The organism is Paenibacillus rhizoryzae (assembly GCF_059686995.1).
Window position 1 is genome coordinate 57672 of sequence record NZ_JCAALT010000008.1, and the last position, 57671, is coordinate 115342.

Sequence of the window (57671 nt, forward strand, 5' to 3'; positions counted from 1 at the left end):
GGCCGCACCCGCGGCCCCAAGCAGGGCGAGCGCTTCGCTGCTGAGCAGCGCTCGTCCCTGCAATAGCGCAGCGGCGCGACAAGCCAGCGCCGCCAGCACCTGCGCCCCCTCGCACAGCTCGGCAGCGCGAACCACATAAGCATGTGCATCCTCGCGTCCTCCAGCCGGCAGGCCCATTCGGGCATCATACGCCCATGCTTCATGAACAAGGCGCGTCAGCACCTCGCGCATCTCCTCCTGCCCCGCTCCGCCGGGCCAACGTTCCACGACCCTTGCCGCCAAACCAAGCGGCAATTCCTCGCTCCACAACACCACGATGTGCAATCCCCAGTTGCCCCCACTCGCAGCCTCTCCTCCCTTACCCGCCCCTCGCAGCCTCTCCGCTCCGCCCCCACCATCCGACACCCTCTCCGCCTCTTCCCGATATCCAGGCACGAGCCAGTACGCCATATCCACCTCCGGCGCAATTGACCACATCGCCCTTGTTCTCCCCTTGTCCCCAACCGCATATAAGAACACTTTCATGAAGGCCAGCACTCCTTTCCTACTCTGAACTCGTTTTATCGCGTCCTTACAACCCCACAAAACAACAAAAAAGCACATCCCAATCCGCCTCTTAGGCAGATCATACGGGTGTGCTTCACTCGTCTATATGCAGTTGAATAGATTATACATTGTGCCTCGCTATTTTCGCAATTTACTTTTTGCGAAGCATAGCAGCTGCCAGTAATCCTCCGTCCATTATCATTCACCTTTAGAACGGAAGCTTCGACAGATCCGCAGGATCCCTTAAATCAATTAGCACCGCATGGTCTTTCACAGAAACAACGCCTTCAACCTGGAGCATCCAGAGCAAATTTGTCGGCTCTAATTTGCTATGCTTCTTAGCGCGGCCATCCGGACGCCGCCGTCCTGATATCCGCAGCTTCGTGCGAAAGCGATGCCATTTCGGCAGACTATCGCCTTCATCCTTCGAACTCGAGTGTTTCTCACTTTGCCCAGATAGACGCTTCTCATCCTTCGCACTTAAGTGTTTCTCACCCTGCCCGGCTAGGCGTTTCTCATCCTTCGGACCCGCATGTTTCTCACTTTGCCCTACTACACGCTTCTCATCCTTCACACCCGAACGTTTCTCACTCAGCCCACCAGACACTTCATGGGCTTTGACCGATGCAGGTCGGCTCAGCGTCTCCGGCAAGCGGCCGTACTCATCTGGCGAGGCAGAGGAGTGAAAATGGACATTCATGCCGTGCTTGGCAAAACACCGAGCAATACTCATCGTTTCATCCTCTGAGCCGCGGTCCACGACAGTCACTTTCACTTCTGTGCCAGTAAAATGAGAAAAACGCCGAAGCGAGCGCATATACCATTCCATCTGCAGTTGTTCATTACCGGCGATGAGGACGTAATGCTTGATATGACGTTCCCGTCTCCAGGTAAGTGCGGATACGGCATGTACGGCAGCCGCAGCCAAGGCGTAACAACCGAAGATCCATAACAAGACTGGAATCAAGGCAGCCACCTCCTTTTTTGTGACATCATATGCCGTAAACCGCCCATGGGTGACGGACATTCACGGACAAGTCGCAAAAAAGGGGCATGCGTCCCTGCGCCGGCCCCATAACTTCATTACCCTACTGCCCTATGCACTCACGCATTCACTCTCTTATGCCGTACGCCCGCACTCACACACTCACTCTCATATGCTCGTACTTCCGTACCCTTGCAAGCCCTACTCCTCCATCCCCCAACCCACAGGCAGCTTCCTACCCGCTGCCATAAACCGCTGCAGCCCGCGATCAAGCTCTACCTTCTTATCGCTCGGCAGCACCACCGTCAGTTGGCAGGAAGGCGTCGAGGCCATGAAGGACTTCCTTGCTTCCGGCTGCTTAAGCGTTACGTACATGGCGTCGCCAACCAAGTGAGTTTCCAGCAGCTCAACTGAGGCAGGAGCCTTTTCCCCGCTTCCAACTTCATAGCGGCAGGAGCCGAAAGCTTGCACCTGATCAGTTCCACTGGTATCGGAATCCATCGTCACCGAGCCGTTCCAGTAATGCTCATCCTGGACGACGATCCGCTTCACGGCAGCCCCGACCTTCTCTGATACCTGCTCTGCTTTCACGCGAACTTCCTTCGCGCCGATCGAGCCCCGTATCTCATCCATCAATCCCGTAGCGTTTACCGTTGTGAAGAGAAGACAGCTGCCGCCAAGAACGGCAACCACGATAATGCTGAATAGATCATAGCGAAGCACCGGCTGTTCCGTTTTACTGCGCCACAAGTAAATAATAATCTCAAGGCCAACCAGCACAAAGAGCATCGGCCACCAAATCATCCCCTGATCCAGCCAGCTTATTCCACCGAACTGAACAGCAACAAGCAATATACCCATTGCGATAAGTGCCGTTCCCATCGACCAAGTACCGACTCGCCATTGTCTCATTCCGGCTTCACCGCCCTCTGCTTGCTTCCTGACAGAAGCTTAACTCCCGCTCCGATAAGCAGCAGCGCCGTAATTCCAGTTTTGAAATAATAGCGGATATCCGACGTTAGCTGCCAATCTCCCCATACACGCTGCACATAGTCAAGAAGCAGACGATCCGCCGTATAGTAGAGGCCGAGCGCTACTAGCGCGATTCCGAGCCATTTCTGCCTATGAATAAGCCAATCGACGATCGGCACATCCTCCAGCTGACCATCTCCGTTATTCAAGCGCGACTGCTGCTGCAGGGCATCGAAGAAGGAGAAACACCACAGCAGCGGCACCATGAAGAGGAATAAGGACAGCTGAAGCACATCCAGCAGGTAGATGGAGAGCAGGAAGCCTGCCATAAGCTGCAGACCTCTCTTTTGCAAACCGAGATACATATGACCCGCTCCCGGCAAAATCGATAATACCGTCGATAACCACCGGCTGCGTTTGCCGCCTTGACGGTGATCCTCCCAATCATCCAGAATGGACCGATCCTGCAGCGTCTCCCCGGACTGCTTCAGACCCACATGACGAATGGCATCAAACATGCCGAACAGCCAAATAATCGGAAGCGCCAGCAGGAACGTTAGGAAACCCGGCTGATCCGCGAGCACCGCCACGAAAATGATCATCGCGAGCAAGCCGAAAAATCCGATCATCAGATTAAGTCCGCGCTGCATCAGCCCTAGCTGCAGATGACCCAGGCCCGGAATAAACGACAAGAGGATCGTATAAAACCGCTCGCTCGACTGGCCATTCGACTCCGGAGCGCCTGTCGCGGTGTATGTCATTCCGCTTGTCGTCTCCATCGGCATCGGGTGCGGACCATATACAGATTGTCCCGGTCCCGGTACCGGCGCCGGAATATGAATCTCCCTTGCACCGCTGTGCCGAATCAAATAAATGATCAAGTCCAGCACGCTGATCGCCCAGATCAAGAATGCAAAAAACAAAAACATAACCATAAAGCCTTCATCGTTGGCGCCTGCCCCTGCAATGAACGCGAACAGGAAACACAGCCCGATTGACAACAAATACAAGAGTCCGCGCCCGAAACGTCCTGCCTTCATATGCCCAATTCCCGGCAGAAAGCCCAAAAACAGCGTCGCCACTGGACTTTTAACCATACAATCATCTCGCCTTCTTCTTCGTATTATTTATTCGGCTTCTCGACCATTGCCTCGATTACCGCAGCGGTCCGCTCCATGATGGAGACGGATACCGATTCTTTCTTACTGATCTGATGCTCTTCCCACTGCTGCGGCTGCTCGGCTATGCGCTGAAACACGCCGGTAGACATGAGAACCAGCATGATGCATACCGCGATCAAATAGTGAATCATCGTTTGTTTGCGGCTGCTTCGTTTGACCGGACTCCGGCGCACGATGTCCACCTTCGGAGGAGGAATCCGGTCCTGCTCCATCTCGGCAATAGCCACCCTAATACGTTCCGTAATGGTTTCCGCTGCATCGCGATCCAGTGATTCAACCTCATCTACGCCGATCAGCAGCTCCATATATAATTCCAGGCAGCTGCTGCAGACGGCCAGATGCTCCTCGGCTTCCAGTCGTTCCTCTGCAAGCAGCTTATCCTCTGCATACCTCCGCCAGTAAGCCTCACCCTGATGCATCATTCCAAATCCTCCTCCTTCCAATGCTTGCGCATCCATTGTCTAGCCCTATACAGCTTAGACTCCACGCTTTTCACTTGCAGCTGCTCGTGCTCGGCGATTTCCTTGTACGGTCTGTCTTCCAAGAAGTAAGACCTCACCACGCGCCGGTATCCTTCCGGAAGCGTGCTGACCATCGCGCGAACACGCCTTTTACGCTCTCGCTTCAGTGCTTCGAATTCCGCAGGCGGTGCATGCCCCGCCGCAGCCTCTACAGACGGGCTTGCTCCATGCTGAGCAGATGAAGCATTCCCCTTCGGTCTACTCGGAGCCGCAAGCCCCGCTTCCCCTTGCGATATGGCCACTTGGCCGGCGCGCTGCAGCAGCGCCTCTTTGCGGGTGTTGCGTCTTCGGCAATCTATCGCGAGATTAACCGCTATTCGTGCGGCCCAGGCTTTAAAGCCGTCACCTCGATAGTCCGAGAGGGAGAGATAAATCCGCACGAACGTCTCCTGCAGCGTATCCTCCGCATCGCGCTGATCACGCACCACGCTCCAGATCAGCCGATACAGCTCATCCCGATACCTTGCGACCAGCTCCGTGTAAGCCTCGCGATTTCCGTTTTGAATTTGTGTTATCAGCGCCTCGTCTCGAATCTCTCTCCCCCCTCTCTCCTATTTAGACGACTTCAACCTCGCCTACCCCTGCACCTGCTAAATAAAAAAAGCTCCTGCATCATGCAGAAGCTTCTCTCGTTTTTATGTATACGTTACAGCGTGACCCAGCCGTATTTTATTGCACTGATAACTGCCTGAGTCCGATCGTCCACTTCCATCTTTTGCAATATGCTGCTGACATGGTTTTTGACCGTTTTCTCACTGATAAACAAAAACTCGCCGATCATCTTGTTGCTCTTGCCTTCCGCCATCAGACGAAGCACCTCAGCCTCACGGCGTGTCAACGGGTTGTTCTCGCTTGGAATGAACTTCACGCCGGCTTCACGTGTTGCAGCCGCCCCGGAGGTTGCACCGATTTCATCGAGGTAGGTCATGCGGCGAAGCTGGTTAATCAGTTTGCCTGTTACCTTCGGGTGTATGTATGCATATCCGTTTACGACGGAACGAATCGCGTTCGCAAGTGCTTCCGCCTCCATATCCTTCAGCAGATAACCGCATGCACCTTTGCGCAGCGTTTCAAATACGTAACTCTCATCATCATGAATCGATAGAATAATAACTTTAACCTCCGGGAAAATATCGCGCAGACGCTCTGTTGCAACGACCCCGTTCTCGATTGGCATATTAATATCCATTAGGACGACTTCCGGCTTATTCTGGTTGCAGAATTCCAGTACTTGGATGCCATCGTTACACTCGCCGATTACTTCCAAATCATCTTCCATATTGAGAATCCGTTTCAGACCTTCACGGAATAACTGATGATCGTCGGCAATCAATACTTTAATTTTGCGTTTAACGCTTACATTCCTTGCTTCCATCGTTATTTTACTCCTTTCTCTGTTCCCCGTTAATAGGTATATGAATGGTTACTTTCGTGCCGTGGTCGATCGTGGATTCGATCTCCATCCTTCCATCTAGCAGCTCCACGCGTTCACGCATCCCGATCAGCCCAAAGTGGACGCTGTTTTTTGCACGAGATTCGATTTGATCCACATGGAAGCCGACACCGTTATCTTTGACGACAATTTTAACCATTTGAGCTTGGTAAGTTATCTCGAGAATGACAAAGGTAGGATTGGCATGTTTGAATGCATTGCTGAACGCTTCTTGAACCATCCGGTAAATCCCGGCTTCCATCGCGGATGGCAGCCGGATTTCTTTACCGATCGTTTCGAACATCGTCCGAATTTTGCTTTTCTCTTCATAATCCTGAATATATTTACGCAGTGTAGGTACAAGTCCTAAATCATCCAAGGCCATAGGTCTTAGGTTGAAAATGATTTTGCGAATTTCCTCGATACCGGAACGCACCTGACTCTTCAAATCTATTAATTCTTCCTGAACGATTTGAAATTCCTGCTTCACAAGCATTCTTTCCGCAATTTCCGTCCTTAGCACTATATTCGCCAAAGATTGCGCAGGTCCGTCATGAATTTCTCTGGCGATCCGTTTACGCTCTTCTTCTTGGGCCAATATAATTTTGAGACCGATCTGCTGCCTGTTCTTCGCCGACTCCAAAATGCGGGTCACTTGGTTCAAATCACCCGAGAGATATTCCAGCACAACATTGATCTGCGATGCTATCGACTCTGCGCGTTCAATTGATTTCTCAACGTTGCGCACACGTTTCTGCAAATCATCCCTGCGGGCTTTCAAATACGTTTCTTTCTCACGGAACACCATGAGCTCTAGCTGCAACTGTGTCGCTTTCTCATAAGCCGCCTTTATATCCTCTTCTTTATAGCGGACAAAGTCGCGGCTTACCTCCGTCAAACGGATACGCGCTCTGCGATAATCCAGCTCTAGCTTATCTACCTTGTCGATAATAGCCGCAGCTTCAGCAAGTACTTGGTTCAATTCCTGACCGAGAGAGAACATTTCCTTGCGCGCTGACTCGCAAATTTCAAAAATTTGATATTTGCTGTCCTCCATCACTGAGACCGCGTTCTTGATCACGCGATCGATGTCGTTTATGCGATAATCCAAGATGTCTCGGCCCACTTTCTTCAAGTTATACTAAAACTATCATATCACATAACCGTTAGTAGGCGACCATCTCATTCAACGGTAATCGTACCCAATTTACCGTCCCAATTTACGTGTAGGCCCAATTGCTCAGACACGAGTCTAATCGGGACTAATGTACGACCGCTTCTCGTAATTGGAGCTACTTCAGACTGTTTTCGGACGCCGGTTAATAGGAAATCACTTCTTCCTACCCACATTTCCAGCAGCTTATCGCCGCGAAGTACGGACACGCGTTTAAGCGCAGCTTCCCATCCGATTTGTGCGCCCATAGCCTCTGTTACAAAGCGGAGCGGCAAATAAGTCGTACCGTTCAGTAGAAGCGGTGCTACGTCCATCTTATAGGGCTGACTGTCGACCTTTGCCGATTTAGAACCAACCTTCAGTTCGATCTTCACATGTTTGGGTTCTGCAATTACCGCCGGATACTGGAATGCCAGGTTATCCATAGCCAATGTTCCTGCAAGCGCACGCTCATCCTGACCATCCTCCAGGGAGGCCACATAGAGTCGTTTCAATGTGACTGGATACGCCATTTGGTCAGCAGGCAAATTGACTTTGATCTGCTTCCAGCCGATCCAGTCTACCTGTTTGGCAAGGGTCACCAAGTGTGTTGCGCCTTTGCTATCAATAAACTCAGCTCGCATCCAGTTCAAGCTTCCATCGCCCATGACATCTACCGTCATCGCCGAAGGGTTGCCTTCTACTTTGCGTCCGGTACCGTTTAGCACGGCGTATGCCGCCTTAGTACCGCTGCCCCCGGTAAAATCATACTGCAATTGCAGGACGTTCGTTGTATTGTCGCCCGGTAGTCCCGAGACAACTGTAGAGATTCCCACTACACCATTCGTACCTTGGAACGAAATTGGGTAGGTCTTCCCTTCAAAATCATCAAATTTTTTGTCGCTTCCTGCAACAAGCGCCGTCATCGCGGAGAAACCGTCATAACGGGCGATCAAATAGCCTACGGATGCGGACGGATTTACCGTTCCGATGGTCAGTGTATTCCCGCTCCATGCGCCCGTAAAGCCGCGCAGCTCCCACTTCACCGAGGACGCCGGTACTGTCAGCTGGCGGCCATCGTTCAAGGTTACATGCACCGGTGCGGTCAGCGATTTCCCACTCTCTAGTACTAGTGAACTTGCATCCACAGTCATAGACGAGATCGATTCGCCGCCGATGACTTCAATATCCTGCTTATCGCTGATATCGCCGGATTTGACGCTAATGGATGTCTTACCTACTTTTGTCGCTGTAAACGTACTACCGTTAAAGGTGCCCAGTGCATCTGCACTCTTCCACACCGGAGTTAACGACCCGGGATCTACCGGATTGTAGTAGGTGTCATAGGCTTTCATCGAATAGGCCGCTTGCTGCCCGAGGAACAGTACGCTGCTGCCGCTTGCTTTAATCCCTTTCAACTGGCCTTGCGGAGCCGTTGAGAACACGCCAAGGCCATTAGCTACCTGGCGCTGCGTATCGCCATATTCCGTTGGGAATGCCAATTGTGTGCTAGTATCGCCGAGCGGTCGCGCGATCATGGTCGTGGAACCGCCGCCATCGAGGTTAACGCCGCGCCATACGGATAACTGCACCATGAGCTGCTGCAGCTCCGGCAAGGTTACGCCTTGGCTGCTGCCGCTGTCTTCGACCGTAATAAGCATGACCTTCGTCCCGTCTTTGGAATAGCCGACTGCGGTACGTGCACGGTCCGTGTTTGGACTGATGCTGCTTGGGTTTCTTGTATAGGTCGCCGCTGCGCCATTATCCACGAGAATGGTGTGGCCGCCAATCAGCATTTGCAGCGAATTCGGGTCAATCTTCTGTCCCGTAGATTGGGCAATTAGATTGTAGGACGCGGTTACCGGCTGTCCGACTTGAAGATGCTCCCGCGCATATTGCGCTGCCTTACCATGCGTCCGAAGAATATAGCCGTCCACTGGGATTGTGTTGCCCGGAATCATGCCATTGTCGACGAATTGCGTGACGATGCCATTCTGTACAAGCACCTCCGTCGGGGTTGTCGAGCTGTCCGTGACATCGGGACGCGACTGCGTCCAAGCGCTAGTGTAGATATACATCGCATTAGCATGACTGAATGCATTGTCCGGTTCCGTACGGTAAGCTGCCTTATTAATACCGGACAGCGTGAACGTCGAGCCATCGCCTGCCGTTACGCTTCCTTCGAATCCATAGGAATCAATAATTGGTTTCCGATCTACCGTCACGGCAAAAGCATACATGCCCGTCAGCTTCGAGGGACTGACAGACAGCACCCCTCCGTTAACTTGCGCGCCGATTGGGCTCCCTTTGCCATTAGCCGTGTTAAAATAATCGCCGTTAATGCCGGCAACCGCGCCTGTCTTGCTCACCATGTTGCCAACGGAGCTCACGCTGGATACCGAACCGGGTTTACCGTTCATTACATCGAGCTTAACGTAGGGGTTAGTCAGATCGATCTCGATAACATGCACTCGGGATATTACTGCCCCTGCCCCCGGCTTGCTTGTCCAATTATAGTCGACGCGCTTGGCGCCGGAAGTAATCATCTCTTCTGACATACGAACGAGTTGCTGCTGTTGTTGTTGAGTCACTTGTGTAGTTGTCGTTTGGGGTACGGCCTCTGTCTCGCTTGCTGCTGCGGCAGTGGATGACCATGCTATTGTGGAAATCGGCTGAACGAGCAGCGCTGCGCCCAGCGTCAGTGTAAGCAGTTGTTTGCCGGCCTGTGCGGTCTTCTTCTTCTCTACTAGTTTGCGCATTACTCTTGCAACTCTCCCATCACAAAAATGTCCTATGATGGTTAGACTATGAAACTAGTAGAAAAGTTACGTGTGATAGAAGACTCCTATCAACATCATTCGACCGACAAAAAAAAGCTATCCGTGCCGATTCGACAGGATAGCTCTTTTTCTCTTAAATATCGATAAACTCCAAGTAGCTTAGCAACCGCTTCAGCATGACTGCAGCCTCTGCTCTTGTCGCTTTGTTTTTGGCACCAAAGGTAGTGGTCGTCAATCCGCTAATGATGCCGGAATCGACTGCCTTAGCGATGTCGGTCTGCGCCCAAGTACCGATTTTGCCGCGGTCCGTGTACTTCTTCAGCAAGTTCGCGGTCGTTTGCTTCGGTACGATTGAAACGCCGGCCGCGCTTGCCGCACGCACCATCATGGATGCCATCTCTTCGCGGGTAATCGGATTGTTTGGCTTGAATGAGCCGTCTGCCATCCCATTCACGATTCCGGCCGCACTGGCGGACCCGATGTATGCGGCCAGCGCAGTCGAGGTATTCACATCCTTGAATTTACCGGCTGCTGCACGGTCGCCGGCAAGGCCAAGCCCTTTTGCGATGAACATCGCAAACTCACCGCGTGTAATAGCTTTCTTCGGCGCGAAGGTTGTGAGCGTGTTGCCCTCGACAATATATTTCTTCGCTAGCAGCAGAATATCTGCACGTGCCCAATGATTGCTCAGATCCGTATACCCCGCGGCACCCTGCACAACTGCATAGACGCTGTTACCTTTTCGTTTAAACGTAATAACCGATTGTCCACTCTCGCGGGTAACATGCGTAGGTACATAAGCAAGCTTGCCTGTTTGTGGATCCAGCCATACGGCAGATACGGCTTTGCCATCTAGGACTGCACCCGTAGTGACGGACCTGGTTACATAGTTACCCAACGTATCCACATTCTTCGTTTGGCCATTGCTTGAAACGGACATTTCGAAGCTGATCGGATTGATGAGGATTTGTGCATTAGATCCATTCAGCTGCGAGGTAAGAGGCGAACCTAATGTTCCTGCGTTCGTATCTATGGACACATTCAACTGACCTACTGCGCTTGCTGCATTCATCATTTGTCCGAGCTGCGCGTAATTCAGCGCGCTGAGCGGGAATTCATAGGTCACATTCTTGTATACGATCGCGAAGGATGCATTGGATGTCGCTTTCTTCGTGTCTTCCAATGTGCCGAGCGGCAGCGCTACTATAGCGGCTTTCTCAGAGTCCGGTACGGTGAAGACCACTCGCGGCAACGTACCGCCGGCTTTCCTTACCGCATTATAGGCTTGTGCCACCTTCTCCGAAGACAGCATAAACTTGTTCACTGCATTTCCTGCAGGCGATACCGCCGACGACGTCGTTGCGCTGGCAACTTTGATTTCCAGGCCGCCGCCTGCCGCGGACTTGAAGTCACCGCTAGTCGCATCATCCCATGTTGTCTGATTCGCCACATTCGAGTCCGTAAACGAAGCTGCGATCGCACCGGATGTGGAACGGATTGAAGTTCCCGCATTGCTGTAGCTCGCTTTGACCGCGTCGCCTACACTAATCGGTGTGTACAGGGAAAGTACGACAGCAGATCCTTTGATGGCTGCGGATGAGACCGGACGCGACACATTATTCACCTTTACACTAAACTGCGATGTTGAAGGCAAGTAGGACGTATTCAAGGCGCTAGCGAACGTGATTGTGACTTCACCGCCTTTTCCCACAATACCATTGAGAGCAAGCGTTGTCGTTCCACCCACATTCGCCTGCATGCCGCTAAACACCTGTGCCGGGATTCCTCCGAGATCCGTAATTGCCGGTGTCCCACCTACGTAAGAGACCATGATGACATCGCTGGCAATCGTTGAGACCGGAAGACTCAATATGACTTGCGTTCCGTTTACTGTCACATAAGAGACCGTTTTTAGCGTTCCGTTCACCGTCACGTAGAACGATGATGTGTTCGGAACCAGTGCCCCGTTAAGTGCCTCGTCATAGTTCAATGTAACGGTATAGCCTGACGAGGTTACAGATTGCAGCAGTGGAGCTTTCGAGTCTTGTCCGTTCTGGATATAAAAGCCGCTAAAGGAAACAAGCGCGTTGTTCGATAAATCGCGCAGCGGATATGAGCCTGCGGAATAGGACAATGTAACCGACTGTCCTGTCGAAACCGAATTGCCACTGAAATTCAGAAAAATCGCATTTCCGCTTCCGCTTATCTGCGACACGGTCCGGTACGCGCCATCAATGAGAACGGTGAATTGCGAATATGCATACTGATTGATAGCCGCAATTTCTTCACTCATCGTCAAAATGATCAAGTTCCCCGAAACAGTACCGCTCACTTGCCTAGGCGCTGCGGAATCCGGCACGTTCGAAACAGCCAGATTCGAGAAATTGGCGGCAGCGGCTCCCGTCAAATCCTTAATCGGTTTGGAGCCGGCTGAGTAAGATACTCGAATTACTTGTCCATAGGATGCCGCACTCTGCAGCGTGAGCGTCACGACTTGACCGCTTATTTGTACAGCAGTCACTGCCCGCCCCGCACCATTAACGGTCACATAGAAATTAGCGGGTACCGGTATCGAATCTGCGCTGGTGCTTAGATTCTCGTTGAAGGTGATAGCGATCTTGGTGTTGCCTACCAGATCAGCTCTAGTAACGGCCGGAGCGCCTGCTGCTCCTGATGATGTTTTGAAGGTCCACTGATATTGATTGAGAATACCGTCAAAAGGATTACCCGCCAAGTCGGTTACGACACCGGCTGCCATTTCGACATAATAATCCGTATTCGGCAACATCGCGCTAGCAGTTGTAATTAGAAGGTTCCGATTGTTATTCGGATCAATCGCATACGTTGTTGCAATCGAGTTCCCTAAGCTGTTTGTAATAGGTTTGATTAGAATAGTAGGCGAATCAGCACCAAGTAGAATCGGTTCGCTGAACAAGGCCTCCAGCTTCATGCCAAGCACAGGAACATCAAGCGCCGTATTAGCGGGCGTTTGTGTCACGATTGTAGGTGTCACATTATCTTGGGTAACCGTGAAACGCCACGCATTCGGACCCGATAAGCCTGCAAAATAGTTCCCTTTCGCATCTGAGAACGCTTGTCCGCCGATTTCCACATAATAGCTTTGGTTGTTCACATAGGTTTTACTGGTATCCGTGACGATGATTTTAGTAGATCCTCCGCCACTAACCTTATAGGAAGTAACCGGAATAGTCGCGAACACGGCACCGGATGGCGAAGTGCGAATCGTGATGTTCCCCGTTCCCGGATAAACCGGTTCACTGAAATTCAGCTCTAGATTAATAGACGTTGTCGATTGCGCATTGAGAGGTTTCCGGTCGGCCAGCATTGTAGGAGGCGTTGTATCATTGCCCGGATCCGTGTAGAAATTCCAGGAGGTCGCGTCCTGTAGCCCTTGATATTGCTTGGATGCATCTAATGCATCCACGAAAGCTCCCGCATCTATAAGGATATAGAAGCCTGTATTGGCCGCCAAGTCCGCAGGCGGATTAATGATGACCGTTGATCCGGCTCCGCTCGCAACGACCGTTACCGCTGAAGAAGTAACATTAATGGTTTGCACCGTGCTGTTATCTGAAATTTTGTTGATACTGATCGTGCCGGTATTCACCTTAACCGTACCTGGGAAGGAAAGCATAAAGTTTGAGGCTACGCTCACGGCAAAAGCATTATCTGCCGGCGATAGAACCGCAGTCCCGATCGGCGGGGCATTGGTTGTAAATCTCCATCTGGTAGCCGCTATTCCGCTGAAGTTGTTTCCAGCAGCATCCTGAAACGCCCCACTCGGTACGATGACCTCATAGGTGCTATTCCCCTGCAAGCTGCTTGGCAAACTCACCACAATGGACTTACTCGCACTTCCGCTCCCTGTTACATTAATCGAGTTTACGCTAATGGTTTGCGCATCAGCAGGCTGATTCACATTGGTGACGGTAATATTGCCGCTAGCTGCAAACACAGGTTCAGTAAATACCATCGTCAATGAGGTACCTACCCCGGCAGTGGAACCATTAGACGGCGTTAGTGGATCTATGCTTGGAGCAGTCGATAAGGTCGGAGCTGTCGTGTCGATTGAAGATACGGTTGTGAATACCCAACCTACAGCGCTGTTCAGCCCTGCGAAGTTCGTATTCGCATCGTTCGCGAATGCACCTGCATCTATCGTCACATAGTAGCTCGTATTTAACGCGAAATTCGTGCTCGGCGATATCGTAACGATATTCCGGCTCGTTCCGCTGCCAATCGAAACTTTACTGTCTGTTGCAACCGTATACGATTCGAACAACTGATTATCGAGCTGCCTGCGAATCTGAATCGTAGCCGAGCCTGACCCTTTCTTCACGTTCTCATCGAAAGCCAAAATCAGATTCGTGTTTATCGGTACATTCGCGCTTTGGACCGACGGTGAGAAACTGGAGATGACCGGACCGCTAGCTGCTGCCGATACCTTCGAAGGCTTGACTGCAATTCCGCCCACGACGAATTGCACCACCAACAGTGCTGCTATTAAGATTGATATCCATCTACGATTTCGGACCACTATTACCCACTCCCTAATTAAGACACATGTATTATATTTTTCGGTTTGAAGGGGGCTGAAATGAAGATAAAGTTAAAAGTTGCACAAAAAAACCGCTCCTTGTGGGGAGCGGTTTGCTTATAGAGTCAACTACTAGCGCAGAGCGTCTGCTTTCAGCAAATCTGCTTTGTCAACGCGTTCCCACGGAACATCGATGTCTGTACGGCCAAAGTGACCGTAAGCAGCTGTTTTACCGTAGATTGGACGACGAAGGTCAAGCATCTTGATAATGCCTGCAGGGCGAAGGTCGAAGTTGTTCTTGATGACTTCAACAAGAACTTCCTCATCGACTTTACCTGTACCATACGTGTCAACGTTGATGGAAACCGGGTTTGCTACGCCGATCGCGTAAGCAAGCTGAATTTCGCATTTGTCTGCAAGGCCTGCTGCAACGATGTTTTTCGCTACATAACGCGCTGCATAAGCTGCGGAACGGTCAACTTTTGTAGGATCCTTACCGGAGAAAGCACCGCCGCCGTGACGAGCGTAACCGCCGTACGTATCAACGATGATTTTACGGCCTGTAAGACCAGCATCACCTTGAGGTCCGCCGATAACGAAACGGCCTGTTGGGTTAATGAAGTATTTGGTTTCTTCGTCAAGCCATTCTGTAGGAACGACAGGAGCGATAACATGTTTACGGATGTCGGCTTGGATTTGCTCCAACGTAACTTCTTCCGCATGCTGTGTCGAAACAACGATCGCATCTACACGTACAGGCTTGCCGTCTACGTACTCGATCGTTACTTGCGTTTTACCATCCGGACGGAGGTAATCCAACGTACCGTTCTTACGTACTTCCGACAATTGACGCGAAATGCGGTGAGCAAGCGCGATTGGAAGCGGCATAAGCTCAGGTGTTTCGTTCGAAGCAAAACCAAACATCAAACCTTGGTCGCCTGCACCGATATCCGGGTTTTCTTGATGAACGTTCTCTACGCCTTCACGAGTCTCAAGGGCAGCGTTAACGCCTTGCGCAATGTCAGCCGATTGCTCATTAAGCGATGTAAGAACCGCACAAGTGCTGTAATCGAAGCCGAACTTAGCACGCGTGTAGCCGATATCCTTAATAGTACGGCGAACGATTGCAGGAATATCGACATAATCCGCTTTACTGCTGATTTCGCCGATAACAAGCACCAAACCGGTTGCTACCGAAACTTCGCACGCTACGCGCGCATACGGGTCAACCTCAAGAAAAGCATCCAATACCGCATCTGAAATTTGATCACATATCTTATCGGGATGGCCTTCTGTAACGGATTCCGATGTGAACAAGTGACGTCCTTTAAGTGACATCTAATCTCAACCTCCTACAGCTTTCAAAATTCTAAGTATGATGAATAACATGCACAAAATGCTGGGACTCTATAAGAAAATGAATACCCGAAAATGGGTTCAATATAATGCCCAACGTTTCGATTCCAAAAAATGAACCTTTTCCGACGTTGAAATCGGAAAAGGTCTCATGAATACTCTCTAAAACAGTATGATACCGAAACTGTCGCATTGTGTCAATGGCAATAGTCAGCTAACTACGATAGCCCTTTGAGGACTTGCTCTGCGCGCTGGACGAGCAGCCTTGTCATATTACCGCCTACAGATCCCGCATCTCTTGTCGCAAGCTGCGACCAATTGACGTGACCACCTGAACCGCCAGTTCCTCCAAGCTCTGTGCCAAACTCCGTATCCGCAGAACCGGCTGCATATCCACCCGACATAAGCCCAAGCTCTGCCGCAATTTCATACTTCATTTGATTGAGCGCTTGTGCACATTCCGGTACAACTTTGCGATTACTTCTCGACATGATAAGCACCTCCTGATGGGATGCTTATAGTTTGTTCCGGAATGCGCGGTTCAAAGCGGATAACTTGTTGTCAGATCGGGTAAAAATAACTATTGCTGGACTTGCATTTCATAATCGCCGCGAACAAGCACCGTTAATCCGGTCTTTTGTCCAACCTGTGGCGTTACACCACGGCCGCCGCGCGGAAATAGAATGAAATGATTATTAGGGACAGGTTTACCGTTCGTAATATCTGAACCATCCGTCAGATCAGATATCCCATTAGCATCTGAACTGTAGGCCATCGCTTTGCCTGCACGAACGATAAATTCAGTACCATCTTTAGCAACTAGGCGCTTCCCAACAGGAACAGTAACAACTTCTACTTTAGATGAACCTCCGCTTTGCTCCATTTCTTCACGGAACGCATCGAACATCTCCTGCAGCTTCTTGTCGTCCGTACCCTGTCCGTTCTGTTTGGCCAGCTCTGCCTTCACAAGCTCGGCTACTTGTTTATCAATGTAGCTTTTCGTTACGACTGGGTCGTTTACGGAACCTGGGGTATCAGTTGTTTCAGCTTCACTTGTCCATTCGGTCCCAAACCATACAGCAAATCCGATTACAAGAATAGAGAATACTAGTTTAAGGCTTTTAAATCGCAAGAAATAAACCTCCTTACAAACATTCTTCATCTAGCATACTTGAAATCTATCATAACTTCTACCACTTCATAATAGAAAGAGCCAGATACAGATCTGGCTCTGCTCGTTGGGCTATGGTGTTGTTACAAACCATTTCAAATCTTTACTTGCCACAAGTAATTTCGTATTTTCAAATACATCATAAACGTTTAATTTATAGCCATCATATCTTTGAATCTTAGCTTGAACGTCTGGGTCATTAAACACAAGAGTCAATGGATTGTTTATTGCTTCCTTCAATTGCTCTTCATTCTCAGATGCTGCATTAATACTAAACTGTTTAGAGAAAGTCAGTTTACTATTATCTTGATTTACAAACTCGATTAAAACTTTATGATCACCGGCAACAACTTCATAATCTGTATTTTTCCATAAGCTGGAATCCATTGTCATCTTCATTCCGGCTATTTGATAATCTCCGGTGACATTCAAGAATGTATTGATATAATTCAAGCCGAGTGTATAACCAGGGAATTGAATATTACTTAAATTAGTTGTCGTAGCTGATGCTGTAGCAGTTAACGGATAAGAAACCATATCGACAAGAACAGAATTGACTGCTGCTTCACCATTGTCAGCAGTTGTTGTGCTGCCTCCACTAGTGCCCGTAGTAATCGCCTGACCTAAAACAAATTTATATGAAGTAGTATCAAACTTCTTGGATATCGATGCCCATGCGCTTAGTAAAGCTTTACCGCTTGGCGACAGTTTATCTTTAACAGTTGCAAATTGAACAGGTACTACAACTCCATTCTTATCAACAATGTACCCACCAAGTTGGGCAATTGGCGAGGTACGCAGTTCATTATTGACCGCTTCGAGCTCGGCATAGAAGTTGTTTTTTGTTGAACCGTCAAATATAGCTGTTCTTGTTACGGAAATTGTTGAACGTTTTCCTAAATTATTGATTTTATATAGATCTGTCAGCTTCTTGCTCGCAACCTCGCTCAAATTCTGAGCTGAGAACTGATACAGCTGCTTCCCTGCTTTATCTTGTACAGTCTCTGTGCTTACAAAAGTAATTTTATCGATTGAAGTCGTGTACGGAATATCAGAATGCACGACAAAATTGGCTGATGCACCTGGTGCGATTGTAATTGAGTTATCAAGTGCAACTGCTTTTTGTTCAGTACCTACTTTCACACCATTAACCATAAAATACCCGCCTAAATTCGGAATTTGTTGGCTTATTGTGCTCTTGTTGGTGACGGTTAGATTAGCAAGAAGTACATCATGGTCGCTATTTGGCGTTCTTTGAATGGTATTTAATTTTATAGCGAAATCATTGTAAGCAAACGATCCGCCAAGCGTTCCTTGCTGTGTTGTTGACTGTAAAGAATAGGTACCGACAATGTATGATTTTTCTTTTTCAGTTGCTTGTGATTTAGCGACCAGTTGTGCTGTACTAAGTGAAAGATTAGTAGGGAGTTGGCCGGATAAAGAGATTGTTTTCTCGATTTGTGGCAACAAAACAGCATTCTCTTCTCTCGTATAATTAAGTGGATAACTTGTGCCCGAAGAGGTCACAACGAAGTAATCCCAGCTCGGACTTGCAACGGAAGCTGCTCCGATGTTGGTTAGAGTGAAATCAAGGGAGACATCTTTATTGCTCGTACCCTGAGAAACAAATGCTTGCCCCGTCAACGTGTTCACCGGTGTTCCTGTTACATACACCATCCGAGTTTTACCTACTGGTGCAGCAACTAAAGGCTTGGTAGTTGGAAGTGCAAAGACTCCTACTGGTAGCTGGACCTTGCTGGCATCGTCATTTTGCGCAACGACAAGAGACAAAGCTTTTCCCGCAATTGCAAGCGGAATAGTGGCATGGAGCGTTACAATCTTACGTTCTTTAGGTTGAATTGAAGTTTGATCTATGCCTGATGCAGCAACGTTGTAAACAGATAAACTATCCGTTTGAATGAAAAAATTCATTTTTGATAGATCGCTTGATTGAAAGCCAACATTCTCTAGTAGTACATTCATAACCAAATAGGCATTGTTGGCATCTTTTGTCATGTAAGCCTGTTTGATTGCGCTTCTAACTTTATTATTATCATATAGCATAGTTGCTGCTTGGTAAGGTGTTACTTTATCTGTGACATTGGCCGGATATTGAATATTTCCTAATACTTTCTCGTAATTTGCCGCGGAGAAATCCCATTTAACTACTTGGAAAGCAAGGTCAGATAATTTCGTTTGATTATCGACCACCGTGTAATAAGTAAGATATTGGGTCGTCTTTGCAGCAACTTCTTTTTTGTCTTTATCCGATTCAATAAGCGTTGATTTAAAGGACTTCCCTGTTTTAGTTTTCACACGAAGCCAATAATCCATCAAATCAAGCGATGAATTTCCAATATTCGTTAAGCTAACCGAATATACAAGAACCTTTCCTTTCCCCTGCATAAGGAAATGCACATCTCTAATCGTTAGATAAGCCGATGCATTTAGTTTTACAATCTTGCTTGAGATTAAATTAGAGCCAGTGCTCGCTGCAGATGCAACATTAGTGCTTAGTAAGCTCGTACTTGTACTTTGCATTAACAATGCAGTACTTGCTACAGTCATGAAGCCAATCTTAATCCATTTGTGAGCCACTTTCATCCCTCCTGCATTCTATACTTAATTAGACGCATGAATGGCACATTTTGTTTCGAATTGGTATTTAGTGATTATTTTCGAAAACAAAAAAACAGACGAGGATAACCTCGCCTGTTCTTAGGAAAACTAATTATTAAGGATTAACTACGATAACTGCAGTATCAGTTGTACCGTTAGAAGCAACATAAGTGATTGTTGTTGAACCAACTTTAAGTCCTGTTACCACGCCACCAACAGCTGAAGCGATCGTAGAGTCAGATACTAAGATCTTACCTGGAGCTGTGATTGGAACGCCGTATTGGTCTTTAACTGTTACTCCTGGAGTTACAGTCTTAACACCAGCGAGAGATACGGAGTACTCATCAGCGCTGAACTCAACAGTTTTAACAACTTTAGCGTCTGTGGAAACAGTTACTTCACGCTCAGCAACTTTGCTGCCGTTCAGGTAAGCTGCAACTGTGGATTTACCAGCTTTTTGACCAACAACAGTAACACCGTCGTTAGAAACTTTCAGAACGGACTCATCGGAGCTCGTTACGAAATCTGGAGTGTTGGATTTCAGAGCTACAGTAGTGCCACCTGCTGTTTTACCAACAAGAGTTACCGCTTTTTCGTAACCAACAGTGTCTGCAGCAGTTGTGCTACCGAACAGAGTGTCGATTGTGTCAACAGCATACGATTTGATGTCGCTGTTTGCAACAACAGTTACTGTGAATTTTTTGGAAGTGATATCAGCATTAGCATTAGATGTTACAGTAATTTCAGCTGTACCAGCTGCTACTGCTACCAATTGACCACCAACATAATTCACAACGCCAGGAGTACCGCTAGTTACTGTGAATTTACCAGTAGCAACGTTGGAAGTACGACCGTAGTTGTCAACCAACAAGATGTTATCTTGATCGAAATCTACTTTAGCGCCAACTTCCAATGTAGAAGCTACATCAACACTGTGAACTGCTTTGAATACTGCAACGTCAGCTACATTGATGCTAACGCTCTTAGTTTGAAGAACGCCATCAACATATACATAAATTGTAGTAGCGCCAGTTTGGCCGAAGTTGAACTCGAGTTCGCCTTTAGCATTTTTCACTGGAACGATTTCACTGCCGAATGCATTGAACTTAACGTTAGTAAGAACAACGTCTTTAGCTGCAATTGCTGCACCATAAGTGTCAACTGCTGTGAAAGGAAGAACTGCTTTCTCGCCTTTAACGATCAATTTACCGGAGTTGCCCAGTTCGAAAGTTTTCACTTTCGCTGCATCGTTAACAACGATCGAAGTTTGTGCACTTGCTGCAGCAGCGCCGTTAGTTACAGTAACATATACAGTGCCTGCTTTTTTAGTTGCGAACTTAACTACGCCGTCAGTAACAGTGAACTTGTCAACGATTGTGTTATCGCTCACGTAGAATACTAGACCAGCATAAGTTACGGATTTTCCACCTGCCGGAAGACCAGAAAGATCGATGTCACCGTTAGGAAGTACAACTTTTTGACCAGCTGCATCTACCAAAGTAAGTGGAAGAACATAACCATCTTTAACGGAGATGCGAGCATCACCTGTAATTGGTTGTACTTGATCCAGCTTAATGGAAGTTGCTGCGCTACCGTTAATTACTTTCAGTTGTTTGTTAACGGAAAGACCAGCGGATGGAACGATAGCTGTTACGCTGATAACATCGTTAATTGCTGCTTCGTCAGCGCCACCTACGTTAAGGTCAAGAACGTTACCGTTTGTAAGTTGTTTAGTTTTTGTTACGTTATAAGACGAGACTTGAGTGCTTACGCCGCTCATTTCTTCGCCGAATTGGTTATAAACTTTAACGCCCAGGTCTTGATCTGCAACTTGTTGAAGAGCAGTAACAGCGATGTCTACTTTCTTAGCCGCTTCGTCTTCAACTTTAACATTGATAGCATCGCTGCCTTTAACAGTAACTGTGTAGTCACCAGCTGGCAGGTAAGCTACTGCAAGATCAACCGATTTGTTATCAGTTGCGAAAGTTGCAGTTACAGGGTACGTAGTAAGACCGGATTTCAACTCATAAGTCAAAGCTGTTTTCTCAGCAGCTACTGCTTCTCTGTTGAACTTAACAGTTACTTTTTTAGCACCGGATTGTTTAGCTTCTACTGCTTTAAGATCTTTTTCAACTGGTTGAGCAAGATCGTAAGCTACGTCTACTAGTTGACCGCGAGTAGCGTTCACTTGGTAGGACGGAAGCTCAGGAAGCAAGCCAGCTTCGATAGCTGCTGCTACGAAACCTTTAGCCCAAGCAGATACTTTACCAGTTACTTCTTTGTCAGAAGGCTCAACGCCTGCTACCAAGTCAGCAACTTTAGCGATTTGCTCGATAGTTACTTTACCGGATGGACCGAACTTGCCAGCGCCAAGACCGTTAAGTAGACCAGCTTCAGATGCAGCGCCGATAAATCCAGCTGCCCAGTGAGTTTTTGCTACGTCGGAGTAAACGTTAGCTGCAGAGTTTTCTGCAAGCTCGCTTAGCTTCGTAAGTACTTTAGCGAACTCAGCGCGAGTCATTTCTTTGTCAAGACCAGCAGTACCGTCTGGGAAACCGCTGAATACGCCTGCTGCTTTAAGTGCGTCAAATTTCGCTTGTGTGGACAATTCAGTAGTTGTTGCGCCGTCAGCAGCAAATGCCACCGATGCTGTAGATAGAGTCATAGCTGCTGCTACGAGTAGGGATAAACTTTTTTTCATAACCTTTTTGTCTCCTCCTATATAATGCTTAGTTTCTTTAGAGTTTTGTTTAGAATATAGATTGCTCGTTTGTCTCATTGGCCGATTCACCCCCTTTCACGAGTTGAGCAGATTTCTTATAAATAATGTCTGCTTGAAGTGTTCCTTGTAGGAACCTGTCGCAGAATCTTGTAAACAAAAGTTGACAAGAAATATCTGGTAGAGTCTGAACACCACTATAACATTATACAATGGCCTAAATCTAGCGTAAAGAGCAATTTGAGAATTAGTTCCAAGTACTCCGCTACGGCTGGTCAGTTTTCCTGTTGCTTGGTTCATGTAATTAAACGCACAGGTTTCGAAAAAGTTGCGTCGTAAGGAAAAGTTTTTTGAAATTTCTTTAAAACTTATTCTCAAACGCTATTTCTTCGAGTTTGTCGATATGCCACATGAACTAGAACAGCTTGTCTACCACGTTGTTTATTATAAGCCGAATGTCCTATATTCGTCGATAGATAACATTTCCCATGTAAAGATAACTCTAGCAATCCTTTGAAGTAATTGTAACAAAATGAAAGCTGCCCGGAATTCTCCCGGGCAGCACAACCATATCCAACTTAGTTTAGTTTAGGAAGTCGCTTGAGATCAGCTAGCATTTTGCCGATAATGATAGCCGCATCGGAACGAAGCAGGCTGGATTTCGGTTCGAACGTAAAGCCTTTCTTCGGATCAGCTGGGTCTATCGGAGATCCCTTGATGTATCCCTTCTTGGCAATCGCAAGCACAGACGATTTAGCATAGTAGTCAATGTCCGCGTAATCCTTAAAGGTTTTTTGTAATGCTTTATCGATTTTATCAGGATCCGTATCGAGCTTCAAGTTAAGTGCTCTTGCAAGGAAGACGGCAGCATCTCCGCGTGATAAGTTTGCCGTTGGCTCAAACGCGCGCGGCTGTGTACCCCGGATGATCCCTTCACGTGCTGCGGTCTCGATTGTACTATAATCCCAAAGTGCATCTTGATTGATGATCGGAGGCACATCGTCAAAGTGAGGCTTGCTCAGCTCATAGTTAAGCGGAATATTAAGCGCCTTGACGATCATGCTCGTAAACTCACCGCGAGTTGTGTACATATCAGCTCCGAAATCATCGAAGTTGGCTGCATTCATGACACCCTTCGAATAAATTGCTTCTATATAGTTACGCGCATACGGATGGTTCGTAACATCGGAGAAGGAGTAACCCATCTTAGCCACGACATAATATCCGAACTGGTCGAAGGGAACTGTAATGGTGTTCTTCTTCGAATCTACCGTACCGCCAAGGTTCACCCAGAACTTATTCTTCACGTCGTAACGGAATACAGTTACAATCGTTCCTGCTGTGTTCCGGATGCTTGGATCGAAGGAAAGTGTAAGCGTCCCGCGCTTGGAAACAACAAGCTCACGGTCATCTGGTCGATCGTCATAAGTAGGAATCTTCGTATCTCCAGGGCCTTTCGCTCCAGGATATTGGTAAGGATCCACACCCATTTTGAGCGGGTCATAGTTTGGTGTAGATATATCGTCTGCAAGCCCGGCATCAATCCAGTAGACAGGACTGGACTTTACGAAGCGAGTTGGGAACGATACTCTGAATCTTGTGCCGAAATTCTGCATGATCAGATCAAAATCGGCTGGTGGATTGTCGTATTCACGGCGATCTACAACGCCATCTTCAGGGTTTGCAATGGCGAATAGAAGCTTATGACCAGTGAAGATTTGGTTCTTCAAATTAGCCGGTACATTGTAATCGCGACGAATGAGCGCAGTTCCTTTTGGGAAAGTTAGCGATACCGCACCGTCAAACACTTTGTTCGAGTTCTTCATGTCATCCAAAAGCTGTGCGCCAGGTATGTTCGTAGGCGTATAGGTAATCTCAATGAAGTTACTTACTTTGTCGGATGCACTCTCAATCGTAAAGCTGATTTTGTTCACGCCCGGTTTAAGACCTGAAATGGTGGCCTTAAAAGCGTTCGGATATTCAATACCGTTTGCCGGGGTGTTATCCGCATCGTAAGCGAATTTATCAGCTGCTTGTTTATTGATCGTGACTTTATTCGCACCTTTGGCATTGATAATGACATCAACGTAGTTCTTGTTGACGATCCCTTCTGCCGGTAAGTACGGGCGAAGTATCTTGTACGGTAGTACCGTCGGGTCAACTTCTAAACGATATGTCGCCTTCGGTCCGAGATCCCCACTGTTATACACATTGAATAGATAAACGCTGGAGCTTCCATCTGCGTTCAGCTCCTGTTTTCTCAGGAGGAATTTAAACTTCTCCGTAAGAACGTCATATTGGACTACCAAATTTCCATTGATACTGCCGTTTGCCGGAAACATGCCTAGTGGCGAATCCCCTTTAACAATTTGGAACGGATCGCTTAGTTTCCATGTAATTGGGGTCGTGAGAGACGCACCGGTGATTTTCAAAATATAATCGTCAGCGACTTTATGGCCGGATGCATTCACAGCTAGTAATGACGCCATTTTAGCTGCTATTTCAGTCTCATCGCCCAGATCAATGAAATCAAATGTACCAAAGACATTCATAAATGGTTCAGTTGTGGTGTAGATGGAACCTGTCTTCGGGAAGTTAAGATCATTCAAAATCGGCTTCGGATTCGTAATCGCATCCTCGAAAGTAAACGGGAATATGCCTAACGTATCCGGAGCAGGAATAACCGGAAGGTTCGTCGGTACTTTGTTTACCTTAACGACCTTCTCATAGTAGCTCTTGGAGCTTTGGAAAACAAACTTAATTTCGTTCTCACCATTGAACATCGCACCGAGTGCATTCGTCAATTCAGTAGGCTTAATTTCAAATTCAGTGACGTCCGTGCCGACTTTTACAAGAGGAAACGGTACGTTATTGATGTAAAAGTAAACAGTACGTGGTCCTAACGTATTATCATATCTGATTTCTGACGTATTATTGATGTTCTGCAGAACACCTTTGAAGTTACCCAGACTGTTCGTGATAATTTCAGTTACCCGCACTGTCGGGTCCAACGTTGAATCATCATAAACGGTCATACCATCGAAGATTTTATTGAAGCTGGCATAAGGGCCATAAAGCAGCGTAAACTTCGCGGATTTCGTATCGCCGCCAGCCACTTTCACCGTAATAGTTTGCGTCCCCTCAAACGGCATTCGGTAAAACTCCAATATAAATCTCTCAAACGTTTGCGGTATACCGTTAACCGTTCTCGTCACGAACGATTTATCGCGAATGGCGTACTCACCTGAACCAAGCGATTGTCCGGGTAATGGCAGCGGCACCTCAGTTGGGTGTGCAGTAGGAGTATCGCTGTACAAGTCGTCAATATCAGGGACGGTAATAGTCGAACCTGTAGAATTGCCTACCAGCACCTCAATGCCTACTGGCAAACCATAGATGTTCTTGCCTTCGAGCGGCGTACCTTCAATGCCTTGATAGCTTGTAGGTTTATATCCTGCCAGGTAATTGATTTGACTGACAAACGGCTTGTTCTTATCACGCAGTGAGAAGTAGAGCGCATCTGTGCCTTGTTCAGTCGGTGTCAAGTTCAAATGAGCGTTCTCTTCATTGTAGCCGGTAAGCTTGACGTTATATAAGGTATCCGTAGTTAAGGTAGTTGCATTTGGAACTCCGAGATTAATTGTATAGTCATAAACGAAGAATTTATCCGTATTCGATGGATTCCCAACCGCCTTTAAGCTTGTCGTTAGACTGCCTGTAAGATCAGTATAAGTAGGGTCCCCTGGCTTCTTATAGCCAGCCTTCAACCCGGTCAAAGGTGCAGCCGGATTCGGATGCGGTCCTTCAATCGTTGAAGGCGGGTCGGCATAGTAGCTGTTCGGCACAATGACTTTACCCGTCAATTGCAGGTTATGAGTCGTATCGATTACAAAATTCGGGTTGTACTCCAGTGCAGCTGACTGCACAGAAACACCCGCATTCATTTCATTGATATTGACATCATAGAACGTCACGCTTCCGTTGTAGAACGCGATGTCACGGGAGGTTTCGATGACTTGCGTTCCGTTCTTGATGCGGATCGTAACTTGATTCTTTCCTTTCTTCAATGTAATCGGTGCTGCCGCAAACGAATTATTGTTCGCGCTGTTGACCGAGTACGTTTTACTGCTTCCATTCACAACAATCGTCACTTGCTGCGCATTTGGCGCTTTACCTGTAATGCTAATATCCGCAGTGTTGCGTCCGCGCGAGGTGGTGGACTGCACGACAGTCGTTCCATTATCCACAATCGGAAAGTTGTTTCCGTCCAGGCTTGCGGTCAAATCATAAAGCATCGGTCCGTTTCGATATTCGACGTAAATGGAGTTCGCTACTTCTCCTCCGCCTTGCGTCCCTTTAAATGTGATTTTATTAAGACCAGGAAACAATTGAATATTGAACACTTGCAAGCTGAAACCGTTCACCGAAATGTTACTGGTTAGATTCTCACGAACACTTCCGGGTTTGTCCGGCTTAGTCGGATCAATGATTTGCGACACGCTGTAAGATATCGATGTCGGATCCACATTATTTAGCGTCCCTTGAAGTGTAATGCGCTCATCGGTTGTTACTCTCGGGGAACCAATTTGATCGCTTTCACTTGGGAACGTAAAATTGCCTGTCGCTGCATGAGCAGTCTCAATGCGATTGGCAGGCACTAATTGAATCACTAAGGCCAACATAATAAACAACGCAACTAATTTTCTGATCACGGTGAGCCTCCTCCACTTCAATCCCATACACATAATTTGATGTATCCTTTTTATCGGCGCTAAGCCCCCAAAAGTTTAGACAAGAACCAGAAATCTAACGGCTAAAACCCCATACAAAACAAAAAACTCCGCTCCCCGTAAGGAGCGAAGTTCTTATTTAACTTATTGTTAATTATTTCGAGCGCGATTGTTCGGTGCCCATCACTAAACGCTGCAAGAAGTTAAGCAGCGGGCGGCGGCTTTTATCCACGATACCGATAAGCTCCGCACCAATTTGGAGAATGAACACGAGAACGAGAATAACGCCGAAAGTAATCCAGTTTGCAGCATCGGATTGCACAATCGTCGATTGCAGTACTGCGCAGATCCCGAAGATCGATGCGATTCCGTAAATAATCAATACGGTACGACGGTGGCTGAAGCCAAGCTCGCGTAGACAGTGATGCAGATGACCTTTGTCCGGCGCGAAGATCGGTTTCTTGTTCACCCAGCGGCGTACGATTGCAAAGAACGTATCCGACAAAGGTACACCAATGATAAGAAGCGGTGTAATGAAGGAAACCATCGTAACCTGCTTAAAGCCCATCATGGATAGTGTTGCAAGTGCGAATCCTAAGAACAAGGAACCGGTATCCCCCATGAAGATCTTCGCAGGGTGGAAGTTGTAAACCAAGAATCCGATCACGCCGCCAAGCAGCAAGGCGCTTAGCAAGATAACCGGTGCAGAGCCCATGAAAGCAGCCATTACAAGAATGCTGCTGATCGCAATACCGGACACGCCTGCCGCCAAGCCATCAAGGCCGTCAATCAGGTTGATCGCATTCGTTACGCCTACGATCCAGATAATTGTAAGCGGGATACTGATCCACGCCGCAATCGGTTGCATCGCATCGCCGAACGGAATGTTGACCAGGTCAATCTTAACGCCGAAGCCGAGTACGACAACGCATGCCGCAATCAATTGACCCAGTAGTTTTACTTTTGCAGATAGTTCGAAACGATCATCCAGTGCGCCGATAATCACAATGATCGTGCCGCCAACAAGCAGCGCATTAATCAAATTCAAGTCGTAGCTGCGCAGCAAGCCTTCCGGAATGAAAGGTTTCACTGCAAAATAAGCACCGACAAAAGCAGCATATATCCCCAGGCCGCCAAGCCGCGGCATTATTCGTGTATGAACTTTACGATGATTTGGCTTGTCAATTGCCCCGATTTTGTTAGCGAATTTAATGACAAACGGGGTAAGTGCAAGTGCAAGACATAATGAAATAATAAATCCGATTGAGTAGAGTACGACCTGAGTCATTTCCATCTCCCTTTCATAGCTATCGCCGGATTGAATTATACGCTGTTTGAAAAAGAAACTCCACTCTCATTTTCAAGCAATTTTCACGGAATTCCCCTTTTAATCGCTTGCTTGGTCGAGTTATTGCGACATTTTCTTTCTCGCACAGCGCATTCGCTACATTTTTCGGCCATATATCTACACTTTAGTAGCTTTCGTGTTTGCTGGGGAGAGGGAGCATCCATATATTGATTAACGTAAAAATGCAGAAATTTGTTTCGCCGGAACACGCGCTTCTTCTTTTAATTGTGAAATGGCATCATGATGATCGGCGCGCCACCCTTGCGGATCGTCGAGCAGCTCGCCGATCGCGGATACGAAAGCTTGCGGATCAAGCGCTTCGGTCGTCCCGATTGGGCTTAGATTGATCCGGTTCAGGAACTGATCAATCTTCGGATCATACGATAGTCCGAGCATCGGAACGGACTGATTCGCTGCGTAGATAAGCGCATGCAGGCGCATGCCCAGCAGCGCGTCGCACCGGCTGACCTCCAGCAGCATGAGCTGCGGGTCATCGCCGGGCTCGGCAATCTCGGCTACGCTCGCGCCGAGATCGCCGAGCTGTTCCATCACCCATCGCGACGCTTCCGCGTCTGATGGCGTGTGAAACGGCAGGAACCGCAGCCGCACCGCCCGGCTGCGGGCCAGCGCGCCAAGCGCCGCGGCGACGCGCGCCAGGTCGGCGCCGTCCTTGCGCCAGTGGCGCAAGGACACGCCGACCACCGGCAGCGGCGCAATGCCCGCCGCAGCCTCCGCCGCGTCTGCGCCAACACTGCCGGCCGGCACCTGCGCGGCCGGCAACGGCAAAGCCATGACCGGATCGGGTACAACGTCGATCCGGTCACGCGGTACCCCTATCCGCCCAAGCAAAGCGGCGGATTCCGTGTCCCGCACAGAGACATACGCGCTGCGGCGCATGACACCGCGAATCAGCCGGTCCATCCACCGGCGATTCACGGGGCCAATCCCTTGCGCGTATGCGAATGTGGGCTTCCCAAGCAGCTGAGCCAGCTTGAGAATGCCCGTATAATAAGGAATCGTCTTGGCACCTGTTGCATCCTGCAGCAGACTGCCGCCGCCGCTGATCAGACCGTCGCTGCCGCGAATAGCGCGAACAATCTCACCGAGGCGCATCCGATGCACAGCTTCTACGCCATACATCGAAGTCGTCCAAGCAGGATCAACGGACAACACGATCGGCACGATGCGAAGCCCCTGCTTCACACCCTCTTCGTCCAGCACGAACAAAATCGATTTCAGCACCGCTTCGTCACCGCTGTTGCGGAAACCATAGTAGCCGGAGATGACTACACGCCGGACTTGAAGCCCTGTTTCAGTTGTGCGATTCGTGGTGCCCATCGTTTCCAAACTCCTTCCCCAATCTGCCACACGCCGATCATCACAAGTCCAATCAACGCGCCCAGTACAAGACCAAGCAAATCACGGATAATGGAAATCGGAAGCGGTGTATGAATATGCGCGAAAGTGTCCACCATAGACAGCTGTCCTATGGAACCTACAATAAATAATACCCACGCTGCACGATATCGAAGCGCAACGAAGAGGCCGAAGAAGAAGAGCGGGTGCGAGAGCAGAAACTCTTTCGTCCGCGGACGAACGCCGAAGGTCGACTCCAGCACATTACGGAACGATAGCTCAAGGGAGGAAGCTTGTCCTTCATTACCTGTACGGGACAGATAATAGAGAGCCATAACTCCCAGTACGCCGGCTACACCCACCCAGAGAACGGTAATTTGCATCTTTAACAGCTTGCGCAAATTGCCGATTACGGATTCGCCTGTATATAGAAGCAAGTACAGTGCAACGAGTGCAATCGGAGCGAGATGCAGCAAACTTACGCCGCGGAACTGCTCCAGTACCAGCTTGTACGTAATATTGTTCAAGAGACCCACGATAAACGGGATTCCGCTCATGGAGATAACCGATGTTGCAGCAAAGATGGTAATAGCCATCAAGAGACGGCGTCCTGCGCTAATGCCCGGGAAGAACCAACGTACTTGTTGATCGCCTCCGCCCGCTACGCGAGTCGCGGTATCATCCGCCGCACCGCCGATCGGTCTGCGGTTGCCAACCGTGTGCGTCCGTACGCGGCGGATCGCCCAGATCATAGCCAGCGTTGGCGCACTGATTGCTGCGCCAAGCGCAAGTCCTTGCTCGAGAATCGACTTCGAAAGCACATACAAGCCTGCGCTGCCGAGAAGTCCAAGCACGAACACCGGAATCGCTACGCCTGGCAGGAATGCACTGATCAGCAATGTAATGAAGGCAACAGCGCCAAGCACTACGACAGCTTTAAGCGGCTTATGCCATGACGGCGATTCGTATTCGAACGGCTGCGGACTGTCTATGGCAAAACCAAGCTTGTCCATTTTGGCCAATACACCGTTCTTGTCTTGCATGGCATCATACAAATTTTGAAGCGGATCGGTAATCATCGATTTCACCGGATTGCTCGAAGGCGCTCCATTCAGATAGAACATCCGAATGCTGCGGTCCTTCGCAGCAAGCTGGAAGCGATCTGCGATCTCTTCCGGCTTCATCGATGCCGAATCATTGTCTGAAAGCGAATAGAGTCTTACTACATTATAATGAGTCAAATAGCCGAGCGTGTTCATGCCCTTCTGAGGCTTCGAGTTTTCGATGGTCGCAATGCCGATTCCATGCTTATTCAGCAGCTCTGCGAATTGGCTCAAGCTCTTCAGCTCGGCGTTGTCCGCGAAACCTTTGACGGCATCGCCTTCAAACAGAATGCGCGTAACGCCCATTTGTTCAAAACCGTCAAGCATCGCATCCACCGAAGCGGCATCAAACGGCATGCGGTCGGACAAACGCGGCACAATCGCAAAGCCAGCAGCATGAATCTCGCCAAGTGCAATCGGATCCGGTACCAGCGGCTTCAAGATCGCATTCTCAAGCGGCGTTTCCAGGATCAAACCGCCTTGTCCTTCATAGCTCCATGAGGAAGTCGTAATGCCCCACTGTTTGTAAGTCGACTCCAAGATCGGACGAATGGCTTCCTCATCCTTGGCGCTCGAGAACAGCACGTACGTATAATTATCATCAGCTGTAGCCGTTTTGCCTTGCAGCTCGCTTGCGCTGGCGGAATTGTATAACGTCAAGCGGCCTGCCCAGCTCAGCTCTTGCAGCGAAGACTCGAATACCGCCATCGCCGTAATGCCAGCCTCATGCATCTTGGTAAGCTCATCCTTCACGAACTGCTTCGGATGGGCTTGATAAGCGGCGATTTGGACTAAATCGCGGTAATCGAACACCATCTGAACCTTGTCGGAGGTTTTTTCCATTTTCCAGCGCGTAGCGCCGATAGGAAGCGCTGCAATCAACCCTAATATCGTCAATACACAAAGGACAAACGTTGCTTTGCGATTCCATTGTTGCCAACCAGTTTGCACATCTTCCACTCCTTAACATTCTCCGTAGGAATTATCGCTACGATTATCTGTCTGTGTTTCCGCAGCAATATTCACGTACGGAAGCTCCGATCCCATTTCCGATCTAGTTGTCCACGCGCTCCATCACAGCTTGTGTCAGGCGCGCAATCGCCGCCTTCGCTTCGTCTTGTGAGCTGCCGCGTACAGCAAAATACACCTTAATCTTAGGCTCCGTCCCTGAAGGACGCAGGCAGAACCATGAACCGTCAGCAAGTAAAAATTTAAGCACGTTCTCAGGAGGCAAGCCGCCCAATCCCGGCAAATAATCAAGCATTTGATCCACGGCGATGCCGCCGATTTCTGCAGGCGGATTGCTGCGCCAATCTTCCATGATCGCTCCGATTTGAGCAACGCCGTCAACGCCTTTAAGTGTACGGGATTCCAGATGCTCTAAATAATTGCCGAATTGCGCATACAGTTCAAGAAGGACATCGTACAGCGTTTTGCCTTTGCTCTTATAATAAGCAGCTGCTTCGCAAATTAGCATGGAAGCGATAACCGCATCTTTATCACGCGCATAAGTGCCAGCCAAGTAGCCGTAGCTTTCCTCATAACCGAATAGGAAGGTACGCTCTCCGCTTTTCTCATATTGCGTCATTTTCTCGCCGATATATTTGAAGCCGGTCAACGTATTGACGACTTCCGCCCCATAGGAAACAGCAATGTCAGCGCCCATTTCGCTCGTCACGATCGTCTTCACTACGACGCCGTTAGCAGGCAGATCGCCGCGTTCCTTACGTATGCTAAGCAAATAATTGACCATGATCGCGCCGGACTGGTTACCCGTCAGCACGACATATTCGCCTTCATTATTACGAACAACCGCGCCCATCCGATCGCAATCCGGATCGGTACCGATAATAATGTCCGCGCCTACCTCTTGTCCGAGCTTAATCGCGAGATTGAACGCCTCCCGCTCCTCCGGATTCGGTGATTTCACCGTGCTGAAGTAGCCGTCAGGCTGCTCTTGCTCAGGGACGATATGAACATTCGTCAGACCTGCTTGCTTAAGCACCTCGCGCACCGGCATGTTGCCCGCACCATGAAGCGGTGTATATACGACAGTCAGCGCCTTGCCAAGACCGTCCACAAGCAGTTTGCTGTTCAAGCTTTCCGCTGCGACAGTTGCGATATAATCGCGGTCTTCCGCATCGCCCAGCCAGTGCAGCAAGCCTTTAGCTTCCGCTTCTTCCCGGCCCATGCGGCGGACTTGATCAAATCCCGTTACTTGCTGAATCGCGCCAATAACCTCAGCTGCATCTCCCGGAACAAGCTGGCAGCCATCGGAACCATAAGCCTTATAGCCGTTATATTCAGGTGGATTGTGACTCGCCGTGATAACAATACCGCTTGTCGCGCCAAGCGCACGAACGGCGTAGGACAGCTGCGGGGTTGGACGAAGGGCTTGAAAAACATGAGCCGTCACACCATTCGCAGCCAAAACAAGTGCAGCGTCAAGCGCAAACTCAGGAGAATTGTTGCGCGAATCGTATGCGATCACCACGGAAGGGGTGCTGCTCTTCGTAAGTACCCAGTTCGCCAGTCCTTGTGTAGCTTTTCCGACAGTATAGCTGTTCAATCGGTTTGTCCCTGCGCCCATAACGCCGCGCAGTCCGCCTGTTCCGAACTCAAGCTCCCGGTAGAAACGATCTTCGATTTCTTTCTCGTTGCCGCTCAGCGCGGCAAGCTCTTGTTTCGTAGCAGCATCAATCATCGGATCGCTCAGCCAAGCCTCGTATCGTTCTACAGTAGAATGGTTCATCTCCAGCATCCTCTCTCCATCCGTAGTTAAGTTACGGTTTTTTTATATATGTAGCAAGCTCAAGGCCCTGTCTTTATTAACCCGATCCTGCCGGGTTTATTCAGGATCCTTCAGTGCGAACATAATCTCACCTTCAGCTACGACTTTATCGCCAACTTTGGCAACAGCCTGTCCTTTGCCGATCATGCCCTTCATTCTTGTAATTTCCACTTCTAATGTAAGGGTGTCGCCGGGAACCACTTGTCCACGGAAACGGCAGTTATCAATGCCTGCGAAGAAGCCGATTTTGCCGCGGTTTGCCTCTACTTTCAGAATAGCAACACAGCCGACCTGCGCCAGCGCCTCCACAATAAGAACACCCGGCATTACCGGGTATTGAGGAAAATGTCCCGTGAAGAACGGTTCATTCATCGTCACATTCTTGATGCCGACGGCTCGTTTGCCTTCCTCCAGCTCAATAATGCGGTCAACGAGCAGAAACGGCGGGCGATGCGGTATAATTTCTTGGATTTGTCTAATATCTAACATGATGTAAGCTCCCTTCAAGATTGGTGTAATAAATTACAAGGTATTGTGCCAAAATAAGGCCATCCATCACGAAACTGCAGTCGTGGGGTTAAGATAAGGGGGATTGAACGCTACAGCCGTTCCTCGCGGCCAAGGCGAATTCAATCTCCTTTTTACCATTATGCGGGCGGAGCCTTTGTATCTGTCTGCTCCTCCGTGCTTTGCACCGCACTGCCTTGCTCCTCTTCGTCCTTATTCAAGCCAACGAAAAGAAAAATGTAAATAAATGAAGTGATAAATGAAAACGCAATGACGCCCCATAAATAGGTTCTGGCAAAAGGCATTTCAAAGAAGATAAACATGATGGCCAAGTAGTACAGGATGGTGGTCAGTTTCCCCATCCAATTTGCAGGGACTGTTTTCTTCCCCCGAAAATGAAAAAATGCCGATCCGACAATCATCCCCGCATCCCGGATAAATATAGCCGCTCCCGCGCTCCACGGAATATGTTCGGTAATAAGCAGCGACAAGATGACGGTAATCATCATCATCTTATCCGCGAGCGGATCCAGCATCGCCCCTACCGAGGTCACTTGCCCGTACTTCCGCGCCAGGTAACCGTCCAAAATATCTGTAAGCCCTGCGATGACAACAATCAGAAAAGCCCATTTCATATGATTCGAAGCGTCCGATGCAAATACGGCAACGTAAACGGGGATTAAAGCAAAACGAAGCATCGTGAGCAAATTAGGAAGATTCAAACGTTTACGCCCCCTTACCTTTATGGCGGAAAAGATGCTTCAAAGATTCTAACCCATTATACCTCTACGCTGGAAAAAATAAAACTGTCCGGGCTATGCCCAAACCAGCCGCAAACCTCATTTCTTGCCGTTTCTTTGCACGCATTTGGCCATGACCTGCGAACTAAATTTGGCAATACCTATCTGACACCTTCAATTTCCCCCTTCTAAAGCCGTTAACTATAGAGGATAGGAAATTTATAGTCTTTGGAGGTTTTAGACAATCATGCGCATGAACAAACAAGCTGCACCCCTGTGGCAACGCACCTGGCTTACAGTGATGCTTGCCATCGTCCTGAGCTTCTCTTCCTTTGCAGGACTCGCTTACGCTGATGAAGTCGTAACGGGAATTGCATTTGACAACGCTCCGTCACCCGCCGTGCTTTATATCGATGATGATTCGATTTCACTTGAAGTGAATGCCACTATACAAGGTGCAACTTCCGCAAAAAGCGTTACGACAGACGCCACTTGGAGCTCTTCCAACTCGGCCATCCTGAAAGTGTCCGCCGGTGTTGTTACAGGTTTAACGAAGGGCACTGCAACGGTTAGCGCAACATACAAAGGCTATAAAATCACACTGCCTATAACCGTTAATTATCGCTACGACAGCGTAACGATTTCGGAGGGCGGGACTACTGTTGACGCCACTGAAGAGGTACATCTGGGCGACACGATCTCCTATACACTTACTGCTGCCAAGAGCGGCAGCGCTAATGAAGACGTTACCGATTCCGCAACTTGGACAAGCTCGAATCCGGCTGTTGCAACCGTAGACGATGGGGACATCAAGCTGCTTACTGCAGGCGAAACAACCATCACAGCCAAATACAAAGGCAGAACCGATACGGTGAAATTAATCGTAACTTCTCCTTACGATAAGATCACCATTTCCCCTGATGATCTACTTGAATTCTATGTTGGCGACAGCACTAAATCGTTAACGGCTGTAGTTACCACCGAAGATGACGATTCCGCGACGGTTACCGATACGGCGCAGTGGACATCCGGCAATACTGCCGTTGTTACCGTGTCCAAAGGTATTGTTACTCCGGTCGGCAGCGGTACGGCAACCGTTATCGCGTCCTACCTCGGCGTAACAAGCAGCATTAATGTCGTAGTTCGCCCTGCTTATGAAGCCATGCGGATGACACCGAAAGAAGACCAGCATTTAAGTATGCAAGATAGCCCGGTAACGTTCAATGTAACGGTTATGAAGGGTACCGGTACACCTGAGGTTGTGACGAGCAAAGCAGCATGGACCTCCTCCAATTTCTTTGTCGCAACCGTTAAGGACGGCGTCGTTACCCCTAAAGGCGTTGGTACCACGGTCATTAAAGCGACTTACTTGGGTCTTTCCCAGCAAGTTTCGGTCACCGTTTATCCGACTGTCAGCAGCCTCAAAGCAGCTTCCGAGACCGTCGATGCCTTCTTGAACGATAGCGTTACATTGCCGAAGATTTCGGCTGAATCCATAGCTGAAGAAACAATCGACGTCACGAACCTCGTTGCTTGGACGAGCAGCGACAAGGATATTATGGACAAAGTAGATGGAAAGTGGACGGCGAAGAAGATCGGCACAGTCGTACTTACGGGTACCATTCAATCCAAGACGGTCACCGTTACTGTAGTCGTGCACGAGAAACCGCTTATGCTGACACCGGATCAAACCAATGCTTCCGTTGTACTTGGCAAAGAAGTGAAGCTGCCGGTTATCACGCTCATGTATGAAAGCGGCGAAGAGGAAGACGTAACGAGCCTTGTCACTTGGAAGAGCTCCTCCGCCAACTTGCTCGTGAAAGCTCCGAATATGAGAGGCTTGCAAGCCTCGAGCGTTACCCTTACCGCTTCCTACCTCGGGAAATCAACTACGATCCGGGTAACCATTGAAGAGGAAATTACGAAGCTGTTCGTCGATTCAAGCAGTCTTTCGCTGAACATCTCCCGTACCAAGAACCTTAAAGTAACAGGGATTTATAAGAGCGGTAAGTCGGTTTCCCTAAGCTCCAAGATGAATTGGACAATGAACCCCGAAACACTTGCTTCTATTAAAGGAAGCACTGTAAAAGCGTTGACTGAGGGTACCGGCAAGCTGACAGGCACGTATCAAGGCAAATCGATCGAGGTTGCCATTACGGTCGTTGCTAAGGTGAAGAAGCTGACTTCGTCGGCTAAGTCCCTTACTCTTGCTGCAGAAGGCAAAGAAACCGTTAAAGTTACGGCTGAATACGATGTCGGTCGTATCACGGATGTTTCGAAGAGCGCGGCATGGACGGTCGGCAACAATAAAGTAGCTGCGGTAGAAGCTGGCGTCATTACGGCAGTCGGCAAAGGAAGCACGATGGTAAGAGCCACCTTTGACGGCAAATCCATCAGTATCCGCGTAACCGTAAAATAAGAAGTAAACAGTAAACCAAAAGCACCTCCTTCGAAGTGTTCATCGCCAACTACTATGGTAGTCCGATGATATTCGGGGAGGTGCTTATTTATGCGGCGTGGAATAGAATTGGAAATCAAAAAACCTGCTCGAATGAGCAGGCTTCTATTAGTCAGCAAACACTAGATCGTACATGTGCTTCCAAGTGGCAATTTCGAACACTTCGTCTCCGGGCCGCTTGCCGATTATCGTATAGCCCATGTACATGCCGCCGAGCACGGCTGCGATGCACAGAATGGGAACGATGCTCTTGCGAAGCGTCCACAGTAAAGCCCGAAGAGCCGGATTACGTTTCTTGCGCGCTGATGTCTTGCCTTTAGCAGCTTCGAGATCGCGCTCAGAGGAAGTCGTACCGCTCTGTCGCTGTCTCTCGCTTGCAGGCGCGGGGTTCATCAGACTAGAACGCTCCATTTGGGAAACTCCATCTAAACCAGCCGCTGTTTCTTTCTTTGCATCCATACGCATTCACTCATTTCCTAGGCGCGCAAATTGTTTGCAAGGCCCAGCATTGTATCACTGGAAGATAATGCCCTTGAGCTGAGCTGATAAGCTCTTTGCACGCTAATCAATTCCGTCATCTCGTCGGACAAGACGACATTAGATTGCTCCAGAAAACCTTGTTTTATTGCGATCTTAGATTCGGCGCTCGCTGTAACATTATGCATGACATCATTGACCTGAAATCCATCCGCAATGGCGAACAAATTGTCTGCTACCTGCGACAAGAGGGAAGGCTTGTCCACTTGAACCAGCTTCAGCTGCCCCATCTGAACAATTTCACCGGATGGGAGCGTACCTATGATGCTGCCATTCGGATCAATTCTGACTTCCTTCATCTCTGCAGGTATTTCAATCGGATTGCCATCTACAGACGAGATCGGGTAGCCTTCTTTGGTTGTCAGGATATTGACGCCGTCCCGCGTAAACGTGGTCTGGAACGAGCCACCGCGTGTATAACCAAGATCACCTTCGGCATTAACCGTTACCTCAAACAACGCATTGCCTTCAATAGCTACATCGAGGGGTTGGTCCGTTTGTTGAATCGGTCCTTGGGAGAAATCCGGTTGAATCATCGTCAGACGCGAGCCCCAGCCTTGGTTGAAACCAAGCGGAGTCAGACGTCCGGGTTGATCAAACACCTCCGGCTGCTTCTTCAGCGTAGTCAGCAAATCTTCAAATGTGCCGGTCTTGCGCTTATAGCCGACTGTATTCACATTGGCAATATTGTCGGCAAGCAAGTCCAGCTTCTGCTGCAGCCCATTCATGGACACCATCGCATTAATCATCGAACCGTTCAATTCAGTAGCCTCCCCTGCCGTGCATCGTTAAGCATTGCTTGCGAGTGGTTATACTCTGCCAATCTCATTAACCGCTTTATCTAAGCTTTTATCATAAAATTGAATAACCTTCTGATTCGCTTCATAGGCGCGCGCCGCCGACATCAAGTCAACCATCGACTGTGCCGAATCCACGTTAGAGCGCTCGACGTAGCCCTGTTTCAGCTCTACCCGATCGCCTGCAGTCATCGTCCGAACGCCAACAGAATCATCGCCAAGCTTGAACTTCCCGTCACCTTCACGCACAAGGTTATTCGGATTATCCACAACAGAGATAAGCAGTTGACCGGCGCTTTGACCCGTTTCCGGATCAACCAGCTGATTGTCGCTCGTCAACGTCAGCTTGTTAAACGTCATGCCTGCCGGCAGCTGGAACGGCTGTTCATTAGCGCCAAGTACGCGGGAGCCGTCCGGCAGCGTCAGAAAGCCTTCGTCATCGAGCTTGAATTGACCATCGCGCGTATAACGAGTTTCACCGTTCGTATTCTGAACGGTGAAGAATGCCTGCGGCTGGAACACGTAGTTTCCATCCGCTGACATCGCTTTGCCCGATCCGTCAAACGTCATGCCGGGCACTTCAATGTCCGATACAATGGCAAAATCGCTGAACTGGTTCGTTTGCATCAAATCGCCCTGCAGGTTGATCTGCAGGCTCTCTTCCGCGAACACCCCGGTGTTCAGCTTGCCTACTACACGGCCTCCGCCGTCTTGGACGCCGGACAAACGGAGCAGCATATCTGGAAAGGAGTGCGTAACCGCGCTCTTCTCTTTATAACCAGGTGTATTTAAATTTGAAATATTATTCGTTACTGTATCATGCCGGTGCTGCTGCGAAATCATGCCTGATGCAGCTGTATATAGACCTCTTAGCATGAAGCTACCTCCTGAGCGCTCAACGTACTGAATCGGTTACCTATGTTATATATATCGGTTAACCCATCCTCACGATGAATAGAACGATTGCATGACTTTTGAACTAACTATTGCGTACAAAAGCTTGTCCCTTGGCACGCCCCCCTAAAGGCGTCCTACCCGAACATTCCTGCATGCAGCCATTCAACCGTTTATCGTTTAGCGTCTTCCGTTCTCTCTGCGCGGTGAACGGTCTAAATGGTCAAGCAGCAAGCCTGTTCCTTTAACAACGCAGTGCATCGGGTCTTCAGCAATCAGAACCGGTACTTTAAGCTCTTCAGCGAGCAGTGCATCAAGGCCGCCCAGCAGTGCGCCGCCACCTGTCAAGATAACGCCGCGGTCAATAATATCGGCCGATAATTCCGGCGGAGTCCGTTCCAGTACGGACTTAGCTGCGGACACAATGGACGATACCGGTTCCCAAAGCGCTTCACGCACTTCTTCCGAGTAAATCGTCACGGTCAGCGGCAAGCCTGTAACCATATCCCGGCCGCGAATATCGATCTCTTGTCTGAAACCATTATCGTAAACGGAACCGATCTTGATTTTAATATCTTCGCTTGTCCGTTCCCCGATCAAGAGCTTGTACTTGTTCTTGATGTATTTCATGATTGCTTCGTCAAACTTGTCCCCTGCTACCTTAATCGAAGAGGCGGTTACAACGTCGCCCATGGAAAGCACGGCCACGTCAGTTGTACCGCCGCCAATATCAACAACCATATTGCCGCTCGGCTGGTAGATATCCATGCCCGCGCCAATTGCAGCTGCCTTAGGCTCCTCTTCAAGAAAGACATCCTTGGCGCCGCTGCGCTCTGCAGCCTCGCGGATCGCCTTCTGTTCCACCGATGTGATGTTCGTTGGTGCGCAAATTAAAATACGGGGGCGACTGTACCAAGAACGGCCGCCCACGCGATCGATAAATGCCTTCAACATAATTTCCGTAATTTCAAAATCAGCGATAACACCGTCTCTAAGCGGTCTGATGGCGATTATGTTACCAGGGGTCCGTCCTACCATCCGATGCGCTTCCTCACCTACTGCAAGCACGCGCTTCGTCTCGCTCTCAATCGCGACGACTGAAGGCTCATCAAGTACAACGCCCCTCCCTCTTACATGAATGGACACGTTAGCTGTTCCTAAATCAATCCCAATATCCTTGCTGAACATAAGGTCTCTAATTCCTCCAGGGCGAATGACGAGTGCCGCATATACAAACTTACGCATGTACTCACAAAACAATCGTCTTTAGTAATCGATGCAATGATCATCTTGTTTAGTATTCGCTGAAATGTACGAAATTCCTCTATTTTTGTAGAAAAAATCGCTTACGATTTTGCTGCGGCAAGAACCTCGCGCTTACGTCCTGAGCTCTTCTTATACTTGATTTTGGTTGCTTCTCCTCCCCTCAGGTGCCGGATCGATTTGTGGTATTCCAGAATGTGCTTGACCTGGTCTGCCAAATCGGGATTTATTTCCGGTAATCGCTCGGTCAAATCCTTGTGCACTGTGCTTTTGGAGACGCCAAATTCTTTAGCGATCGTCCGCACCGTGTGCTTCGTCTCGACGATGCAACGGCCGATTTTTATGGTCCGTTCTTTGATGTAATCGTGCACGCTCCCGCCTCCCTACTCGAGATAGTTTGGTACATTATATGAGGGGTACGGGTATATATTCTTTGTGTCCAAGCGTGACAAGCTAAAGAACAGCAATTATTTTCAGAAACCCGTGCTTATCCGCTCCAAATGGCCCATGAAGGCCGCAAATGAACATAAAAAAAGAAGGCAGGATTGTATCCTGCCTTCTAAGCACTCCGCTTGCTTCTAGTTCTCGGTTGCGCTTACGGAATCAGTTGTGATAAACGTATTTGGGTTTACCGCTTTGCCGTCCTTGCGCACTTCAAAGTGCATGTGGACGCCTAGTTCTTTCTCCAGCTCGCTTCTGCCGGCTTTCGCAATAACCGTGCCTTGCTTAACTTCATCGCCCACTTTGACTTGGACGTCGCTCAAGCTGTGGTAGACGGTTACGATTCCGTCCGCATGCTTGATCTCGACAATGTTGCCGTTAAGCGGGTGTTTCTCGGATACGATGACGCGGCCGCTCAGTGCTGCCATGACATCAAATGCCGTATCGTTCTTCGCGAAGTCAATCCCCATGTTCGTTACGAACGTGTTGCCCGATTGGATCAAAGCCGCTTGACGCTCTTCGCCGGAAGCTTTCGCATCATAGAACGGCGCTACAACATCCAGCTGGCTGCGGTCAACAGGCCATTTCATCAGTTCTGACTCCGATGAGTTCACTGCTTCATCATCTGCCGGCAGTTGCTCTGCTGTCATTCCGTCCGTCGTACCTTGAGAGACTTCTACGTCGGTGCTGGCTGGCTTGTTACTAGTTTCCCCAGCTCCCCCATAGAGCCACATTAAGGTTACGATAATTGCTGCCGCGGCTAGGAATGCTGACGGTGCTGCCCACTTCTTCGAAAGCAGCTTTCTCCATGCAGATGGTTTGACGGCAGTGCCTCCCACTACATTTTTGGGAGCTTCTTCATTGAACTTTGATTTGTTATCACTCATTGTTCGATCACCTCACTAGCCATTGTTGCCACAACCTAGCAGTTTATACGTGAGGGTTTAACATTTTTTGAGATTGTTAGAGAAGATAGGGGCGGCGGATATGCTATTCTACCAGCCCTTTCGCCTTCGATAGCTGCGTCCCCGAATAATAGTGTGCGAGAATGTCCGCTGCCGTTCCGCCGTTCTGAGCCATCCCGTTCGCTCCCCACTGACTCATTCCTACTCCATGGCCATAGCCGAAAGTGGTGATTTGGATATCATCATCGAGGATCGTCCAATTAAACTGGGAGGAGGCCAGGCCAAGCTTCTCCCGAATCTCTCGGCCGCTCAGCATCTCCCTGCCGACCATAACCGTCTTAATGCGTTTGCCCGCTGTCGTATCCAGAATCCGCATCTGACGGACCGCGCTTTTCTTTACGCCAAGCTTATCGCTAAATTCGTTCAGCGTCATGGTTACGGTTTCTTTATAGTTGGGGGAAATAGCCTTGTCCCACGGGCTGGCTACGCTGCGCAAGTAAGGAAGATCGAGGTCCCAATAATCCGAAGCATTCTCTGTATACCCGTTACTCGTGGAGAAAAAGGCCGCTTGGATCGGCTCCCCCTCGTACGTGACGATTTGTCCTTTCGTTTGCTCTACAGCTTCATTAAGCTTCTTCAGGTTCGTTTCCTTGGTTGTCCCGCTCCAACGCGTCAGAAGCGCGCCCAGAGGCACATACACTTGATTCATCACCGTATCGTTCACATCCGCCTGCTCCGCTTCACCGCTCAGCCCGCTATGGTCATTTAATTGCATTCGTTTATAGATATAAGTTCGGGCTGCGATCGCCTGCGCTTTCAACGCTTCCAGTTCAAAATCAATCGGCATCTCGCCTGCCAGCACACCGCGTACATACAGTTCAATGGGCATTTTCTCAATCCGCTTCTCCTTGGTGAGGTAGACCTTAACCCACATTCGGTCATAGGCGCTCAGCGTCTTCAGCCCTTTACTGCCGTTCTTGATCACGGTTGAAGCTTCCACCGATCGCTGTTCCTTCTCCGGCTGCTTGTCCGTCTCGGTCGGTTCTGCGCTTTCCTCTACTGCGTTGTGCTCTGACGCCACTCTGGGCACTTGCTGCTCCGCCGATCGGCTAGGCTCGCCTCCCGTGGCGGCGGCATCCCTATCATCGAGGAGATAGACAGCCCCTTTCACCAACACGACAAGCAGCAATCCCCATGTAAACCACAACATCCAGCCTCTCAACCACCGGCTCCTCGGACTGCCCGTCCGCCATCTCATACGCTCCATCTGCTGCTCCTTCCTGTTCTGCTAATCTCATTTCTCGTAATTCACATTTTGCTACAGTCTATGAACCGGAAAAGTAGGATAGTACCGAAAAGGGAGAAGAGATTGTTGCGAGGATGCGAGGATGCGGATGAACCTTGGTTTGACGATTCCGAACTGCGAAGCAATTAGGGCGGGTCGAAGCGGCTTGTCGTTTCAACGCTAACGAACCGTAGAGGCCTTATTAGGCCGAATTTCTCGTCTCCGAAATTCTAACGAATCTTAGGAGTCTTATTTGGGTGAAATCGGCTCCGAATTACCCATTTATAATCAAATAAGGCTTTCACGATTCGTTAGAATTTTTTTAATGCTATTTTGGGGCAAATAAGGCCTGTACGATTCGTTACAGCATTTCGAGATCGGCGTGGTTTCGAGGTTGGGAGTTCGATTTCCGGATGCTCAAGCTTCCTTCGAGGTGGGAGGGGAGATCGTAACGGCAATGCTGCACAAAACAAAAAAGCTGCCTCATTAGTCACAAGTGACTTTGAGGCAGCTTCATCGGTTATGTGTTATGAATGTATCTTATGCCCAAGTAGGTTGAACCTTCAAGCGAGGCGTTTCTTTCTCACGCTTCACAGGCTCTGCGGACATTGCCGCTACAACAACCGGTTCCTCTAGAACCGCAGCAACGCCTTCGAGTACTTTCGAATACACAGGCTCAGCCGGTACCGGATCGATACGGTGAATATCAGCGCCAAGCGCTGCCAGTTTGCCGGTAATATCGACATAGCCGCGATCTACGTGGTGAAGACCCGTAATTTCGCTCTCACCGTCTGCGCAAAGCGCCGCACATATAAGCGCCGCACCTGCACGAAGATCGGTAGCGGTTACTTTAGCGCCGGTAAGTGCTGTATTGCCGCTTACGATAGCCATGCGGCCGTCGATCTTGATCTGTGCACTCATCTTCTGGAATTCCTCGACATGCATGAAACGGTTCTCAAAAATCGTCTCCGTCACAATGCTCGTGCCTTCGGCAATCATCAGGATCGCCATCATCTGCGACTGCATATCTGTCGGGAAACCTGGGTATGGTAACGTCTTGACGTCCACGGACTTCAATTTCTTCGGACCCACTACACGCAGACCGTTGTCTGTTTCCGTAATCGATACGCCCATTTCTTCAAGCTTGGAGATCACCGGTGCCAAATGCTCGCCGATTGCGCCGTCAATATGAACGTCGCCGCCTGTCATAGCCGCCGCGATCATAAACGTACCCGCTTCGACGCGGTCCGGAATAACGGTGTGCTGAGCGCCTTTCAGCTCTTCCACACCTTCAATACGAATAATGCCTGTGCCTGCTCCGCGAACCTTCGCGCCCATGGCATTTAAGTAATTGGCAAGATCAACGATCTCCGGCTCCTTCGCCGCATTCTCAATTGATGTTGTGCCTTCGGCAAGTACAGCCGCCATCATGATATTCTCTGTTGCGCCAACGCTGGCTACATCCAGATAAATCTTGGCGCCCTTCAGCTTGCCTTCTTTGCGTGCTTCAATGAAGCCTTGACCCAGAACGATTTCGACGCCCATAGCCTCGAAGCCCTTCAAATGCTGGTCAATGGCGCGCGTGCCGATCGCACATCCACCGGGGAGGGAAATTCTCGCGCGGCCAAGACGAGCCAGAAGCGGACCCATAACGAGGAACGATGCACGCATCTTGCGCACCCATTCATAAGGAGCTTCAAACGAAGTCAAATTAGCTGCGGAGATCCGCATGGTTTCATTGTCATATGTCAGCTTACCGCCTAGTGCGGCAAGCACTTGTTGAATGGTGATTACATCGTCTAAATTAGGCACGTCATGGATGACGCTCTCGCCTTCCTTTGCAAGTAACGTGGCAGCGAGAATCGGTAATACGGCATTCTTTGCTCCGCTTACACGAACATTTCCGGATAGTCGCTGGCCGCCGCGGACGATTATTTTGCTCATCTTTAGGTTTCCCTCCGCGTGCAGTAGATTCTTGTCTTATGCACAATTAATGGTACGGCGCTCCGTACCCAACCTACATCTTACCACCCGTTTACAAGAAACGACAAGCGTTATTTTCTACCTGTCGAACTTGCGCCTGAAATGGCATTATTTATAGTCTTCGCAGCCTATTTCTCGTTTCGTACCGTCATATACTACCCATTGTTGACATATTGCCATCTTGTTATTCGACAATTCCCTTCAGCAAGCCCGACCAGTTCCAGTAATCAAGTACGAAGCCGGCAAAGCCATGCCCTAAGACAATGGCGAGCATAATTTGCAAAATGCGTGCCTGCGAGCTGCGCGGCCGCTTCAGGATGGTGTCAAACTTCAGCTCCTGCAAGACAATCCAAGCCATTGCAATGCTGAATAGCTCAACAACAATGGAAATAAGTGCATGTATACCGGCGTTAGCGGCTAAGTGATCCATCTGATTGACTCCCTGTTACAAATTCTAACTATTCATTGCCCGAAGCAGCAGCGCAGCGAACTCCGCCCGGCTTGCCGTCTGCTCCGGTTTGAAGCTGCCATCCGGGTAGCCCCCGAGCAGCTCTTGCTGCTTCATCGTCTGAATAGCCGGTGCGGACCAGCGCGTCAGCTTCACATCCACGAATGGGGATACGTAGGGACGCGAACTATTCAGTTGTAAGGCCCGGAGCAAAATAACCGCCATTTCTTCACGGGTTATCGGTTTGCCGGGACCAAAGGCCCCTCCGGGATAACCCCCGACCCATCCGGTTCCCGAAGCTTTCGTAATGGCGGCGTACGCCCAGTGCTTGGTCGTTACATCGGTGAAGCTCGGTCCTGTACTCGCACTCGGATTCAGCGCCCTCACCAGCATAGATATAGCTTCTGCTCGTGTAATGCTCTTATTCGGGTAGAAGCGATAATTGCCGCTCCCTTCCACGATGCCTTCCTTGCTCAGCGCAACAATCGTATCCGCTGCCCAATGACCGGTGATATCGCGGAATCCCGCTACGACCGGCTCAGCATCCATCCGAAAGCCATAGTACTGTCTGTCAAAGCTGCTGCTCGCCGTCACTTTGACGTAATACAGGCCTGCCTGTACGCGCTGCTCTTTGACCATGCTGGTTTCATTCTTCGCGGACTGCAAGGTAAATAACGGCTTCTGCCGTTTATCGTACACCTCCGCCTTCATTCGGATTCCACTCGGAATACCGTTAACCTGCACGGATAACACACTTTCGCTTCCAAGGCGCAATTGATACCAGTCGGCATCATCGGCACCCATGACACCCCAATAGTCAGAACCTTTGGCAACGCCTGTTGCTTCATACGATTTGTTGTTTGGCTCGTTGGGATCCGTATATTTAGAAATCAGCTCTATCTTCAGCGTATACGCCGCAGCAGACGGGCCGGCCTGCGCCGACATTCCGTTGTGAACGCGTATGTAATAGATACCCGGAGTAACATGGATCAGCTCCGAGGTTTCGGTTTCCCCTTCACTGTTCTCGTCGGTTTCCTGCAGTTCTTCCCCCTGCCGCCCAAAGGCGAGCGCGGGATCAATCCGTGCGGAGTCGGTCGACAGCGAGAGCTTGAGCGTGCCCCCTGTTTCAAAATGAATGGCGTACCAGTCGCGGTCCCCTGTTTGATGGAAATTACCCGTCACCTGCTGGGACTGCGGCTTCAGCGTAAACGCTTGGTACTGCTTATCATTGATTTCGTAAGCATCCGGGGCAATCTCAAAGGAGGAGGTTAGCAAATAAGGCAGCCGCTGCTTGGTTGTTTGGTCGAAGAAGCGGAGCTCAAATTCGTTCCTCCCTTTCTTAACGTTCCATTCCACGGTTTGGTTGCCGAGTTTCGTAACTTTTGTGCCCTGCACTGCACCCCCCGCAACATGGCTCAGCTGGAGGATCGGCGTTGTCTCCCCTCCGGCGAGGAGCCCTTGAAACTGAAGGGAAATCACGCCATCATAAGGCGCATCTAGCGTATACCAATCTTTATCCTGGCCACCTGCAAGTTCAGCCGCGATCCGTTTACCAAGCGGAAATTTACGCGCTGTCTGCCTGGTGTCGTTCGGCTCGTAGCCATCTGCTCGAAGCACGCCCGTTACAGCGCGGTCGATCTGAAGCAGGCCGTAGCCGCTGGCATCATCCACCCCCGGTTTGCCAATATCCTTTGCCGTCTGTCTGAGCAAAGCACGTACCTGGTATGGTTTATAGCTGGGATGCACCGCCCATACGAGCGCTGCCGCAGCTGCCGCCTGAGGCGCAGCCATCGAGGTGCCTTCTTCATGCTTGTACCCGCCTCCCAGTGCCGTCGTATAGACATGCCATGGTGCCGCAATATCAATCTCCGGTCCGGCATTGGAGCGCGGCTCCGGCTTCCCATCCGCGTCAACACCGGCCACAGCAAGTACCGTAGCGTAAGCGGCCGGATATTTCACTTCGGCCTTCGAACCCAGCGCCAGCCCGTCGTTCCCGCTGGCAGCTACAAGCAGTGCCCCTTTAGACTCCGCGTATTGCACGATGTCGCGGAGGTAAGGGGAATAGCGATAAAGACCCACGGAGAGGACGATAATCCGGGCTCCGTGATCGACCGCATAGACGATCGCTTTGCCCAATCGTTCTTCATCGCCGAAGCCATCGGCATCCAGCGCTTTAATCGGCATGAGCTTGGCATGCCATAGAATGCCTGCGATGCCCTCTTTATTGTTCCCTTCCCCCGCCAGAACTCCGGCTACAGCCGTCCCGTGACCGTTGTCATCCTCGGGCGGTTTGCCCGGGTCGACCAGATTCGTGCCGGCCACCAGATTGTTCTTGAGATCCGGGTGATCCAAATCGACGCCGGTATCGATAAGCGCAATGGTCAGATCCAGCTGATCATGCACCTTCGTCCAGGCGGTTTTGGCTCCGATTTGATCCAGATGCAGCAGCTTCGGCAGCTCTGGATCATTGCTCGCCGGCGCAGCAAGCAGCTTGACGCTGCTGATCGGCTGGGCGTAAGCGATCTCCGGCAGCCGCTGCAGCCGGAGGAGCCACTCGGACGTGTCCGCCCCCGGGTCCTCGGGGCGGACAACGTCCACGGCGCCCGCCGCCGGCATCGCCAGGCGGCGAAGCAGGCGCGTGCCCGGCAGCGGCTTCGCCAGCGCCGGGTCGCGCCATTTGATGAGCCAGCCGCCGGGCTCATCTTGGCCGCCGGCGGCGGCGGGTTGGCCCGCGGCCGCGCCGTGCGGGCCGGCGGTGGCCGCCGCAGGCGGCAAGGCCGCGGGAGCGGCCCCTGCGGCGGCAACGGATGCCGCACCCGCAGAGGCGCTCCAGAGCAGCAGCGCTGCGAGCGCAGCGTGCAGCAGCGCGCGCGGTGCAAACGCGGCCGCGGCACAGATGCGGCTGCCGGCGTGGCGCACCGCAGAATTAAACGTATCTTCACTACAGCCTAGTGTTGGCATAACATCGACTGTCCCTTTCGGTCTCATACAATAGATAGATTCCCCATTGGAGTTGATCATCATAGTCTGCCTTTAACCTGCAGCCCGTGATCTGAAACGTTTCGCTTCCGGAGTCCCATTCTCCTTTAAGGAATTTGTAGAAACACCAATTAAAAGGTCGATAGTCCTGCTTTATAAGCCATTTACTCCGATGTTTATGCGCCTTATAGCCTGACTTAATCTAAAGATTCATTGAACTCCGAGAACAAAGAACTAGGACGAGCAGACCCCCGAAAATACGGCTGGATGATAACTTGTCCGGTTTGTCCATACGTCCGGCGTCATTCCCCTTAGTTTAACATAGAAAAAGAGCGGACCCGCAGGTCCGCCCTCGTCCTTTCGACCCTAACCTCACCCTGCTTCGCTGCCTCGCTATCGTACAAACAGATCATTCACAATCGAGAAATGCGTGTTAATCCAGTTCAGCACCGGACTTGGCACGATACCGAGCACCACGGTTGCAACCGCGCACAGCCAGATGACGATTCCGCTTGTGACCGGAACCTGCACTTCATGATCGATGGTAGCGCGCATGAACATTTGCCTGATGATGCCGAAGTAGAAATAGTACGAGATTACGCTGCTCACGACCATAATGGCCGCAATCCAGTAGAGATGAGACTGCGCCGCGCCAAGCAAGATAAACAGCTTCCCGAAGAAGCCGCCTGTAATCGGCAGACCGGCTAATGAGAGGACAAAGACGACCATCGCCACTGCGGTCCACGGTGCCCTGTAATAAAGTCCCGAGAAGGCCCCTACCTCGTCACTTCCGGCCGACTTGCTAACCACTGTGAATACGGTAAGCGAACCGATCGTCATTAATAGGTAAGCCGCAAGATAGAAGATAAACTCACCGAAATTGGAAGCGTGCATCCCTTTGAGCGAAAGCCCAAGCGGAACGAGCAGATAACCGGCATTCGCAACACCGGACAACGCGATGAGCCGTTTCACATTAAATTGGCGAAGCGCCATTGCGGAGCCAACCAGCATCGCAGCGGCCGCCATCACGTTTAACGCTAGGAAAATATCATCCGCAATCGGCTTATCCGGCGATGAAGCGTAGAAAGCCACATTGTACACGAGGCGGAAAATAACCGCGAACGCCGCGCCTTTCGAGACAACAGCCAAGAAAGCCGTAATCGGCGTAGGCGCTCCTTGGTAGACGTCCGCTGCCCAGTAATGAAACGGTGCTGCGGCGATTTTAATACCAAGACCCGCTAAGATGAAGAAGAAGCCGACGTACAGCAGTGCCGGGAAGTCGGCCGCATGCTGCTGAACCCCCTGCGCAATCGCGCCAAGATTCGTAGCTCCTGTGATGCCATAGAGATACGACATCCCGAACAGGATCAGTGCCGAAGAAATACCGCCGGTCACAACGTATTTAAACGCGGCCTCAGACGATTGCACCGCCTGCTTGCGAATCCCGACAAGCACATAGGTCGTGATACTTAACAGCTCAAGCCCGATGTAAAGCGTAATCAGATCCCCTGAGGAAGCCATAATCATGGCACCGACGACTGCCGGGAGAAGCAAGTAATAGAACTCGCCTTTATCCACGATGTCGGACCGTTTCACCGTACCCAGACTCATCAGCACGATAAGTGCGGTCGCCACCAGGAACACGATTTTGAGCATGCTGGAGAAATAATCGATCCGGTAGCTGTCAGCCATGATTCGAATGACTGTGCTCGTTGTTTGACCGGCTGCTTCCGCATCCGACGCTTTCGAAGCCATATCCAGCATCCGCCATACGACAAAACCAAGCGATGTCAGTATGCCGCCCAGCGTCAACCAACCAATAATGGACGAACGGCGCGGCAGGAATAAATCCAGTACAGCCAGCACAATCGTAAAGGCGATCAATATCCATTCCGGGGCGAGATAGGCCGCATCGCTCCAGGTGAGCGATTGCAGCTGTTGTTGTGCGACGTCCATCGTCTACCTCCCCGCCTTCTCTGTAAGTTGCTGAAGCAGCATGTCAAAGCCATGCTTCATCGGCTCCGTCAGAACAGCCGGGTACACCCCGATCAGTACGATGAAAGCTAGCAGCGTAATCATCGGCACCGCTTCAACAAGGCGCACATCCCGTGCCGCCCCGAACCGTTCCGGCATCGAGCCGAAGGTAATGCCAAGTATACTCCGAAGCACATAGATCGCGGTTAGAATAACGCCGAGTACCGCAATACCCGTAATCACTCTCATGGAATCAAACAGTCCCAGGAACGAGAGGAACTCGCCCACGAATCCGGACAAGCCCGGCAACCCGAGCGAAGCCATACCGGCCGTCAGCAGAATGCCGCTCATAAACGGCATGCTTCTCGCCAAACCGCCGAGATCCTTCAGCTCCGTCGACCCCGTACGCTCGTAGATGCTGCCCACGACCAAGAACAGCAGCGCGGAGATAAAGCCGTGCGAGATCAATTGAATGAGCGCACCGTTTAGTCCGATTTCATTAAAGGAAGCGATCCCGAGCAGCACGATCCCCATATGGCTAATCGAGGAGTAGGCAAGCACGAGTTTGAATTCTTTCTGCACGAGCGCCAATATCGCGCCATACAGAATATTGACGACACCGAGTATGGCAAGCGCCACCGCCCAATCCTTCGCCACTCCCGGGAACATGAATACCCCGAATCGGAGTAACCCGTATGCCCCCATCTTGAGCAGAACGCCGGAGTGGATCATAACGACGGAAGGCGGCGCTTCGGCATGTACCTGCAGCATCCACGTATGGAACGGGAAGATCGGCAGCTTAATACCGAATGCGATCAGCAGCAATAGGAAGATGACCCAGCGCATCCGTTCCGAGAGATACAGCGGATTATCCTGTCCCTGCATCTGTTCCGACGACATATTCACGTAGGAGTCCGGATTCGTCAGATTCGAGCTGATGACTTCATAGCTGCCGCTGTAGCTCAGGTTCGTCTGCTGTTTATCCGGCAGCTGCTCCACTCGGAAGCCAGCCGTTGAGACAAGAAGAACGAACGCTAGCAGCATGATCGCAGAACCGATCCCGTTATAGAGCAGGAACTTATTCGCCGCTTTCTCGCGGTTCATATACCCCCAGATCCCGATTAAGAAGAACATCGGAATAAGGGTCATTTCGAAGAAGACAAAGAATAAGAAGACATCTCGCGCCAAGAAGACGCCTATCATCCCGATCTCAAGCAGCAAGAACCAGATATAGAACGATTTCCAACGTTTCTTCACATGTACGGAAGCCAGCGCAGCCATCACACCCACAATCGTTGTGAGCAGCAGCAGCGGCAGCGATAGACCATCTACGCCCATATGATATTGGAAGGAGAACGAATACGAGCTTACATCGCCTACCGCTTCTTTGTTCAGCGAGGTATTGATCCAAGTTGCCGTCTCTTCATAGACCTTTCCACCCTTGGTGCCGTCATAATCGGCATACAGCCATAACGATAGCAGCAAAGGAAGAATCGTAGCCGAGATCGCAGCCACCTTCAGCCAGCGGCTCCTATGCTTAGGTAGAAGCAGAAGCACTAGAATGCCTAGCAGAGGCGAAAATGTAATAAGAGATAGAATCGGAAGATCAGCCAGCATTACCAGAACCTCCTTCCGACAATTGCGACAATGAGAACGACGAGACCCAGCAGCGTAACCAGACCGTAGGTTTGGATTTGCCCCGATTGCAGCCTTGTTCCGCCGCGGCCAAACAGCACTGCCGTCCCGCCTGCTACTCGAACGATTCCATCAACTACGTAGTCATCCACCATATTCAGCAGCTGGCCGAGCCCGCGCAGCGGACGTACCAGCAGCAAGTCGTACAGCTCATCCATGTAATATTTGCGCTCTAGAAGCCTTACAAGCCATGGCGCTCTTGAAGATACGGCATCGCGTGCAATGGTTCCTTTGACGAAGACCAGCCAGCCCAGATACAAACCTAGCAGACCGACAGCTGCGGAAATGACCATAACGAGACCGCCGCCGCCGTGCTCCTGCTCGGCACCGTCGGTTAACCAGGTTCCAAACGTGTCGTTCCAAGGCGTTTGAATAAACCCTGCAACAACCGCAAGAACGGCTAGGATCATTAACGGAATCGTCATCGAGGACGGTGACTCATGGGCATGGTCGCCCTTCGGCTTGCCCATAAAGACGAGGAAGAACAGCCTCGACATATAGAATGCGGTGAAGAAGGCCGCTACTACGCCGACCACGAAGAGCACCGGTTTCTCGTGAAGCGCTGTATTGAGAATCATATCCTTGGACCAGAAGCCGGAGAACGGCGGAATACCGGAAAGCGCGAGCGCACCGATACCGAATGTCCAGGTGGTAATGCGCATTTTGGAGCTTAAGCCGCCCATCTCGTGAATGTTTTGCGTATGTACGGCGTGAATGACGCTGCCCGCTCCGAGAAAGAGCAGTGCTTTGAAGAATGCATGGGTGAAGAGATGGAAAATGCCGCCCGTCATCGAGCCAAGGCCAAGAGCCATCATCATATAGCCTAGCTGGCTGACCGTAGAGTAAGCGAGAATTCGCTTGATATCATTCTGCGCTACACCGATGGTAGCGGCGAATATGGCGGTAAAGCCGCCTACATAAGCGACAATATCCATTGCCGTCTGGGAAGCTTGGAAAATATCAAAAGTCCGTGCAACGAGATAAATCCCTGCAGCAACCATGGTTGCGGCATGGATCAGCGCACTGATTGGCGTCGGGCCTTCCATCGCATCCGGAAGCCAGACATGGAGCGGAAACTGACCGGATTTGCCGACAGCGCCGATGAAGATTAGTACCGCGATCCAGGTTGTTACTCCCGCCGCGATCACTCCCGTACCTCCGTCAAAGGCATTGCCGATCCCCACAAAATCAAGCGCATGATCAGGCATATACCAATAGAGCAGCAAGATACCAAGGAGTAAGCCCGCATCGCCAATCCGCGTCACGATGAACGCTTTCTTGGCCGCGGCTTTCGCCTCCGGTTTACTGTACCAGAACCCGACCAGCAGGAACGAGCATACGCCTACCAGCTCCCAGAAAATATAGAGCGTCAGCATATTATCGGCCAGCACGAGGCCTAACATCGAGAACGTAAACAGCGCTACATAGCTGTAGAAAACGGAAATCCGTTCGTCGCTCTTCATGTAACCCGCGGAGTACACATTCACCAGAAAGCTGACTAACGTCACGACTACGAGCATAATCGCCGTTAAATTCGTGACCTCGAAGCCCGCATTCATCACGAGGCTGCCGAGCTGAATCCATTTGAACGCATATTGATAATAAGCAGATCCATCTGCCATATGCTCGATCAATACGAGAATCGACAGCACCAGGGCTGCGAAGGAGCTAATTGCGCCGAGCGTCACCCCAAGCATCCGCTGCCCGCGCCCGAAGGCAAGCAGCAGCAGAAAAGCCGCGAACGGAAAGAGCGGAATCAGCCAGGCTGATTGTGAGAAACTTGTATCCATGCCGTTACCTCCTCATTTCGTCATACTCATCCGCATTGACAGTCCCGCGCGCGCGGAACAGCGCAATCAGTACGGCGATTCCGACAGCCGCCTCAGCAGCCGCTACGGCAATGCTGAACAGGGTGAACATTTGCCCAGTCAGCGAAGGGACAACACCATACTTGGAGAATGCGACGAGGTTGAGGTTAACTGCGTTCAGCATGAGCTCGATGGACAACAGGATAATAACGGCATTCCGTTTGACAAGCGCACCATAAAGTCCAATACAGAACAGAATCGCGGCCATTGTTAAATACGAGGATAACATCCTATTCGGCCTCCTTCTTCGCCAGCACGATCGCCCCGATAAAGGCAACCGTCAGCAGCACCGATACGAGCTCGAATGGAATGACATAACCGGTAAACAGCAGCTTGCCGATCTCCATCGTGTTGTCTCCCGACCGCATAAGCGACTGCTCCGGCTCCGGAAACTCGGACTGACGGATGGCATAGAACAGAATGCCGAAGAGCGCAAGGGCGCCGATTGCCGTCAAGGTTTCGCGCAGCGGTTTCACCCGCTCGGCCTCCGCCTCATGATGCTTCGTCATCATAATGCCGAAGATCATCAGAATGGAGACCGCTCCCGCGTAAATGAGCACCTGCACAAAGGCCAGAAACTCCGCTTCAAGCAGGACGAACATCCCGGCAATGCCGATGAATACAGCCGCAAGCGAGACGACCATGTGTACGACTTTGGTGAAGCTGACCATCAGTACGGCACCGCTAATGATAAGGACGGAGAACACGAAGAAGGCGACGAACTCACCGGAAAAATTGAAGTTGAACATCGTCTATTTCGCGCCCCCCTTGGCCGCTGCGGGGGCACCGATATTGTTATTGTCTTGGCGGACGTTGCGGTTGTTCTCATCCAGCCATTTCAGATCCTTGAACAGCTCATCCCGGCTGTAAGACGCCAATTCGAAATTCCCCGTCATGACGATCGCTTCGGTCGGACAAACTTCCGTGCACAGATCGCAGAGAATGCAGATTTCGAAATTGATGTCATAGGTGTCGATGACCTTCCCTTTTTTGTCCGGATCCGGGTTCGCTTTCCCTACAAGCGAAATGCACTCCGTCGGACATATACGTACACACTGATTGCACACGATGCATTTGTCCGGCTCAAAATGCTGGATGCCGCGGTAGCGATCCGGCATGATGATCGGCACATCGGGATAGGAAGTGGTAACTTTTTTCGCGGTCATTGATTTGAGCGTAACACCAAGCCCTTTTAAGAGACCTTTCATTCCAGTTCCCTCCTGAACATGACTGCCATATTTACTAGAGACGCTTCTCTCAGAGCGATCTGCCTGAGCCGGAAGCTTACTTCACGAACAACTCCATATACACTGCCGTTAGAAACACGTTCAGAATCGCTATAGGCAGCAGCACTTTCCAGCCCAGTCCCATCAGCTGATCGACGCGGATACGCGGCATGGACGCCCGGATCCAGAACAAGAAGAAGACGATCGACGAGAACTTGAGCAGGAACCAGATGATCCCCGGAATCCAGGTCAGGAACGGTGCCGGCGCATGCCATCCGCCTAGGAACAATACGGTCGTGAGTGCCGCAATGGCATACACGTACACATACTCTGTCAGCATGAAGAATGCAAAACGGAAGCCGCTATATTCGACGTGATAACCGGCTACAAGCTCCGATTCCGCCTCCGGCAAGTCAAACGGCGTACGGTTCAGCTCCGATACCGCCGCAATGACGAAGATCACGAAGCCGATGATTTGCGGAATGAAATTCCACTGCCAGAACCAGTCGCCCTGCTGCTCCGCAATGGAGCGAAGGTTGAGCGAGCCCGACATCATGATGACGCCGACTACGGAGATGACAAGCGGTACTTCATAGCTGATCATTTGTGCAGCGGAACGCATACCGCCGAGCAGCGCGTATTTGTTATTGGACGACCAACCGCCCAGTACGATCGCAATGGTCGAGATGCCCGACAAGGCCACGTAATAGAGCAAGCCCACGTTAATGTCGGCAAAATATAGCTTTTGCGTATACGGGATAACCGCCAGTACGGCAAAAGCAGGCACATAAGCAAGCGCGGGCGCGAGAATGAACAGCATCCGGTCTGCTTTGCGCGGAATCGTATCTTCTTTAATCAGCAGCTTCGTAATATCGGCTACCGATTGCAGCAGCCCCCATGGGCCAACGCGGTTCGGACCGATCCGGAATTGCATCCAGCCGATAACCTTCCGTTCAAAGAAGATCGCATAGGTGACAAAGCCGAGTACAATCACGAGCAGGATGACGCCCCATAGGAAGAACAGCAGCGCGTTTCCCCATGTCAATGTTTCATCGAGCCAAGATCCCATCAGCAGTCAACCTCCCCTACGACAATATCAATGCCGCCCAGAATGGTAATGAGGTTCGTCATGGTTTCCCCGACCAGCAGCTTCGGCAATATTTGCAGGTTTACGAAGGATGGGCGACGGAATTTAAGCCGGTATGGCTCCGCTTTGCCTTTGGAGACGATATGACAGCCGATCTCGCCTCGCGGCGATTCGATCGCGACATAGAGCTCGCCGGCAGGCGGGCGTATAACGCGCGGAACCTTGCCCATAACATCGCCTGATGATGGGAACTGCTCGACGGCTTGCTTCAAGATGCGAAGCGATTGGCGGATCTCTTCAAGGCGGATCAGGTAGCGATCATAGCAATCGCCATTCTTGCCGACCGGTACATCGAATTCGAAGCGGTCGTACAAGCTGTACGGCTTCGCTTTGCGCAAATCCCAGTCAACGCCTGTGGAACGCAAATTCGCGCCGGAGAGTCCGTAGTCGATCGCGGTTTGCGCATCGTAGCGGCCAATGCCCTTAATCCGCGCCAGGAAGATTTCGTTACCGCTGATGAGCTTGTTATACTCATCGAGTTTGCCTTCCATATAAGGAATAAACTCGCGCACTTTCTCGATCCAGCCCGGAGGCGCATCCCATTTAACCCCGCCAACGCGCATGTAATTGTACGTTAATCGCGCGCCGCACAGCTCGTTAAACAAATTGATAATGATCTCGCGGTCGCGGAATGCAAAGAGGAATGGACTCATGGCGCCGATATCAAGCAGGTATGTGCCCCACCATACCAAGTGGCTGGCTACTCGCTGCAGCTCCATGACGATCAGTCGCATAAACTCTGCCCGCTCCGGAATTTCAAGCTCCATCATCGTCTCTACCGCATGGCAGAGCACATAGTTGGTCGTCATCGCCGAGACGTAATCCATCCGGTCGGTATAAGGAATGATTTGAGTATAGTTCAAATCCTCCGCAAGCTTCTCGGTCCCACGGTGCAGGTATCCCATGACCGGCGTTGCTTCCGTAATGACTTCGCCGTCCAGCTTGACGACAATACGGAATACGCCGTGCGTGCTGGGATGCTGTGGGCCGACGTTAAGCAGCAGTTCTTCTGTACGAATCACGGCTCATCACACCTCCGGGTCTAGCGGTTCGTAATCTTTGCGCAGCGGATACCCAACCCAATCGTCCGGCATCATGATGCGGCGCAGGTCGGGATGACCCGGAAAATGAATACCGAGCAAATCATACACTTCGCGCTCATTCCAGTTGGCCGTGTTCCAAACCGGAACAACGGACGGAATT

Annotated in this window: 42 protein-coding genes (2 of these 42 cut by a window edge); 1 reads left to right on the top strand and 41 read right to left on the bottom strand. The window is 50.3% G+C overall.

All coding sequences use genetic code 11. From position 1 onward, the window contains the following. From AC6ESO_RS22705 to AC6ESO_RS22810, 22 genes are all read right to left on the bottom strand, one after another. On the bottom strand, positions 1-525 hold the start of the coding sequence (locus AC6ESO_RS22705) for an ATP-dependent helicase ComFA (protein ID WP_497093398.1). 1548 nt of this gene lie to the left of the window's left edge; 525 of the gene's 2073 nt are visible here — the first part of the coding sequence; its start codon is at positions 523-525; the stop codon falls past the left edge of the window. 229 nt (positions 526-754) lie between these two features. Next, complete coding sequence (locus AC6ESO_RS22710; protein ID WP_497093399.1) at positions 755-1513, bottom strand: hypothetical protein; 759 nt, start codon at positions 1511-1513, stop codon at positions 755-757. A gap of 219 nt (positions 1514-1732) precedes the next feature. Beyond that, complete coding sequence (locus AC6ESO_RS22715) at positions 1733-2443, bottom strand: LiaI-LiaF-like domain-containing protein (protein WP_497093400.1); 711 nt, start codon at positions 2441-2443, stop codon at positions 1733-1735. Next, the gene (locus AC6ESO_RS22720; RefSeq protein WP_497093401.1) at positions 2440-3600 is read right to left on the bottom strand and encodes a hypothetical protein; all 1161 of its coding nucleotides are present in this window, start codon (positions 3598-3600) and stop codon (positions 2440-2442) included. The genes AC6ESO_RS22715 and AC6ESO_RS22720 overlap by 4 nt, the downstream gene beginning before the upstream one ends. 26 nt (positions 3601-3626) lie before the next feature. After that, complete coding sequence (locus tag AC6ESO_RS22725; protein ID WP_497093402.1) at positions 3627-4106, bottom strand: hypothetical protein; 480 nt, start codon at positions 4104-4106, stop codon at positions 3627-3629. Then, positions 4103-4738 (bottom strand): RNA polymerase sigma factor, encoded by a 636-nt coding sequence (locus tag AC6ESO_RS22730; protein WP_497093593.1) that lies wholly within the window; start codon positions 4736-4738, stop codon positions 4103-4105. The genes AC6ESO_RS22725 and AC6ESO_RS22730 overlap by 4 nt, the downstream gene beginning before the upstream one ends. Positions 4739-4851: 113 nt before the next feature. Beyond that, positions 4852-5580, bottom strand: coding sequence for a response regulator (locus tag AC6ESO_RS22735; RefSeq protein WP_494819303.1), 729 nt, complete (start codon positions 5578-5580; stop codon positions 4852-4854). Between the two features lie 7 nt (positions 5581-5587). Beyond that, positions 5588-6748 carry a sensor histidine kinase gene (locus AC6ESO_RS22740; RefSeq protein ID WP_497093403.1) on the bottom strand — a complete coding sequence of 387 codons (1161 nt, stop codon included), beginning with the start codon at positions 6746-6748 and terminating at the stop codon, positions 5588-5590. A 71-nt stretch (positions 6749-6819) separates the two neighbouring features. Continuing rightward, positions 6820-9549, bottom strand: a complete 2730-nt coding sequence (locus AC6ESO_RS22745) for a stalk domain-containing protein (protein WP_497093404.1) — start codon at positions 9547-9549, stop codon at positions 6820-6822. Positions 9550-9703: 154 nt separating this feature from the next. Then, a complete protein-coding gene (locus AC6ESO_RS22750) occupies positions 9704-14128 on the bottom strand; it encodes an Ig-like domain-containing protein (protein WP_497093405.1) in 4425 nt (1474 codons plus the stop codon). Between the two features lie 132 nt (positions 14129-14260). Beyond that, positions 14261-15466: a methionine adenosyltransferase gene (metK, locus tag AC6ESO_RS22755; protein WP_091225004.1), complete on the bottom strand. Its 1206-nt coding sequence runs from the start codon at positions 15464-15466 to the stop codon at positions 14261-14263. Between the two features lie 236 nt (positions 15467-15702). Continuing rightward, positions 15703-15975, bottom strand: coding sequence for a small, acid-soluble spore protein, alpha/beta type (locus AC6ESO_RS22760; protein ID WP_494819307.1), 273 nt, complete (start codon positions 15973-15975; stop codon positions 15703-15705). Positions 15976-16064: 89 nt separating this feature from the next. Further along, the gene (locus AC6ESO_RS22765) at positions 16065-16616 is read right to left on the bottom strand and encodes a hypothetical protein (RefSeq protein WP_497093406.1); all 552 of its coding nucleotides are present in this window, start codon (positions 16614-16616) and stop codon (positions 16065-16067) included. Positions 16617-16727: 111 nt separating this feature from the next. Next, positions 16728-19253, bottom strand: a complete 2526-nt coding sequence (locus AC6ESO_RS22770; RefSeq protein WP_497093407.1) for a hypothetical protein — start codon at positions 19251-19253, stop codon at positions 16728-16730. Between the two features lie 136 nt (positions 19254-19389). Beyond that, positions 19390-22053 (bottom strand): S-layer homology domain-containing protein, encoded by a 2664-nt coding sequence (locus tag AC6ESO_RS22775; RefSeq protein WP_497093408.1) that lies wholly within the window; start codon positions 22051-22053, stop codon positions 19390-19392. Between the two features lie 518 nt (positions 22054-22571). Beyond that, entirely contained in the window at positions 22572-26705 is a 4134-nt protein-coding gene (locus AC6ESO_RS22780; protein ID WP_497093409.1) for an S-layer homology domain-containing protein, read from the bottom strand. 172 nt (positions 26706-26877) lie between these two features. Further along, positions 26878-28017: a glycosyltransferase family 4 protein gene (locus tag AC6ESO_RS22785; RefSeq protein WP_494819312.1), complete on the bottom strand. Its 1140-nt coding sequence runs from the start codon at positions 28015-28017 to the stop codon at positions 26878-26880. Positions 28018-28242: 225 nt separating this feature from the next. Beyond that, complete coding sequence (gene csaB / locus AC6ESO_RS22790) at positions 28243-29409, bottom strand: polysaccharide pyruvyl transferase CsaB (protein ID WP_497093410.1); 1167 nt, start codon at positions 29407-29409, stop codon at positions 28243-28245. Then, positions 29358-31481, bottom strand: coding sequence for a DUF5693 family protein (locus AC6ESO_RS22795; protein ID WP_497093411.1), 2124 nt, complete (start codon positions 31479-31481; stop codon positions 29358-29360). The genes csaB and AC6ESO_RS22795 overlap by 52 nt, the downstream gene beginning before the upstream one ends. Before the next feature lie 103 nt (positions 31482-31584). Further along, complete coding sequence (locus AC6ESO_RS22800; RefSeq protein ID WP_497093412.1) at positions 31585-33291, bottom strand: phospho-sugar mutase; 1707 nt, start codon at positions 33289-33291, stop codon at positions 31585-31587. A gap of 87 nt (positions 33292-33378) precedes the next feature. Further along, entirely contained in the window at positions 33379-33810 is a 432-nt protein-coding gene (gene fabZ, locus AC6ESO_RS22805; RefSeq protein ID WP_090982305.1) for a 3-hydroxyacyl-ACP dehydratase FabZ, read from the bottom strand. A 158-nt stretch (positions 33811-33968) separates the two neighbouring features. Further along, entirely contained in the window at positions 33969-34550 is a 582-nt protein-coding gene (locus AC6ESO_RS22810) for a CDP-alcohol phosphatidyltransferase family protein (RefSeq protein ID WP_494819316.1), read from the bottom strand. Between the two features lie 265 nt (positions 34551-34815). On the opposite strand from AC6ESO_RS22810, the gene AC6ESO_RS22815 reads away from it, so the two are divergent. After that, entirely contained in the window at positions 34816-36987 is a 2172-nt protein-coding gene (locus AC6ESO_RS22815) for a hypothetical protein (RefSeq protein ID WP_497093413.1), read from the top strand. Positions 36988-37134: 147 nt separating this feature from the next. On the opposite strand, the gene AC6ESO_RS22820 is transcribed toward AC6ESO_RS22815, so the two are convergent. The 19 genes from AC6ESO_RS22820 to AC6ESO_RS22910 all read right to left on the bottom strand — a co-directional run. Beyond that, on the bottom strand, positions 37135-37437 hold the full coding sequence (locus AC6ESO_RS22820) for a DNA-directed RNA polymerase subunit beta (protein WP_494819318.1): 303 nt from the start codon (positions 37435-37437) through the stop codon (positions 37135-37137). Positions 37438-37502: 65 nt separating this feature from the next. Continuing rightward, complete coding sequence (locus AC6ESO_RS22825) at positions 37503-38324, bottom strand: flagellar hook-basal body complex protein (protein ID WP_494819319.1); 822 nt, start codon at positions 38322-38324, stop codon at positions 37503-37505. 48 nt (positions 38325-38372) lie between these two features. Continuing rightward, complete coding sequence (locus AC6ESO_RS22830; RefSeq protein ID WP_497093414.1) at positions 38373-39236, bottom strand: flagellar hook-basal body protein; 864 nt, start codon at positions 39234-39236, stop codon at positions 38373-38375. A gap of 198 nt (positions 39237-39434) precedes the next feature. After that, complete coding sequence (gene mreB, locus AC6ESO_RS22835) at positions 39435-40442, bottom strand: rod shape-determining protein MreB (protein WP_494819321.1); 1008 nt, start codon at positions 40440-40442, stop codon at positions 39435-39437. A 158-nt stretch (positions 40443-40600) separates the two neighbouring features. Continuing rightward, entirely contained in the window at positions 40601-40888 is a 288-nt protein-coding gene (spoIIID, locus tag AC6ESO_RS22840; RefSeq protein WP_090575384.1) for a sporulation transcriptional regulator SpoIIID, read from the bottom strand. Positions 40889-41095: 207 nt separating this feature from the next. Next, entirely contained in the window at positions 41096-41845 is a 750-nt protein-coding gene (locus AC6ESO_RS22845; protein ID WP_497093415.1) for a peptidoglycan DD-metalloendopeptidase family protein, read from the bottom strand. Between the two features lie 103 nt (positions 41846-41948). Next, positions 41949-43130, bottom strand: a complete 1182-nt coding sequence (spoIID, locus tag AC6ESO_RS22850; RefSeq protein ID WP_497093416.1) for a stage II sporulation protein D — start codon at positions 43128-43130, stop codon at positions 41949-41951. A gap of 558 nt (positions 43131-43688) precedes the next feature. Continuing rightward, positions 43689-45092 (bottom strand): UDP-N-acetylglucosamine 1-carboxyvinyltransferase, encoded by a 1404-nt coding sequence (murA, locus tag AC6ESO_RS22855; RefSeq protein ID WP_497093417.1) that lies wholly within the window; start codon positions 45090-45092, stop codon positions 43689-43691. A gap of 223 nt (positions 45093-45315) precedes the next feature. Further along, complete coding sequence (locus AC6ESO_RS22860) at positions 45316-45561, bottom strand: DUF1146 family protein (protein WP_494819325.1); 246 nt, start codon at positions 45559-45561, stop codon at positions 45316-45318. A 24-nt stretch (positions 45562-45585) separates the two neighbouring features. Then, on the bottom strand, positions 45586-48567 hold the full coding sequence (locus AC6ESO_RS22865; RefSeq protein ID WP_497093418.1) for a S8 family peptidase: 2982 nt from the start codon (positions 48565-48567) through the stop codon (positions 45586-45588). Between the two features lie 384 nt (positions 48568-48951). After that, on the bottom strand, positions 48952-50514 hold the full coding sequence (locus tag AC6ESO_RS22870) for an NADH-quinone oxidoreductase subunit N (RefSeq protein ID WP_497093419.1): 1563 nt from the start codon (positions 50512-50514) through the stop codon (positions 48952-48954). A 3-nt stretch (positions 50515-50517) separates the two neighbouring features. Then, entirely contained in the window at positions 50518-52149 is a 1632-nt protein-coding gene (locus AC6ESO_RS22875) for a complex I subunit 4 family protein (RefSeq protein WP_497093420.1), read from the bottom strand. Beyond that, positions 52149-54017: an NADH-quinone oxidoreductase subunit L gene (nuoL, locus tag AC6ESO_RS22880; RefSeq protein ID WP_497093421.1), complete on the bottom strand. Its 1869-nt coding sequence runs from the start codon at positions 54015-54017 to the stop codon at positions 52149-52151. Before nuoL ends, AC6ESO_RS22875 begins: the two co-directional genes overlap by 1 nt. Positions 54018-54021: 4 nt before the next feature. Next, positions 54022-54324: an NADH-quinone oxidoreductase subunit NuoK gene (gene nuoK, locus AC6ESO_RS22885; protein ID WP_090982274.1), complete on the bottom strand. Its 303-nt coding sequence runs from the start codon at positions 54322-54324 to the stop codon at positions 54022-54024. A gap of 1 nt (position 54325) precedes the next feature. Continuing rightward, positions 54326-54844, bottom strand: a complete 519-nt coding sequence (locus AC6ESO_RS22890) for an NADH-quinone oxidoreductase subunit J (RefSeq protein ID WP_497093422.1) — start codon at positions 54842-54844, stop codon at positions 54326-54328. A gap of 3 nt (positions 54845-54847) precedes the next feature. Beyond that, positions 54848-55303 (bottom strand): NADH-quinone oxidoreductase subunit NuoI, encoded by a 456-nt coding sequence (gene nuoI, locus AC6ESO_RS22895; protein ID WP_494819331.1) that lies wholly within the window; start codon positions 55301-55303, stop codon positions 54848-54850. Positions 55304-55379: 76 nt separating this feature from the next. Further along, entirely contained in the window at positions 55380-56390 is a 1011-nt protein-coding gene (gene nuoH / locus AC6ESO_RS22900) for an NADH-quinone oxidoreductase subunit NuoH (RefSeq protein ID WP_497093423.1), read from the bottom strand. Continuing rightward, positions 56390-57490: an NADH-quinone oxidoreductase subunit D gene (locus AC6ESO_RS22905; RefSeq protein WP_497093424.1), complete on the bottom strand. Its 1101-nt coding sequence runs from the start codon at positions 57488-57490 to the stop codon at positions 56390-56392. The genes nuoH and AC6ESO_RS22905 overlap by 1 nt, the downstream gene beginning before the upstream one ends. 6 nt (positions 57491-57496) lie before the next feature. Further along, positions 57497-57671, bottom strand: the 3' portion of a protein-coding gene (locus tag AC6ESO_RS22910; protein WP_497093425.1) for an NADH-quinone oxidoreductase subunit C. Its footprint extends 779 nt past the window's final position; 175 of the gene's 954 nt are visible here — the last part of the coding sequence; its start codon lies off the right edge, out of view; it ends in the stop codon at positions 57497-57499.

What these genes read in the sequence shown, in the direction of transcription:
- AC6ESO_RS22870 (WP_497093419.1), bottom strand. Translation starts at nt 50,514, where the DNA reads ATGGACGTCGCACAACAACAGCTGCAATCGCTCACCTGGAGCGATGCG.
- AC6ESO_RS22845 (WP_497093415.1), bottom strand. Translation starts at nt 41,845, where the DNA reads ATGAGTGATAACAAATCAAAGTTCAATGAAGAAGCTCCCAAAAATGTA.
- AC6ESO_RS22820 (WP_494819318.1), bottom strand. Translation starts at nt 37,437, where the DNA reads ATGGAGCGTTCTAGTCTGATGAACCCCGCGCCTGCAAGCGAGAGACAG.
- AC6ESO_RS22785 (WP_494819312.1), bottom strand. Translation starts at nt 28,017, where the DNA reads ATGGAAATGACTCAGGTCGTACTCTACTCAATCGGATTTATTATTTCA.
- AC6ESO_RS22760 (WP_494819307.1), bottom strand. Translation starts at nt 15,975, where the DNA reads ATGTCGAGAAGTAATCGCAAAGTTGTACCGGAATGTGCACAAGCGCTC.
- AC6ESO_RS22775 (WP_497093408.1), bottom strand. Translation starts at nt 22,053, where the DNA reads ATGAGACAAACGAGCAATCTATATTCTAAACAAAACTCTAAAGAAACT.
- AC6ESO_RS22875 (WP_497093420.1), bottom strand. Translation starts at nt 52,149, where the DNA reads ATGCTGGCTGATCTTCCGATTCTATCTCTTATTACATTTTCGCCTCTG.
- spoIID (WP_497093416.1), bottom strand. Translation starts at nt 43,130, where the DNA reads ATGGAGCGTATGAGATGGCGGACGGGCAGTCCGAGGAGCCGGTGGTTG.
- murA (WP_497093417.1), bottom strand. Translation starts at nt 45,092, where the DNA reads ATGAGCAAAATAATCGTCCGCGGCGGCCAGCGACTATCCGGAAATGTT.
- fabZ (WP_090982305.1), bottom strand. Translation starts at nt 33,810, where the DNA reads ATGTTAGATATTAGACAAATCCAAGAAATTATACCGCATCGCCCGCCG.
- AC6ESO_RS22815 (WP_497093413.1), top strand. Translation starts at nt 34,816, where the DNA reads ATGCGCATGAACAAACAAGCTGCACCCCTGTGGCAACGCACCTGGCTT.
- AC6ESO_RS22800 (WP_497093412.1), bottom strand. Translation starts at nt 33,291, where the DNA reads ATGCTGGAGATGAACCATTCTACTGTAGAACGATACGAGGCTTGGCTG.
- csaB (WP_497093410.1), bottom strand. Translation starts at nt 29,409, where the DNA reads ATGGGCACCACGAATCGCACAACTGAAACAGGGCTTCAAGTCCGGCGT.
- AC6ESO_RS22720 (WP_497093401.1), bottom strand. Translation starts at nt 3,600, where the DNA reads ATGGTTAAAAGTCCAGTGGCGACGCTGTTTTTGGGCTTTCTGCCGGGA.
- metK (WP_091225004.1), bottom strand. Translation starts at nt 15,466, where the DNA reads ATGTCACTTAAAGGACGTCACTTGTTCACATCGGAATCCGTTACAGAA.
- AC6ESO_RS22860 (WP_494819325.1), bottom strand. Translation starts at nt 45,561, where the DNA reads ATGGATCACTTAGCCGCTAACGCCGGTATACATGCACTTATTTCCATT.
- AC6ESO_RS22725 (WP_497093402.1), bottom strand. Translation starts at nt 4,106, where the DNA reads ATGATGCATCAGGGTGAGGCTTACTGGCGGAGGTATGCAGAGGATAAG.
- nuoL (WP_497093421.1), bottom strand. Translation starts at nt 54,017, where the DNA reads ATGGATACAAGTTTCTCACAATCAGCCTGGCTGATTCCGCTCTTTCCG.
- mreB (WP_494819321.1), bottom strand. Translation starts at nt 40,442, where the DNA reads ATGTTCAGCAAGGATATTGGGATTGATTTAGGAACAGCTAACGTGTCC.
- AC6ESO_RS22830 (WP_497093414.1), bottom strand. Translation starts at nt 39,236, where the DNA reads ATGCTAAGAGGTCTATATACAGCTGCATCAGGCATGATTTCGCAGCAG.
- AC6ESO_RS22890 (WP_497093422.1), bottom strand. Translation starts at nt 54,844, where the DNA reads ATGTTCAACTTCAATTTTTCCGGTGAGTTCGTCGCCTTCTTCGTGTTC.
- AC6ESO_RS22865 (WP_497093418.1), bottom strand. Translation starts at nt 48,567, where the DNA reads ATGAGACCGAAAGGGACAGTCGATGTTATGCCAACACTAGGCTGTAGT.
- nuoH (WP_497093423.1), bottom strand. Translation starts at nt 56,390, where the DNA reads ATGGGATCTTGGCTCGATGAAACATTGACATGGGGAAACGCGCTGCTG.
- AC6ESO_RS22735 (WP_494819303.1), bottom strand. Translation starts at nt 5,580, where the DNA reads ATGGAAGCAAGGAATGTAAGCGTTAAACGCAAAATTAAAGTATTGATT.
- nuoI (WP_494819331.1), bottom strand. Translation starts at nt 55,303, where the DNA reads ATGAAAGGTCTCTTAAAAGGGCTTGGTGTTACGCTCAAATCAATGACC.
- AC6ESO_RS22715 (WP_497093400.1), bottom strand. Translation starts at nt 2,443, where the DNA reads ATGAGACAATGGCGAGTCGGTACTTGGTCGATGGGAACGGCACTTATC.
- AC6ESO_RS22745 (WP_497093404.1), bottom strand. Translation starts at nt 9,549, where the DNA reads ATGCGCAAACTAGTAGAGAAGAAGAAGACCGCACAGGCCGGCAAACAA.
- nuoK (WP_090982274.1), bottom strand. Translation starts at nt 54,324, where the DNA reads ATGTTATCCTCGTATTTAACAATGGCCGCGATTCTGTTCTGTATTGGA.